This window comes from Nocardia carnea, assembly GCF_029868855.1.
Classification (GTDB): Bacteria; Actinomycetota; Actinomycetes; order Mycobacteriales; family Mycobacteriaceae; genus Nocardia; species Nocardia carnea_A.
The window spans coordinates 1-56785 of the sequence record NZ_JARWOV010000158.1 but is presented as its reverse complement, the minus strand read 5'-3'; the positions used below and the strand labels follow the sequence as shown (position 1 = coordinate 56785).

The window sequence follows — 56785 nt, the reverse complement described above, 5'->3', positions numbered from 1 at the left end:
GGTTCGGGCACACCGGGTTCGGGCACACCGGGTTCGGGCACACCGGGTTCAGGAACGCACGGTTCAAGGACGCCGGGTTCGGGCACGCCGGGTTCGGGCACGCCGGGTTCGGGCACGCCGGGTTCGGGCACGCCCGGTTCGGGCACACCGGGTTCGGGCACGCCCGGTTCGGGCACACCGGGTTCGGGCACGCCGGGTTCGGGCACGCCCGGTTCGGGCACACCGGGTTCGGGCACGCCCGGTTCGGGCACGCCGGGTTCGGGCACGCCCGGTTCAGGCACACCCGGTTCGGGTGGTGACTCGGGTGGCGGCGATGACAGTGGTCGGCGTGATGACGACGATGACAGTGGTCGGCGTGATGACGACGATGACAGTGGTCGGCGTGATGACGACGATGATTCGGACAAGAAGATCAGTAAGAAGGCCATGGCCGTCGGTGCTGTCACCGCTGTTGGTCTCGCTGCTGGCGGTGGTTTTCTGCTGGGCCAGGACAGCGGGGACGAGAATCCCGAGACTCCGAAAGAGCCGGAAGTACCGCCACCACCTCCTGAGGAGCCTCCTGCCGAGGAGGAGGAAAAACCGTATGAGGAGGACGACGACGACTCCGACGAGGAGAACAACGGCGGCGGTGACGACGATCCTTACTTCGGTGGACCGGACGATTCCGGCACAGGCACGGATGAATCCGGTTCCGACGACACCGGTTCCGGCGACCTCGATTTGGGCGACCTCGGTTTGGGTGATCTCGATCTGGGTGGCTCCGGTTCGGATGGTTCCGATTCGGGCCTGTTCGGGCCCGACGGCCTCGGTTCCGGCGAGCTCTCGGCGGAGGAACTCGGGTCCGGCACCGGTGGTTCGGATGATTCAGACAGCTCGCGTGATCCCAGCCCGGAACCGAGCCCGAGTCCCGGCCCCAGTCCGACGCCCACCCCGACCCCGACGCCCGGTGGCGGCGGTATCGGGGACATGATGACGCCGCTGTTGATGGCGAGCATGCTGTCGGGTATGGGCGGCAAGGACGAGGAGGACAGCGAAGAGGACAGCGAGTCCGATAAGGACGAGCAGAAACCGCCGCCTTCCGCGCCGGCTCCCGATCCGGGTCCGCCGCCGACCGGTCAACCTCCCGCTGAGGGTGAGCCTCCCGCTGATGGTGAACCACCTGCAGAAGGTGAGCCTCCTGCTGAGGGTGCGCCTCCGGGGGAAGGTGAGCCTCCCGCCGAGGGTGCGCCTCCCGGCGAAGGTGAGCCTCCCGCCGAGGGCGAGCCTCCCGCCGAGGGCGAGCCTCCTGCCGAGGGTGAACCACCTGCAGAAGGTGAGCCTCCCGCTGAGGGTGAACCACCTGCTGAGGGTGAGCCTCCCGCTGAGGGTGAACCACCTGCAGAAGGTGAGCCTCCCGCTGAGGGTGAACCACCTGCTGAGGGTGAGCCTCCCGCCGAGGGCGAACCACCGGCAAACGGTGAACCGCCGGGCGAGGGCGCGCCGGCTACGGAAGGTGATGCTCCCGCCGAGGGCGAACCCGGCGAGAGCGGAACTGCGGGCGAACCGCCTGCCGAGGGTGGCGCTCCGGTAGCGGACTACCGGCCGGTGCCGCCGCCGGAAGTTCGCACCCAACCGCGGGACGGGTCGACCTGACGACCGTGGCAGCCTGTTCGGGGCCTGTCGGCGCTTATGGTCGGCGCGGCGACGGGAATCCGCGGGGCAGAGGACGTTCGCTGTGGGCGGCCTTTGTCTCGACCGGGTGGAGGTTTCGGCTACCGTCCGCCCGGTCTGCGGGTCCGCGCCGAGGTGCCGACATCTCCGGCTCGGCGGGTGGTAGCGGGCCATCGAGGTGATCGGTGCTCTTCTTCAGGCCGCCTCGGAGCCGGCAGCCTGGCCGGTGCAACCTGACAGAGGTTTCCGCTGGTGATCACCGTTGCCGTGGTAGCCCTGGCGGTCGTCGCCGTGTCCGCCCGGCAGCCGATGATGCGGTAGCGACTGGGTCGGTCCGTCGTGCCTGCGACGGGTCAGGGCCCGGACCGGGACTGGTCCGGGCCGACCTGTGCCGCCGCGCATTTCGGCACGGGTGCAGTGCTGTGCAGCCTCCTACACGCCATCGCCGGCGGCTGAAGAATTAGCGGCGAAGGACCTACAGCGGACCCCACCTGGTATCGGTGCCCTCCCGGAAAGCCGAGAAGGAGGCATCGAGTTCGCCGGTGGCGCTGCACATCACCTGGGTGCGGTTCTCGATATCGAGGGCGTGCCGGAGACTGGGTGAATCCACGGTTTGCCACATGGTTTCCTTCGTCATCCAGACCGCGAGCGGGGAATGCCGGGCGATCTCCTCGGCCTTGGCGACGGCGCGATCGAGGAGGTCGTCGCGGCTGGTCACCTCCAGTACCAGGCCCATGCGTTCGGCCTCGTGGGCGTCGAAGATACGGCCGGTGAGCAGGAGTTCGGCCGAGCGGGAAGCGCCGACCAGGCGCGGCAGGTGGTAGCTGGTGCCCATATCGCAGGCCGAGATACCGTGCCGGATGAAGACGGCGCCGAAACTCGCGTCGTCGCTTGCGAAGCGGATATCGCAGGCCAGGGCAAGGGCGAAACCGCCGCCTACCGCGGCCCCGTTCACCGCGGCGATCACGGGCTGGCGGAGGCGGTGGATCTTCTCGAACGCCGAGGCCATCAGTTCTTGGGAGGCATAGATCCGGGCCACCGGAGAGTGCACCGAGCCCAGCAGGGCGGCCGTCGGGTTGGCGTCCCTGGCGGTGAAATCTTCCGGCTGCGCTTTGAGGTCGGCGCCGGCGGAGAAGCCGGCGCCGGAGCCGGTGATGACGAGAGCGCGAACCTCCGGCTTGCCGTTCACATCGTCGAGCACGGTGTGCAATTCCGCGACTGTTTGATTGTCGAGCGCGTTACGCCGGTGCGGGCGCTCGATCGTCAGCACGACAACGCCGGAGGGCAGGTATTCGGTGGAGAGCTGGGACACGGATCGGACCTTTCCGGAAGCGGACTCAGCGGGCGACGGTGCCGCCGTCGACCAGGAATGTCTGGCCGGTGATGAAACTGCCGGCGTCGGAACACAGCAGTAACGCCGTCCCGACCATTTCGTCGGGTTCGGCGAGGCGGCCCAGGAGCGACGCCCCGGCCATCGCCTCGATGAACTCGGGCGGATTCTTGCGGACCATATCGGTGTCCACCGCGCCGGGCGCCATGGCGTTCACGCGGATACCGTCGGCGGCGAATTCGGCGGCCATGGAGCGGGTGAACGACAGCAGGGCGGCCTTGCCCGCCGCGTACATCGACAGCGCGGGGGCGAACTGCATCGCCGCGACCGAGCCGAAGTTGAGCACGGCCGCGTGTTCGCTGGCCCGCAGATACGGCAGCGCCGCCTGGACCAGGAACAACGGCCCCTGCACGTTGACGCCGAATGATTTGCCGACTGCCTCCGGCTGCATACTCCCCAAGGGTTGCGCGAGCGCGTTGGCGGCGTTGTTGACGACGATATCGAGCCCACCGAACCGCTGCACCGTGGTCGCCACCAGATCGTGCAGGGCGCTCACCTCGCCGAGATGGGCCGGGACGCCGATGGCTTCCGCGCCGAGTTCGCGCAGCCGGGTCGCGGCCTCGTCGCAGGCTTCCGGTTTACGGCTCGCCACCACGATATTCGCGCCCGCGCAGGCGAAGCCCTCGGCCAGCGCCAGCCCGATACCGCGGGTGCCGCCGGTGATGATCGCGGTCCGGCCGCTCAGGTCGAACAATTTCCGGTAGGAGTCCTGATCCACCCGGGCCACCCTCTCGATCTCCGGGCGGTACCGCCCGCCACCTGACTACAGCCGCAGTCAGTTGTATCAGTCCGAGAGGTGCTCCCGCGCGACTTCGGCAGCGACGGGGAGCTCGGCCCGAGAGCGGCGGGCCCACGACCGGAGTAGCCAGACTTCGCGCGCCGCACCGCGCCGACCGTGACTTCGATCGTGAAACCCGTTGGTGGCCAGCGGACTGCGTGCCCACACACGTTTCGCCGGTGCCCCCCGGGCGGTACAGCCATCGAGCCGCTACCGGGCGAGTTCGGACCGTTCACTCATGAGCACTTGCCGACCGCGGACAACGGGCCGGTATCGGTTTCAGTGGTCGGGGGCGACGGTATCGATACAGGTGGCGGCGGCGGGTAGCTCGTCGGCGAGGAAGACCGTCTGGGCCATCATCTTGTAACCCGACATCTGCTCGCGGAAAACCTCGATGGACTCCTCCGGATGCACCGAATCGATCACCGCGTGCGGGCCGATCGCGTTGAACTGGTGGCTCACGCCGCGCGGAATCTGCATATCGACGAACGAGCAGGGCGGCACGATCAAGTTGTATCGGATGCGATGCACACCGGCGGGGGTATCGGGTAGGTCGTCTTCGAAGGTGGCCGGGCGAAACGGTGTGACGCCCGCGATATCGGTGACCTCGAAGGGGGAGAGGCTGCCGACCCTGATGCGGGTATCGGGTCCGGTCATCATTCGTACGAAACGCAGTCCGGTGTGCAGATGCATCCGGGAGCAGATATCGCGTTCGGCGACATCGTAGAAGTCCATGAGGTAGCGGTCGGCGAAGAAACCGTCGAACGGCTTCTCGATCATGTACACATCGCCCTCCTCGAAAGTTTGCGAGCGGACGATGCCGTCGGAGTCCGGGCCTGTCGCCGCGGCGCTCTGTTTGGCGCGGGTGACGATATCGGCGAAAGCGTTCACCACCGCCAGCGCGACCGGCTCCGGGAACTGCGCGACCGGGGTGACCGCATTGCGTCCCGCGTCCCGGAACGTGGCGACATCGTGGATCTCGTTGTCGTCGTCGGCCTGCTGTTTGAGCGGGGGCGGGGTGTGCGGTGCGGACATCGGTGCGGGACTCCTGGTTTCGAACGGTGACGGCAAGCGGCGCGGAGAGGTTCAGGGGCCCACCTCGAACGACCGCAACCACAGTTCCAGCGTGAGGACCAGCCACAATTTGCCGCCGTGGCGCGGCAGCAGGGAGCCGTCACCGCGCAGCCAGGCACGCAGCGTATCGGCGCGGAACAGGTCGCGGGCCCGCGCGCTGGGGCCGAAGAGCACGTCGTTGCCCAGATCGGCGAGCGGTCCGGTGAGCCACTGCTGCACCGGAACCCGCATTCCGCTCTTCGGCCGGTCGACAATGGTCGCGGGCAGCAGATCGCGGACCGCTTCCTTCAGAATCCACTTCTCCGTCGTGCCGGCGAGTTTGAGGTTCGCCGGTATCCGGAACGAGTAGTCGATGACATCGCGGTCGAACAGCGGGGCGCGGCCCTCCACTCCGCTTGCGGCGGTGAGTCGTTCCACTTTGGTGAGGATGTGGTGCGCGCCTTTGGTGCGCAGGTTGGTGTGCAGGAGTTGATTGAGCAGGCCGGTCATCCTGCCCTGTTGCAGGTACGGGGTGAGCAGATCGGTCAGCGGCGGGGCGTCCGACAACTCCGCCAGCACCCCGGAGGTGAGCAGGACGGGCAGGTCGCCGTGGCATTTGCGGTAGCTGTCGAGATAGGCGCGGGCGCGGGACTGCGGACCGGGATCGTCGCGGAACAGTTCGAAGATCAGCATCGGCAGGTTCTTCGGGCCACCGAATACCGGGTCCCCGCCTTCACCGTTGAGGATGGTGCCGGCGCCGTCGGCCGCGGCGGCCTCGGCCAGCAACAGGTTCGGCACCGTGAGGGGATCACCTACCGGGCAGTCCAGCAGGGAGACGGTATGGGCGAGCCGGTCGGCGACGGCGGTTCCGGGCACCGTGAGCACCCGGTGGGTGGTGCGGCAGTGGGTGGCGACGAGGCCGGAGTAGGCGAGCTCGTTCGGGGTGGTGCCGTCGAAACCGATCGAATACGACCGCACCGGATGCTCGTGCAGTTTCGTGGCGAGGGCGGTGACCAGGCTGCTGTCGATACCGCCGGACAGCAGGACGGCGACCGGTTCGCCCGCCGGTAAACGCCGGGCGGTCGCGCTCTCGAGGAGTTCCCGCAACCGCTGCGCGTGTTCGCGGGCGGGCCGGTCCTCGGTATGTTCCGCAGGCTCCCAGAAGATCTGCTCGTCGACCGAACCGTCGGGTCGCAGCCGCAGGCATCGGCCCGGCAGCACCTCGTGGACGCCGCGCAACAGGGTTTCCGAACCCGGCAGGTACGCGAAGGTCAGGAACGAGCGCACGGCGGGCAGATGCAGCCCGGTCTCCAGTTCGGGCCAGCGCCGCAGCGCGCGTAACGAAGTCGCTGCCGCCCACTGGCCGCGGGCACGGGCATGGAACAGGGTGCGGGCACCGACATGGTCGCGGACCAGCACCAGCTCGGTGCCCTCGGAGATCGCCAGTGCGAACATCCCGTCGGCCGCCGCCAGACCGGTAGCGCCGAAACGTGCGTAGCAGGCCAGCAGCAGGAGCCCGTCGGCGCAATCCGGTGGCGGGGCATCCGGCCCCAGGCCCCGGCGTAGCTCCGCGACATTGAACAGGGTGACCTCCCCGATTGCCGTCAGATCACCCCAGGTGAACGGCCCCGCAGCCCGGCCCGGTTCGTCGAGCAGCCCGAATGCGGTGCGCCCCGATACCGGAACCGGGTCGCCACCGACCGCGCGGACCTGCGCGGCCGGGTCGTGCGCTGTCAGGAATGCACACCATCGGCTCACTGCTGCTCCTCAGCCGAAATCGCCGTCGGTATCGGCGTCGCCGCCCCATTCGCCGTATTCGCCGGAGCCGCCCGTGGCCGCGGCCGGGTCTTCTTCGGCGGCGAGGCGTAGCTCTTCTTCCTGCTCGGGGGTCAGCGACTCCGGTGGCGCGATCAGACTGCCCACCAGTACGACCCCCGCCGCGGCGGCGAGGATACCGCCGAGCCGGCCGCCGAACGACGAACGATTGGCGGTGAGGACGCCGTCACCCCACAGAGTTCGCCCGTAACCGGCCTCGCGCCCGTAGACGATGCGGCCGTCGCCGTAGGTGCGTTTGATCAGGTGCCGGCCCAGCGGTTCGTCGGTGCCGGTGGAGCCGCGGTCGTCGCGCCACGACACCACCCCGTCCGGCCCGCGGGAGCGCCATTCCTGCCGGCCGTCGGAATACCGGCGATGCACGGTCCGGTCGGCCAGCAGCTCGTCGGTGTAGGTGATCTCGTCGCGTGCGCGCATACTCGGCTCCTTCATGAGGCGGGCCAGGTGAGAAAGCCCGTCCGCCGGGCGCGGCGGATATCGATCGAGGTGCTACCGGGCCGCTGGACACTGCGAACCAGCCGGTGCACACTGCGCAGCAGCACCGCGGGATTCACCGATTCCACTTCGACGGCCCGGGTCCGGACGGGGTCCGTTGTGCGGATATATGTGAGGTGCAGCGGTGCGGTCTGGGCGGGGCGCAGGCCGATCGGCACGATATCGACGCCGCCGGGGATATCGGTCAGACCGGGCAGCTGTTCCGGGAAGGTGCGGTCTGCCGGGCTCGCGTCGTGCAGGACGTAGACGGTGCCGTGCACGCGGGCGAGCATCGTCGTGATTCCCGGGTCGAGCGGTAGTTCCGCGGCGCTCACCACCGGGCACGCCGATTCCATCGGTATCCCGTTGGCACGCAACATGGCCGCGACCGCCGTGGAACGGCAGATCAGCAGCCGCGGCAGGCCGTAATCGAAGAGATCCGGTTCCGGGGTGTGCGCACCCGCCTCCGCCGGGCGGGGCCGCGGCGGGGCGAGTAGTCCGGGCACTGCACCGATACGGTCGAGCGCCGCCCGGAAAGCGCGGTACGGCACCACCGGCGGCACTGTGAACGCGGGCCGGCGTGGTAGCCGCTGCACCGGCAGCACCGTGCGGCACACCTCGTAGTACAGCTGCCGTTCGGTGAACAGCAGTCCGTTCGGCGCCGCGGCCCGTTCGGCGGCAAGACCTACGATGCGGTCGAAGGTTCCGGTGATCATGCCGCCGGCCACGTCAGGAAACCCGTCCGGCGGGCCGCGCGCCGTTCGGCGTCGGTTTCGTCTTCGAGTTTCTCGGCCGCCCGGGAGACCACCGCGATCAGCCGCGCCGGTGGGATAGCGGCGATCGGCGACCACCATCCGGCCGCGAGCCAATCGATTTCCCGCTGGGTGAGTCCCACGGTGTACAGAAACGAGATACGGTCGGCCGTCGGTGGTCGTTCGTGCAGGCGGATGGCGGATTCGTTGTCCATCACCGCCCGCGGGGCGAGACCGAGAATCCGCACCCGGTCACCGAGAGTCAGCCGGGCGGCTTTCGCGTTGGCGAAACCTTGCAGGCTCGCATCGTGCAGCAACAGCACCGGGACCCCCGCCGGGGCGTTCTCGATACGGTCGGCGAGTGCCATATCGTAGGCCTGCGGTATCCGGTTGGCTGCCAGACATGCCCGCACGCTGGGGTCGTCGCAGACCAGAGCGACCCGCGGGTGCTCGATCACCGGGACCGGCACCTGCTGTTCGTCGACCACCCCCGGCGGGAATTCACCGTAGACGCTGATCCAGCGGCCGAGCACGTCGGTCCGGAATCCATACGCCGTCACCGGCATCGCGATCCGCGTCCGCCGCTGGAACCACGGGCGGCAGCTGTAGATCACCACCATCCCGGCCACCAGGGCGAGCGCACCGTACAGGATCACTTTCCAGAACACGAAAGCACCGCTCCATCCCTGGATGCCACTGATCAGGCACAGGATGTAGGTCACCAGGACAACGAGGCCCACCCAGGTCCCCGCCGTACCGCCGACATGGCGGTCCAGCCCGGGCAGCTGCCGCCGCGCCGCCGCGTACCAGAGCTGCGTCACGGTCGCGGACAGGCCGCGACCGGCGGTCAGGCGTTCCGTGAGCGACCGTAACCGCAGGTCGTGCAGGCCCAGCGGCTCTGCCTTGGGGTCGAGGGCGAACTCCCGCCCGCATTTCGAGCACCGGTGATCGGTGCGTTCCCGGCGCAGCAGATTCTCACTGCAGTGTGGACAGATCATGATCCGTCCTCCCTCCGGCGCACCACCAGCAGGTCGTGCCTCGTTCTCGCGGCAGGTCTGAATGACCGCTCTTCAACATTTAGCACGGAATTGCGAACACTCAGTGACCGATTCGGCTGTGGCCGTCACGTCGAGACTGGAACGTGTTCTTGCGAAGGCCGGGGGAGTGCCCGATGCTGGGGCGATGGATATCGGGATCGCATTGCCCACCATGTGCCGAGGCTATGACCGGGCGGCCACCGTCGAATGGTCGCGGCTCGCGGATCAAGGGCCGGTATCCAGCGTTTCGTGCGGTGAACGGATGACCTTCCACAACCCGGAGATGTGGACCACCCTGGCGGCCGCCGCCGCGGTGACCGAGCGGGTGCGGATCCTCGCGAATGTGTCGGTGGCACCGGCCCATCCGGTGGCGCTGGTGGCCAAACAGGCCGCGACGCTGGACGTCCTGTCGGAGGGCCGTTTCACCCTCGGCGTCGGCGTCGGCGGGCGCGGTGATGATTACCGCAGTCTCGGGGCCGGTTCCGAGCGCCGCCACGAACGGCTCGACCGGGCGGTCGCCGAACTGCGGTCGCTGTGGGCGGGTGAGCCGCCGTTCGAAGGGGCCGATCCCGTCGGCCCGCCGTGTGTCCAGCCCGGTGGCCCACCCGTGCTCGCCGGGGCGCTCGGCCCCAAATCGCTGGCCCGTGCCGCGCGCTGGGCCGACGGAGTGGTGTCGTTCAGCGTGGGCGGGGTGCCGGAGGAGATCGCGTGGTCCGCCGACGCCGCCCGCCGCGCCTGGGCCGCCGCGGACCGCGGAACGCCCCGGCTGGTGAGCGGTTGCTTCTACGTCCTGGGCGTGCCGGATGCCCAGACCGTCCTGCACGGTTTCACCGCGGAATACCTGGACTTCTTCGGTGCCGATCATGCCGCATCGGCCGCGGCTGCCATGAAGACCCACGACGCCGACGCATTGCACCGGACGCTGGACGCGGCGGAAGCAGCCGGACTCGACGAATTCATCCTGGTCCCCGGCTCGGCCGACCGCGCCGTCCTGGACGCGACCCTGGAACTCATCGCCGCCCGCTGAGCCCCGCGCCCGGCCGGTCGGCGTTGTGGCGTAGAAACAGCCACGGCCTGCGCCGATATCCATTACGACTCGTGCGCGGCGGGTCGAGCTATTTGCGGTAACCGACCGGGCGGTGATGTCCTGCCGCGGTGACCTACCCAATTCTTTCCCAGCTGAACCCACGAAACCGGAGACGGTTTCTGGCCGCCGCGCTGGCGGTCTCCGCGCTGTCGTTCAGCGCGGCCTGCGATTCGGCGCCGAATACCACCGCGACATCGGAACCCACGAGCAGCATCGCGGCACCGGCGGCCACCCAGGCTTTCGCGGACCTGGAGAAAACTCATGGTGCGCGGTTGGGGGTTTTCGCGCTCGATACAGCCACCGGTAGCAGTGTCTCGTATCGCCCGGACGAGCGGTTTGCGATGGGCTCCACGTTCAAGGGGCTCGCCTGCGGCGCCCTGCTGGACGCGCACCCGCTGTCGTCGGGGTTCTTCGACCAGGTGATCCACTATCCGCGCCACGAACTCGTCGAGTACTCGCCGGTGACGGAGCAGCACGTCGACACCGGAATGACGGTCGCCGATCTGTGCCACGCGGCGATCACCGTCTCCGACAACACCGCCGGTAATCAGATTCTGAAACTACTCGGCGGACCCGCCGGTTTCACCGCGTTCCTGCGCTCGATCGGAGACGACATCTCGCGATTGGATCGCTGGGAGACCGAACTCAACACTGCCATCCCCGGCGATGAGCGCGATACCACCACACCGGCCGCGCTGGCCGGCGACTATCGCACCCTCGTCGTCGGCGATACTCTGCCGGCACCCGAACGCGAACAGCTGAAAACCTGGCTGATCGCCACCACTTCGGGGGCGGACCGCATCCGCGCCGGCCTGCCCGCCGACTGGCTCGTCGGCCACAAAACCGGAACCCCCGCCTACGGTTCCGCCCACGATGTCGCCATCGTCTGGCCTCCGGGCCGCGCGCCGCTCGTGATCTCCGTGCTGAGCACGAAACCGGAACAGGACGCCGAACCCGACGGCGCGCTGCTGGCAGCGGCGACCCGGGCCGCCCTCGCGGAACTCGGTGTCGGCGAACCCGGCTGAACACAGCGCCAGGCCGAGACCTCTAGATCACCTTGGCTTCGATCAGCAGATTCCAGATCTCGCCCTGATCGACGATGTCGACGCCGAGTTTCTCCGCCTTGGCCAGCTTGCTGTCGCCGACTCCGGCGCCGGTGACGAGCAGGTCGGTGTTGGCCGATACCGATGATGCGGCTGTCGCACCGGCCTTCTCACACAGGCGCTGGAACGTCGGGCGGGCCACCTTTTCCCCGGAGCGCGGATCGCTGAGGGCGCCGGTGATCACCACCGTTTTGCCTGCCAAGGGAGCGCCGGCCTCGACGACCGGTGGAAGATCCTCTTCGCGTACATCGAGGGAGACCCCGGCCTGCCGCAGCCGTTCGAGTTCCGGCCGCAGGCGAGTGAGGTGTTCGACCAGTGAGGCGGCAACCTTCGGCCCGATATCGTCCACCGCCACGAGGCGTTCCTCGCCCGCGTCGGCGACCTCCTCGAGCGAGCGGAAGCCCGCCCGGGCCAGACGAGCGGCGGTGCCGTCGGAGGCCATCGGGATCGCCAAGCCGATCAGGGCACGGCGCAGCCCGACCGCTCGGCTCGCGTCGATAGAGTCGATCATGCGTGCGGCCGAAACCTCACCGATACGGTCGAATTCGAGCAGGCGCTCCGCGGTGAGCCCGTAGAAGTCCGACGGGCGTTCCAGGATCCCGGCCTCGGCGAGGCGCTCGATCCACACCTGTCCGAACGCATCGATATCGGCCGCCGCGCGTGATGCCCAGTGGATCAGCCTGCGCACCGTCTGCGCGGGACACGAGACGTTGGTGCAGAACAGTTCCCGGCTGTTTCCCTGTTCGGTCACCGGCTGCCCACACGACGGGCAGACGGTGGGGGGAACGATCTCGCGTTCCTCGCCCGTGCGTTTCGAGGCATCGAGTACCCCTGCCACGAACGGGATCACGTCACCCGCCCGGCGGACCAGCACGGTGTCACCGACCTTGATATCGCGGGCGCGGATCACCTCCTGGTTGGCCAGCGTCGCCTTCGTCACGGTGGTACCGCCCACGAAAACCGGTTCCAGCCAGGCGACCGGGACGATCTTGCCCGTTTTGCCGACATCCCAGACCACCTCGTTGAGCAGGGTGGTCTTCTCCTCGGCGGCGAACTTGAACGCCAGCGCACCACGCGGGCTGGCGGATCGGGTTCCGGCGGCGGCATAGGCGCCGCGATCGGCCAAGCGCAACACCGCGCCGTCGATGTCGTAGTCCAGGTCGTTGCGACCCTGCTCGATCGCAGTGATCGCCGCCCGGGCCTGTTCCGCGTCGGGACAGACCCGCATCTGCGCGCCCGCGATCCCCAGCGCCCGCAGGCCCTCTTCGAGATCGGCCGCGGCGCCGCCTGCGGAGGTGTCGAGGTCGAAGCCGAAGAACTGCAGGCGCCGCTCGGCGACGGTGGCCGGGTCCTTCGCCCGCAATGTTCCCGCCGCGGCGTTGCGGGGATTGATCAGGGGTTTGTCCGCGTGTCCGGTGTTGTAGGCGAGGAACGTCGAGCGCAGCATCACCGCTTCCCCGCGCACCTCCACTCGCCCCGGGACGTCGATCCGTTCCGGAACGCCGTCGACGAGCGCGCGGACCAGCACGGTCACGTCGTCACCCGTGGTGCCGTCGCCCCTGGTGACCGCACGCACGAGTGGCCCGTCCTCGTAGACCAGGGCCAGGGACAAGCCGTCGAGCTTCGGCATCACCACCACGGGCTGGCCGGGGAAGCGATCGAAGAATGCCGCAACCTGCTCGGGTGTGGTCGCCTTCTCGAGCGACAGCATCGGACGCGAATGCCGGACCGGGGCATGCAGCACCGCGGGCGCACCGACCTGCTCCAGCGGGTTCGGGTCGGGCGCGAGCTCGGGATATGCCTCGATCAGGCCGCGCAGCTCGTCCTCGATCGTGTCGTACTCGGCGTCCGCGACCAGCGGTGAGCCCTGATAGTAGGCATCCCGCAAGACCACGATGCGGTCGGCGAGCTCTCGGATACGTTCCCCTGTTTCCACAGCTGCCGACGCTACCGAGAACCACCGACATCCGGCGCGACGACATCACCGGCGGCGGGGACCGCACCGCGGCCGCGAACGATCCGGCCGGCGGACGCCTGTTCCGATGCGTCGCGGACCCGGACATCCCGCGCCGGTTCGAAGATCCACCGGGCATCGCCGGGGGTGGGTACCATCGAGGCGTTCGCGCATCGCGTATGACCCCTGCGCACCATTTCGATTCAGTTCGAGGATCGGTCCACCGGAGAATCGAGTCGAAGGCATCGACCATGGCACATTCGAACGACTCCCCAGGTACCCCGGCGCGAGCCGGTGTCCGGGTGAACGCGGGCGCCCGCGCGGCCGATCTCGGGTACGCGGCGGCCTGGCGGCTGGTGCGGCTGCTGCCGCAGCGGTGGGCCGCGTGGCTGTTCCGGATCGCGGCCGATCGGGCGGCCCGCGGGGGCGGCCCGGAACAATTGCGCCGCAACCTCGCCCGCGTGCTCGGCACCACCCCGGCGGAAGTGCCCGACGACCTCGTCCGGGAGAGCCTGCGTTCCTACGCCAGATACTGGTGCGAGGCGTTCCGGCTGCCCTCGATGGATCCGGTGCGGCTGGCCGAGACCATCGAATCCTCGGCCACCGGGGTCGAGTACATACGTGACGCGGTCGCGCGTGGCGGTGGCGCGGTGCTCGCGCTGCCGCACAGCGGGAACTGGGACCTGGCCGGGGTGTGGGTGGTGCGGCGGCTGGGCACGCCGACCGTTGTGGCCGAGCGGCTGGCACCGGAGTCACTGTTCCAGCGTTTCGTCCGGTTCCGGGAGAGCCTCGGTTTCGAGATCATTCCACTCACCGGTGTGGAGACACCGCCGTTCGAACAGTTGGCCGCCCGGCTCCGGGCCGGCCGCATAGTGGGGCTGCTGGGCGAACGCGATCTGTCCGGTGCGGGCGTACCGGTCGACTTCTTCGGCGAACCCGCCACCATGCCCGCGGGCCCGGCCAAACTGGCCATCGAGACCGGCGCCCCTCTGCTGCCGGTGCACTGCTGGTTCACCCCGGACGGCTGGGGCTTCGACATCGGCGCACCCGTCGACACCACCGGTGGTGTCGCCGCGACGACGCAGCGGCTGGCCGACAGGTTCGCCGCCGGTATCGCGGCGCACCCCGCCGATTGGCATATGCTGCAACGGGTCTGGACGGCCGACTTCACCGCCGAGCAGCTCGCCCGGATCGAGGCCCGCCGCACGCGATCACGCTGAGCGTCGTCCCGGGCCGACCGGAAGGCTGCGCAGCGGCGGTCATCTCGGCGGGACCGCGAACCGGGCGATCGCTTCGAGATCCGGGCAGTAGCCGTCGGTGGTGTCGACAGTGAGGGCGGGCACGTCGAGATCGACCGATTCGAAATGCTCAACCGAATGGCTACCGGAAGTGATCGCCGCGAGGAGGTCCGCGTCGTTGTGTGCCCGCCGATGAGGGTCCATCTCGGCGCGGCGGATGATCCGGTCCCGGATTTCCGATATCGATGCCGTGCAGTGAACGACCCGGATATCGGCTACCCGAGACAGCGCCAGCAGATTCGGCACCCACAATCGCCGCTGGTATGCGGCTTCGGCAACCACTGTGACACCGGCCCGCACCATGACGCCGAGAACGTCGAAAAAAGCGGTCAGCACCGGCATGTTCAGCTCATCGCAGTCCCGCCCCGCTGTCCGATCGGCGGCCAGGGCCATGCCCTGCTTGATTTCGTCGCGTATCACCGCAGGAACACCGAGTCGCTGGGCCATCGCGTGCGCGAGTGTGGTCTTGCCGCTGCCCGGTGGTCCACTCACCACGATCAGCACCGGCGCCGGCGCCGGAATGGTTCCGCTGTCCTGCCCTGAGCCGCTGTCCGACACGATCTCGCCCCTCCTCGTCGGCGCCGGTGTCCGAGTCCGGACACGTAACCATCATGTTTCTTCATTCTCCGGAACTCTTCCCCGGACCCGCCCCTTGTGTTAGAACTCATGTCAGTTGTCATACAAATTGGAGGAACTGTGGAAGCGGCCCTGCTCATCACCGATGCCGAGGTTGTCGACGAAACAGGTGTCCGGACCGCCGATGTAGCGGTCGAAGGTGGACGTATCGTCGCGGTGGGGCCGCGGCTGCCGGTGGAATCCGCCGGCGAGCGCGTCGACGGCACCGGCCGTCTGCTGCTTCCGGGTTTCGTCGACCTGCACGCCCACTCCGCCCTGCGCCCGTTCGACGATCCGCTGCTCACGCCGAAGATCGCGCAAGGTTTCACCACGGATCTGATCTGCCCCGACGGCCTCGGCCCCGCGCCGATCACCGACGCGACCCTGCCGAGCCGGCGCAGCTACCTGCAAGGTCTGGAGCCGAGTACCTCCGCTCCGTGGACGTGGCGGAGCATGGGCGAGTACCTGGACGCGCTACAGCAGGCCGGGCCCGCCGCCAATATGGTGGCCTGCGTTCCGCACAGCGCGGTCCGCGAAGCGGTGATGGGCAATGCCGACCGCCGGCCCGACGCCCGCGAAATGGCGGCGATGAAAGACCTCGTCGAGGAATCGCTGGCGGCGGGCTGCCGGGCGGTTTCGTTCGGCATGATCTACGCACCGGGCCTGTACGCCGATACCGCCGAGCTCATCGGTATCGCCGAAGCCGCCGCCTGTTTCGACGTCCCGCTGGTACCGCATGTCCGCAACGAGGCCGCGGGCGTACTGGATTCGATCGCCGAGTTCGTCCGGGTCTGCGAACACACGGGCGCGCCGCTGCACGTCTCGCACGTGAAGCTCGTCGGCGTCCCCGAACTGCTGTCCGACCTCATCGATCTGCTGAGTTCGGCGCAGGACCGGATCCGGCTCACCTTCGACCAGTACCCCTACGGGGCCGGTAGCACCCTGCTGAGCGCGTTACTGCCGCCGTACGCCTTCGACGGTGGGCCGGCCGCGACGCTCGAACGGGTCCGCGACACCGGGGAACGGGAGCGGATGTGCCGGGATATGCATCGCGGGCTGCCCGGATGGGAGAACCTGTTCGGGGCGTGCGGGCCGGAGAACATCGTGATCACGCAGGCCGGTGCGCCCCGCGAGGCGGCGGTGAGCGCAACGGTTGCGCGGATCGCCGGGGAAACCGGCACCGACCCGGCCGTCGCGGTGCTGGACCTGCTCGCCGATACCGCACTGGACGCGGCCATGATCGACCACTACTCCGCCGAGGAAGTCGTGCGCGAGATCTTCGTCCGCTCGGGCGCGCTGGTCGGTTCCGACGGGGTCTTCAACCCGCATCCGCACCCGCGGCTCTACGGCACCGCACCGAAAGTGCTGGGCCGTTTCGCCCTGCGGGACAAACTGATCACGCTTCCGGAGGCGGTCACCCGACTGGCCGCCGGCCCCGCCCGTCTCCTCGGGCTCGACGATCGGGGCGCGGTAGCCGAAGGCCGGCGCGCGGATCTGATGCTGATCGACCCGCGGCGGTATGTGGACACCGCGACGTATGCCGAGCCACACAGCACTCCGCCGGGCGTCGAGCTGGTCACCGTCGGCGGGGAAGCGGTCTGGCGGTCCGGCGGACACACCGGCCGGCGACCCGGAACCGTCACCGGCGGTACCGGCCAGGGCGGAAACTGAGATGGGCGGCGGGGAAACAAACGTGCGAATCGATCGAGACGGCCTGCGGGACTTCCTGTTACGTCTCGTCGCCGCCCGCAGCCCGGCCACCGCGGAACAACCCACTGTCCGGGTGCTCGCCGACGAACTCACCGCATTCGGCTTCGATGTCACCATCGACGACTGGGGCAATGTGATCGGCATCCTGCGGTTCGGACCGGGGCCGGTGGTGCTGGTGGACTGTCACCTGGACACGGTGGCGGTGACCGACCCGGACCGATGGTCGCACAGTCCGTGGGGCGAGGTGGCCGACGGCGTCGTGTACGGCCGCGGCACCGTCGATATGAAAAGTGCGCTGGCAGCGGTCGTCTACGGCGCGGCGGCGTTGCCGGACGGGTTGCGCGGCACGATCGTCGTCGCGGGAACGGTCTGCGAGGAACTGGTCGAAGGGCCCGCGCTGAGCCGGGTGCTCGAGCAGGTCCGGCCGGACGTGGTCGTGATCGGCGAACCGTCCGCGAACCGGCTGATGCTCGGCCAGCGCGGCCGGGCGGAGGTGAATATCGAGGTGCGCGGGCGGTCGAGTCATTCGGCGTATCCGGAGGCCGGAGTGAATGCCGCCGAGGTGATGGCCGATGTGCTCACCGCCGTCCGCGACCTGGAGTTCCCGCATCATCCGGAACTCGGGCCGGCGATGATCGCCCTGACCATTCTCAAATCCGAACCGTACCCGAATGTCTCGGTGGTTCCCGACCGTTGCGTGGCGACCTACGACCGTCGCACAGTGCTGGGCGAATCGGCGGCCGATGTGCTCGAACCGCTGCGCGAGCTCGCGGGACGGATTGCCGGACGGGCCGGTGCCCGCGTCGATATCGACCTCGCCCGTAGCGAGTTCACCACCTGGACCGGCGTCGAGGCAAGCGCAGAATCCTTTGCGCCCGCCTGGTGGGTACCGGCTACGGAATGGCCTGCTGCGCAGGCTATCCGGGCGCTTGTGGCGGCCGGCCTCGACCCGCGTCCCGGTTACTACCAGTTCTGCACCAACGGGTCGGCCAGTGCGGGCCGGCACGCGATACCCACGCTCGGTTTCGGCCCCGGTGACCCCGGCCGGGCCCACACCACCGACGAATCCATCGACCTCGACGACCTGTACCTGGGCGCGTACGGCTATGCCGTGCTGCTGCAGGCGCTGCTCGCCGCGGAAACCGATAAGCCTGCGCTCGAGCAGCTCTGAACACCGAAGGATCGGCAAATGAACGCGACCGTCATCACCATCATGGTGATCTATCTGGCCGTCATGGTCGGTATCGGCCTGTACGCCCGGACCCGTATCAAAGACGGCACCGATTATCATCTGGCCGGTCGCCGGCTGGGGGTGTTCATGATGGCCGGCACGCTGGCTGCCACGGAGATCGGCGGTGGTAGTTCGGTCGGTGTGGCGAGCAAGGCGTACGGCGATTGGGGTCTGTCGGCCGGATGGTACGTGGTAGCCGCCGGGATCGGCATCCTGCTGGTGTCGTTCGTGGCCCCGGCCATGCGGCGCACCATGGCCGTCACCGTGCCCGAGGTCATCGGCCGGCGCTACGGTGCGGCCGCCCAGACGATGTCGGCGGTACTCGGCAGTGTCGCGCTGGTCGCGCTGACCGCGGTGCAGATCACCGCGACGGCGACCATCGTTTCCACCCTGGGTGGGATCAGCCTGGCCTGGTCGATCGTGTTCACCGGAATCGCCGTCATCTTCTACACCTGGATCGGCGGGATGTGGAGTGTCACGCTCACCGATTTCGTGCAGTTCTTCCTGATCGTCGGCGGATTCGCGGTCGCCGTTCCGTTCGCGCTGCACAATGCGGGTGGCTGGGACAACGTGGTCGCCAACCTGCCCGAGGGCCAGCTCGGCTTCACAAAGATCGGCTGGCCGACCATCATCGGGCTCGTCGTGCTCTACTTCATGACCTTCTCCACCGGTCAGGAGGCGGTGCAGCGGTACTACTCCGCCCGTACCCCCCGCACCGCCGTGCTCGGATCGGTGCTGTGCGGGTTGCTGATGTCGGTCTACGCGTTCATCCCCGCGGTGCTCGGTCTGATCGCGCTGGCCGTCTACCCCGATATTGATCCGAACAACGCACTGGCCACGGTGTCGGTGGGGCTGCTGCCGGGACTCATCGCCGGTCTGCTGCTCAGCGCCGTGGTTTCGGCGACGTTGTCCAGTGCCAGCGGCAATATGCTCGGTTCGTCGACTATCTTCATCAAGGATCTGCTGCCCAAGCTCGGCGGGACGGTCACCGCGGACAACGAGATCAAGTACAGCCGGATCGGCGTACTGGTGGTGGGCGTGCTCGCGACCTTGATCTCGCTGTGGAGCCAGGCCATCATCCCGCTGCTGGTGTTCGCGTTCACCATGCGTTCGGCCGGGCCGTTCTCCGCCTTCCTCTTCGCCCTGATACTGAAGAAGACGAGCCGGCTGGCGGGTGTCGTCTCCATCATCGTCGGTACTGTCTGCGGATTCGGCTGGGAACTGGCCGATGAACCGTTCGCTGTCGCGGCCATCATCTTCGGCAGTGTCTGCGGGCTGGCGTCGTTCCTGGTCATCCATATGATCGACGCGCGCCGCGGCAAGCTGGTCCCCGACGCCTACGGGCCGGAAGCCGACAAGCGGCAGGAGCCGGCCGCGGCACGGTAGGGAATTCGCCCCGCCGCCTGTCCGAACAGGTGACGGGGCGGCCGCGCTGTCAGCTCTCGCGGCGGCGGCGCAGTTGGAAGCGGAACGTCTCGGGCGACAGCCACGCCTCACTGCGGTCGACCACCGCACCCACCGAGTTGCGGGTGAGTTCGCTGAGTTGCAGTAGCGGGCTGCCGTTCTCATATTCCAGCCGATCGCGCAGATCGCCTGTCGCCACCACCGGGGTCAGCGTGCAGTCGGAATACTCGGCGAGTCCATCTGCCAGGAGCAGGTCCAGAACGGAACCGTCGAAGCGGCGCCGGAGCGCCTCCGGCGGAAGTACCGATTCCGGCACATAGTCCACGATCAGCGCGACCTTGCGGCCGTCGACGGTCTTGGTGCGGCTCACCACGGTGATCGGGCCCGGCTCGAAAACGGCGGCGAGTGGATCGTCGTCCCGGTCGATCCTGGTGAATTCCAGGTCGGCCGTGCGAATTTCCTTACCGGACTGTTCGGCGAACGTATCGAAGGACGAGAGACGGTCGATACCCGAGCTGATCGATTCGGGTAGCGGTAGCACGATCGAGCCCGACCCGCGCACGATCCGGATATAGCCCTGGTCTTTGAGGCTTTGCAGCGCGGCGCGGATCGTCACCCGGGAGGCGCCGAACAGCCGGGACAGTTCGCTTTCCGAGGGCAGCCGGTCGCCGGCGGCCAGTTTCCGGGACAGGATGAACTCGTTGAGGATGGCTTCCCGGATCTCCGCGTGCAGCTGGCGCCGGGAACGGATCCGGGAGATGTCGTCGCCGAGGCCCGCCGAATCGGCGGGGGCGCTGGTGGCCATCGCGGGTGCCCTTTCACTGTGCTGCGGTCGGACGTACGTGTGGACGCCTGCGCAGCTTATCAGGGCGATTTGGCTTAAGTCACTTGACAGTTGTCATACAAATTTCTATTCTGAATCGGTCATTCGCAGCCCGGGAGGAACGTGATGCCAGAACCGCGACTCGTGCGGAATCCATTGGTAGCCAAGGACACCGTGCGTCCACTGGTCGACGGGAGCCGGGCTTTCCACCGGTCGATGCCGGACTACCGCCCCACTCCGCTCGCTGCCCTTCCCGCGGCCGCCGCCCGCCTCGGCGTCGGCTCGGTACACGCCAAGGACGAATCCGCCCGGATGGGTATGCCGTCGTTCAAGATCCTCGGCGCTTCCTGGGCTACCTATCGGACGCTGCTCGCATATCTCGGCCATTCCGTCGACAGCGGACTCGGGCTCACCGAGCTGAGAACCGAGCTCGGCGTGCGGGCGCCGGGCCTGCGGCTGGTCTCGGCCACCGACGGTAACCACGGACGTGCCGTCGCCAGGATGGCGGCACTACTCGGGCTCTCGGCCCACATTCTGGTGCCGGAGGATATGGTGCCGGCGCGCATCGACGCCATCGCGGCCGAAGGCGCGCAGGTAGAGGTGGTGCCCGGTGGCTACGACGACGCCATCCGCCGCAGCGCCGAACTCGCCGATACGGATTCGCTCGTCGTCTCCGACACCTCATGGGAGGGATACGTCGACCCGCCGTCCTGGGTGATCGACGGATACTCCACGATGATCGGCGAAATCCTGGACGAGATCGCCGCCGGTGGTGCCCCCCGGCCGACCGTGGTGGTCGCGCAGATCGGGGTGGGTGCCTTCGCCGCCGCGGTCGCACGCGGATTCCGCACCAGCGCGGGCACCCGGCTGCTCGGTGTGGAACCCATCGACGCCGACTGCGTCACCGCCAGTATCGAAGCCGGCGGTATCACCACCATCCCCGGCCCGCAGCGGTCGATCATGGCCGGACTCAACTGCGGTACACCGTCGGTGATCGCCTGGCCGGATGTATCCGGCGGCTACGACGTTTTCGCGACGGTCACCGACTCCGCCGCCGAAGACGCGATGCGGCTGATGTTCGCCGACGGGGTCGTTTCCGGAGAGAGCGGGGCGGCCGGGCTGGCCGGATTGCTCACCCACGCCCGCGAACTGGAATTGGGTCCCGACGATCACGTCCTGATCTTCTCCACCGAAGGCGCCACCGATCTCGCCAACTTCAACCGTGTCACCGGCGCCGTGCCGGCCGGCGCGTGAGTGGAGGAATACATGTCAACCTCCGATATCCGGATCGACGCCGAACGGCTGTGGCGATCACTCGGCGAATTGGGTGAGGTAGGAGCCTATTCCGACGAGGACACCGGTCTGCGCGGAGTGTGCCGCTTGGCCCTCACCGACGCCGAACTGGCCGGGCGGGAACTGGTCACCGGGTGGATGCGTGCGGCGGGGCTCACGGTGACAACCGACCGGATCGGCAATATCTACGCCCGCCGCGACGGTAGCGACAACACCCTTCCGCCGGTGATGGTCGGATCGCATATCGACACCGTCGCCACAGCGGGCCGGTTCGACGGATGTCTCGGTGTCCTCGGCGGACTCGAAGTGGTCCGCACACTGAACGATCACGCCATCGCCACTGAACGCCCGCTCGAGGTGGCCGTGTTCACCGAGGAAGAAGGGGTGCGGTTCGGAACCGATATGCTCGGCAGCGCCGTCGCGGCCGGACGGATCGGCCTGGACGCTGCTCGGCAGCGGTCCGATCCCGATGGGGTGACCGTCGGCGCCGAACTCGACCGCCACCGGCTGGCCGGCGAGGTCGCCACACCGATCCGGGCGCCGTTCGCGTACTTGGAATGTCATATCGAGCAGGGCCCGATCCTGGCCGCGGGAGACACCCGGATCGGAGTCGTGCAGGGCGTTCAGGCGATCACCTGGCTCGAACTCCAGATCACCGGCCGGGCCGCGCACGCGGGCGCCACACCGCATCATCTACGCCGCAATGCCGGACTCGCCGCCGCGCTGATCACGGTGCGGCTCAACGAGATGGTCGAATCCGGCGAGTACGGCGCGATGCTCGCGACGGTCGGGCGGCAGGTCAACTATCCGAACCTGATCAATATCGTGCCCGAGAAATCGCTGATCACGGTCGATCTGCGCAATCCCGACGGCGCGGCCATGGAACGTGCGGAAGCCGACCTCGCGGCCTACCTCGCCGAAGTGGAGAAACTCGCGGGGGTCACGATCACCTCCCGCACCACCGCCAAGACCCCGCCGGTGGTGTTCGCGGAACAGATGCGGGATCTGGTCGAAAAGCATGCCGCGAATCTCGGGATGAGCAGCGCCCCCATCACCTCCGGCGCCGGTCACGATGCGGGCGAGATCGCCGCATTGTGTCCGGCCGGCATGATCTTCGTTCCGGGCCTGTACGACGGGATCAGCCACAACCCGCGGGAATACTCCACTCCGGAAGCCTGCGCGGACGGTATCGATGTGCTGCTGCATGCCGTGCTGGAACTGGCCGGAGCCGTCTCGGACCGAGCGGCACCAACACATCCGTAATTCGGTTGACCGCGACCTTCCGGGCGACCGAAGATGCGGCCATGCGTGTGGGTGTCGTGGGTTTGGGGATGGGTTTGTATCTGGCCACCTGGTGTCGCCGGCTCGGTATGGAAGTGGTGGCCGTCTGTGATCGCGATCCCGGCCGGCGCGCCGAAGCGCGGGAGCTGCTGCCGGGCGCGGCGTCGGTCGACGAGTGGCCGGCTCTGCTGGACCAACGGCTCGATGCGGTGGTGCTGGCCAACGATTTCGACGAGCACACGCCCCTGTCCGTCGCATTTCTCGACGCGGGCGTGCACGTGCTCTCCGAATCCGCGGCCTGTGTGGACGAACAGCAGGCGCGGGCACTGCTCGCGGCCGAGCGGCGCTCGGCCGCCACCTACTCGTTCGCCGAGAACTATGTGTTCCACCCGCATGTCCAGCTCGTGCGCACCATCGTGGAAGCGGGAGAAATCGGGCGGGTCACCCTGATCGAAGCGGACTACCTGCACGGGATGGCGCCGGACGCGGTCGCGGGGTTGATCGGCGATCCGGCGCATTGGCGTGGCCGGATCGAACCGACAGCGTATTGCACCCACACCCTCTCGCCGGTGCTCGCGCTCACCGGCGCGATGCCCACCGAGGTGGCGGCCTTCCCGGTCGACGCCGCCGATCCGCGCACCGCAGTGGTCATGGTGGTGCGTCTCGACGACGGTGGGCTGGCGATCACCCGGCACGGTTTCCTGCAGGGCGAACCGGACAGCCATTGGAGCTGGTTCTCGGCACGTGGCACCGAGGGACTCGCCGAGTCGGTGCGGGCGACCGGCGAGCGCGCGTGGTCGGTTCGGGTGCGCAAGGAATCGTGGACCGATCCCGGCGGGAACGTACGCGACGAAGAACGCGAACCCGCACCGCTCTTCCTTCCCGACGGGACGCGTGTGGAGCCGAAGGCGGAAGGCACGGTCCGGATCCTCGAAGGGTTGCGCGCATGCGTCGAGGACGGCCGCCCGCCTCTGGTCCCGGCGTTGCCCGCGGTCGCCGCGTCGCTGGTCGGGGTGGCCGGTGCCCGCTCGCTGCGCGAGAACTCGCGGCCGATACCGCTACCGGATTTCGTTGTCCGGGGCGCGTACCCGGTCTCGTGACCACGCCTGCCGGGATCAGCCGTCGGTCTTGATCTTCTTCATGATCAGGTGGGAGTCGACTCGGGCCACGGCCCGCAGCCCCATCAGTTTGCCGGTCAGGAAATTCTCGAAGACTTCCCGATCGGTGACGGCGACCCGGACGAAGTAGTCGGGCCGGCCGAACAGGCGGTGGAACTCCACCACCTCCTCGTAGGAGGCGATGGCGGTCTCGAATTCCTCCACTGTCTGCAGATCGTTGATGCTGATCTCCACCGCGACGACCACCTCGAACCCGCGACCCTGCGCCGCCGGGTCGATCTGTGCCCGGTAGCCGCTGATCACTCCGGCCTGCTCGAGCCGTTTCACCCGGCGCAGGCACGGGGGTGGTGTCAGCCCCACTCTTCTGGCCAGCTCGACGTTCGTGAGACGGCCGTCCTGGCGGAGGTGAAACAAAATATCTCTATCCACCGAATCGAGATGCATATATGTCTCACAGTGCTCATATGTGGTCAGAACAGGAAACCATATTACGCCTCTCGGCACATAAAATGACCTGGTGAGCAGCACTTCGACACCGACGGCAGCATCCGGCTCCCCGGCTCCGGTCGCACAGCGATCGGATCTGCGGGCGGCGCTCGTGGACACCAGTTCGGTCGGTCTCGCGCTGTTTCCCCTCGGGCTCGCGCTCGGGGTACTGGTGGTGCACAGCCAGCTGGCCTGGTGGTGGGCACCGGTATTCGCCGGGGTCGTCTACGCCGGATCGCTCGAATTCCTGCTGATCGGCCTGGTCACCGCCGCCACGCCGCTGGCGCAGGTGGCGCTGGCCGCGTTCCTGGTCAATTTCCGCCACGTCTTCTACGCACTGTCGTTCCCGCTGCACCGGATCCGGGGCCGGTGGGGCAAAGGGTATGCGACCTTCGCACTGACCGACGAGGCCTACGCACTCACCACCGGCCCGGCCGCCCAGCGGTGGACCGGCCGCCGCATCCTGTGGCTGCAAGTTCTGTGCCAGGCCTATTGGGTGGCCGGGGCGACCGTCGGCGCCGCGGGTGCGGCGCTGGTGCCGGTGCAGCTGGAGGGTCTCGATTTCGCCTTGACCGCCCTGTTCGTTGTGCTCGCCGTGGACGGCTTCCGCGCCGACCGGGATATTCCGGTCCCGGTGCTCGCCCTGCTCTGCGCGCTGATTGCCCGTGTTCTGCTGCCGGGGCAGATGTTGCCCGTCGCGTTGGGCCTGTTCCTGGCGGCCCTGCTCCTGCGCCGGGCATTCACCGAGAAGGAGACCGCCGATGCCTGATACGGGCTATCTGATCGCCGCCACGGCACTGTGCTCGTTGATCACCTGGTCGCTGCGGGCGCTGCCGTTCGCGGTACTGGCCCCGCTGCGCGCCAGCCGTATCGTCGACTATCTGGGCCGCCATATGCCCGTCGGCGTCATGGTCATCCTCGCTGCCTACACCCTGCGCGATATCGCCCCCGCGCAACTGTGGATCACCGGGCCCGCCCTCGTCGTCACCCTCGCCCTGCACCTGTGGCGCCACAATGCCGTCCTCAGCATCCTGACGGGCACCGCGGTCCACGTAGCACTGACCACGGTTCTGGCCCACGCCTGAGGAATCCTCGCGCGCGGATCTCGCCGAAGTCCCGCCGGACCGGTCGGCACCGTTACAGCGCGCGACGGGCCCCTGGACGGCTCAGCGTGCCCGGGCGCGGGACAGATTCCAGCTGTTCCAGGTGTCGTCGTCGAGCTGGTGGTCGAGCCGGTCGAGCAGGTCGTTGCGGATCGGGGCGGGCAGGCGGTCGAGGGCGGGGACGATATCGACCGACAGGCCGGCCAGGTAGTCGACGTCGAGTTTCTCGCCGCGTTCCCAGCGGTCGATGTTCTCGGCGGCGACCAGGCCCTCGGGATTCAGCGCGGCCAGAGCCAGCAGTGCGGCCGTCCCCGTCGCGATCGCACTGCGGGGCAGCCACGCCGTTTCCAGGCGCAGGACGGCGATGATCACCAGCACGTATCCGATGCCGAGCCAGATCTCGCAGGTGCCCACCAGCAACCGCAACACGGTGAATCCGTACGCCTGCTGGTAGGTCCACATACGTCCGAGCGCGGAGGCGATCATCACCAGCGTCAGCCCGCTGATCGCGCACAACAGTCCGCGCAACCACAGCCGGTCCACGGCGGTGTCCCGGGTGGCCCGGTGCAGGACGGGCAGGATGACGGCGAGCGTGAGCACGGTGACCGCGGAGAGCTGCCAGAAACCGCCCCGGGCGTACTCGGCGTAGGTCAGGCCGGCGGTGCGCTGCACGTAGTCGTCGCCACCGAACAGGGCCACCAGTTGTGCGCCGAGGAACAGCGCGAAAACGGCTGTCAGCGCGCCCACCGGCAGGCCCCACTCCAGCCGGGCCAGCGTCCGATTAGCGACCTGCTGCTGTCCGTCGGCCGGGAGCGGGGGACCGGCGAGCAGGTACAGGGCGCCCAGCGTTCCGATACCCGCCGCTACGAACACCACGATCCAGCGGGTCAGGGTGTCGCCGTCCATCCGCGGGATCAGGCCGTCGATCAACGCTGCGAACGTGGCGTCGGCGCCGGCCAGCAGCGGTACGAACACCGCCAGCAACGCCACCGTGACGGCGGCGGATACGCCGAGCCGGCGATTACGTGTCCCGGCACCGCCGCGCCGCTTACCCAGCGCGGTGTACACCCAGGCGACGGCCCCTGCCGATGCCAGCGGAACGGCCAGCGCATCCCGGAATATCCCGCGTTCCGAACGTCGGCCCACCACCGCCAGCGACCCCGCCACGGCGGCTGCCGCCACGCATAGCACGAACAACCAGCCCGCGGCCCGGAAAGTGCCGACCGCCGGCAATGCCAGTGCCGCGATCGCCCACCACAGGCGTTCCCGGCTCCGGGACTGTCCCTGCTCCGGTCCCGCGCCACGACGTGCCCGGTGATGGACGATACCGACCGCGGCCGCCGCCGCGGAACCCGCGAGCAACCAGCCGATTCCGGGCCGGTCGAGCGGAACGGTGGCCGCCGCGACCAGACCCGCCGCCCCTGCCGCGGGCAGGACACCCGCCGGGTAGGCGACCAGGTTCCGGCGAGGTACGGCGGCAGGCGGTCTCGGGTACTCCGGTGCACTCGGTGCGCTGGGCGGTTGCACTGGGGCCCGGCTCCCGGGGCCCCAGAGCACGGCGTCGGAGGTCGAATCCGCGTCGGGTTCCGTGCCGGAGGCAGACCCCGCGAATCGGGCGGCCGCGACCGGCGAACCATATGCGGACGCGTCCGGATCACCCGCTCCGGACGCAGGCGCGCGGGTCCCGGCCGAGTCCGTGGTATCGGCTGGTTCGGTCGCGGTGCCGGTCGGTTCGGTAGTCCCGGCCGATACGAGCGTGCCGGCAGGATGTGCCGAAGTCGTCGAATCCACCGCCGCCGCCGACCCGGGCGATTGCAACGGCCCGGTCCCGGACGCCACGGTCGGTGTCGCCGGGTCGGTTGGTCCTGCCGTGTCGGCCGACTGCGGCGAGTCGGTTCTTGCGGACGGCTTGGTGGGTGTCGCCTGATCGGCCGTTTCTATCCAGTCGGCTGGTCGCACCTGACCGGTACCTGCTGGGCGCGCGGTCGGTGTTGCCGGGTCGGTCGTACCCGGCGGCCCGGCCGATTTCGCCTGGTCGCCTGGTTCGGCAGAAGCTGCCGATTCGACGCTGACGGTCGATCCTTCGGTTTCCGTTGTCCCCGTCGGCTTCGCCGAGTTCTCGATCGCCGAAGAGCGTTCGGGCTCGGGCGATTCCGCCGATTCCACCGGCGCCGGTCGTTCCGGGTTGTCACCGTTCGGTGTGGATCGTCTGGGCATGGGGGTCCCTCCTGAAGATGTGCGTTATCGACCCGGAGCCGATCGGCGGCCGGGCTGTGTGGATGGAGAAGTCAGTGGTCGGGTGGCTCGGTGGCGGGGAGGATCACGCGGATCCGGGAGCCGGGGTCGGTGACGGCGATGGAGCCGCGGTGCAGATCGATCACCCAGCGCGCGATGGCGAGTCCGAGACCGGTGCCGCCGCCGTCGGTGCGGCCGCCGCGGGTGAAACGGTCGAATATGCGCTCGCGCTGGGCGGGGGGTATGCCGGGACCGTCGTCTTCCACATCGATGACGAGGTCGCCGCCCACGGTGTGGGCGCGGACCCGGACCTCACCGCCGGTCGGGCCGTGGCGGGCGGCGTTGTCCAGGAGGTTCAGCAATACCTGGTGGAGGCGGGCACGGTCGGCGTATACGGTCGCGGTGTCCGGTTCGACCCCGCTGCGGAAGCGGATACCGCGGCCCGATGCCGCCGTCATGACCTCGACCTCGGCCACCACCTCCGCGAAAAGCGGTGCGATGGCGAATACGCCGCGGTCGAGCGGGACGGCGCCCGCCTCGATACTCGAGATGTCGAGCAGTTCGGAGACGAGCCGGCCGAGCCGCTCGGTCTGCGCGAGCGCCGTTTCGAGGGTTTTCGGATCGGGCTGCGATACCCCGTCCACCAGGTTCTCCAGGACGGCGCCCAGTGCGGTGATCGGGGTGCGCAATTCGTGCGAGACATTGGCGATCAGATCGCGGCGCTGCTGGTCGGCTGCGGCCAGATCGTCCGCCATCCGGTTGAACGCCTCGGCCAGCTGACCCACTTCGTCCCGGGAGGAAGCACGGACCCGGCTCGAGTAGTCACCGCGCGCCATTCGCTGCGCGGCGGCGGTCATCTCGCGCAGCGGCGTGGTGATGCCGTGCGCCAGGAACTGGGAGGACACCAGCGCGATCACCATCGCGGCCAGGGTGGTCATCGGCGGCAGCCAGCCGATCTGCAGGCGGAAATAGCCGAAGGCGAGTCCGCCCGCGAAGGTCATCAGGACGGCCAGTTTGAGTTTGATGGAACGGATCCGGTCCAGTGGCCGGGGCAGCACCGCCGCCACCCGGTCGGATACCCGCCGCAACCCACCCGGGAACCGGCCCCGGTCGCCGGTGACCGTATGCCCGCTCATCTGGTCTCCAGGGCGTAGCCGACACCGTGGACCGTCCGGATCAGGTCGGCGCCGAGTTTGCGGCGCAATGCCTTGATATGGCTGTCGACCGCCCGGGTACCCGCGGCATCGGCCCAGTCCCACACCTCCTCCAGGAGCCGTTCGCGGGCCAGCACCGCGCGGGGACGCTGCGCCAGCCTCGCCAGCAGGTCGAATTCCAGCGGTGTCAGCTGTGCTTCGACCCCGCCGCGCCAGACCCGCCGCTGGTCGGCGTCGATCCGCAGATCACCGACCACGGTGATCGTGCCGGGCAGTGCGGCGCGATCCACCCGGCGCAACAACGCGTGCACCCGCGCGGTGAGCACCCGCAGGGAGAACGGTTTGGTGAGGTAGTCGTCGGCGCCGACGCCGAGACCGATGAGCTGATCGGTTTCCTCGGTTCGCGCGGTGAGCATCAGTACCGGGACAGAGCGTTCGGCCTGGATCCGCCGGCACACCTCCAGGCCGTCGAAACCGGGCAGCATGACGTCGAGAACGACGAGATCGGGCTCGAACGTGCGCGCGGCGGCCACCGCCGCGGGTCCGTCGTGGGCCAGCTCCACCGTGAACTCCTCGGCCCGCAACCGCGCCGCCACGGATTCCGCGATGGTGAGTTCGTCGTCCACCACCAGGATCCGCCGCGCCGTCGCTCCCCCTACCGGTGCCTTCTGTTCCATGATCGGGGAGCCTAGCCACCCGTTGTGGAGAGACCAGGCGTCAATTGTGGAGATTCTGTGTGCCCGGCAGAGGGGTCGCCGGTGCCGTCTTCGGTGCCGGTGCCGAAACTTGTGTCCACCAACCGCTCCGACCGAAACGGGTGCCGACACACCACACGGCGGGCACCGCCCCGGGTGGAGCGGTACCCGCCGTTCGGTACTGCCGGTGTCTCAGAGCGCGAGCACCGCGGGGATGGTCAAGACGGCCACGTAGTAGCCCATGAACAACACCCCGGCGTGGATCTTGAAGAACCGGCAGAGCAGCCCGCCGACCAGGCCGACCGTGAGTGTCACGGCGAGGCCGAGGACCCCGCCCTCCCAGACGCTGATCACCACGACCAGCCCGGCGAACGCGGCGATGATGGCTTCGTGGCTCACGTAGCGCACGACGATACTGGCGGCCCGGTGGGCGAAGTTCATCGCGAACGGGTAGGCGATGAGGACCGCCACCGCGACGGCGGCGAGTCCGTAGAAAAGGAATTCGGTATTGGTGAGCGCGGTGGACAGATTGTCGATATTGCCGTTGCCGTCGTCGGTGGTGAAAACCGGTGGGGCGTTGAACAACGGCGCGGCGGGCCCGGCGGCGACGGGGCTCAACGGTAACCCGAACGCGATGAGCGGGATGAGCGCTTCGGCGATATAGGTCGATTCGGTGGTGCCGTTGCGCGCGGCGATCACCGAGGTGAGCCGGCGGTAGCCGTGTTTGACCCGGCTCGCTACCACTTCGCCCATCAGTACCGTCATGGCGACGGGACTGAACACGAAGGTGGCACTGGAGACCGTGGCGGTGGCCGCGACATAGCCGGTCTGCCCGCGGTCGAGGATCCGGAACGGATTGGGGAAGTAGCCCTTCCAGGTCTTGACATCGGGGGCGAGCCATACCGTCGCCGGTTCCTTACGCGCCATTTCGGCACGTCCCTGCGGGCCCAGGGACAAGAACAGGTCGGCGATCAGTGGTCCGACGGCGATACCGAGGAAATAGCTGATGTTGAGTGCGACATCGTAGGACTCCGTGAGCTGTTTGAGCCCCAGGATCAGGACGACGAACGGTACGAGCGCGACCACACCCGCCCATTTTCCGGGCGAGGCATAGGCGATACCGATCGCGGCCAGCAGGAACAGCCACGGCGCGGCGGACTGGACGTGGTCGGCGATCGGGGCCAGCAGCGTGGCGAACAGGACGGCGGCCGGGACGGCGATCACAGCGGCGATCACGGCCGCGGAGATCGCTTTACGCAAGGCGATATGGGGTACGCCCAGCGCACGCAGCATCCGGGCTTCGCGCATGAGCGGGACGGCCATCGTGTCCCCGGGTATGCCGAGCAGGGTGGTCGGCGCCGCATGCGTCATATGTTTGGCCACGGCTCCGGAGAGGAAGAACGTGAACACGGCCGCCGGTGGCGCGCCCAGCAGGATGACCAGCAGGGTCAGCGGGGCGATGGTCGCGGTTTCGTCGGTACCCGACACCATGCCGATCAGCGAGAAGACGATCGCGCCGATCACGGCGAGCATGACGGCCAGCGCGATATCGCTGGTGAGGATCGCACTCATGACGCGGCCTGGGTGTTCTCGCGTTCGGCCGCGGCGAACCGCGGGCGCAGCCCGAGATCGTCGAGTTCACGCCGCGTGTGGTCGGGCAGATCGTCCAGCGACCCCAGGCCCTGCCGTTCTTCCCGCAACGTGGCGATGACCTCACCGACGGCCGCGTCCTCGGACGCGTCGGTGACCACGATCCGTTTCGGCCGGAACAACCGCCCGCAGATCACCCCGGCCACCACACATCCGGCGATACCCACCAGCAGGGCGTAGGCATCGGCCAGCGATTCGTTCGTGACGAACGAGGAGAACGCCCAGTCGGACAGCAGCAGCGCGGCCAGGCTCAGGCCGACGCCGATGACCACGGAGACGGCCAGATGGCGACCGACGACGGTGTCACCCCACACCTCCAGGTACTGCGGGTGTTCGCCGGCCGGTGCGGTGGCGGTTGGGTCGGCCGGTGCCGCCGGCACTGGCGGCGCGGGTTCGGTGGGCATGGGTACTCCGTCGGCGTCGAGGGGTCGGGCGGGTCAGGAAGTCGAGGCGGCGAGTGCGGTGACCACTCGCGAAGGGCTGGGGCGGCCGAGGACGGTGGACATCCACCGGGAGACCGCGGCCAGCGCGTCCAGGTCGATACCGGTGGCGATACCGAGTCCGTGCAGCATCCACACCAGGTCCTCGGTCGCGAGGTTCCCGGTGGCTCCGGCGGCATACGGGCAGCGGCCCAGGCCGCCGGCCGCACTGTCGAATTCGGTGACGCCGGCGGTCAGGGCGGCGTAGACGTTCGCGAGTGCCTGGCCGTAGGTGTCGTGGAAATGCATCGCCAGGGTCTCGGGCTGGATATCCCGCGCGAACAGGGCCTCCAGGAGGTCGTGGACGTGTCCGGGAGCGGCGACACCGATGGTGTCGCCCAGCGAGATCGAGGCCACTCCCATGTCGAAGAGGCGTTCGGCGATATCGGCGACGGCCCCGGTCCCGACGGCGCCCTCCCACGGATCTCCGAAGCACATCGAGATGTACGCGCGAGTGGCGAGCCCGCAGGCGGCGGCGCCGGCCACGACGGGACGTGCGGATTCGAGCGCGCCGCCGATCGTGGTGTTCAGGTTCTTCGCCGCGAATGTTTCGGTCGCGCTGACGAATACGGCGAGTTCCGTGGCACCGGCGGCCAGCGCCCGATCGAGCCCGCGGCGGTTGGGAGCCAGGACCACCTGGCGGATATCGCCGGGCAGATCGAGGCCGGCCAGCAGCTCTTCGGCATCCGACAACTGCGGAATCCAGCGCGGCGAAACGAAACTCGTGAGCTCGACGGCCGAAACGCCCGCGGCGACGAGCCGCCGGCAGAATTCGGCCTTGGCCGCCGTCGGTACCACGGTGGCCTCGGCTTGGAGACCGTCGCGGGGGCCGACTTCGTAGACCCGGACCGCGGCCGGTAGACCCGGCCTCGAGTGCACGTGTGGCGCCGGCCGCCGAACGGTTGTGGGATCCGTGCTCATCTCAGCTCCGGCTCCGCAGGTCCGCGAGGACCTTTTCGGCGTGCTCGACGCGGATGTTCTTGTCCTGGATCAGTTGCGCGACGACGACGTCGAGCTCCGCGGCGTCCGCGCCGGCGGTCACGGCGACGGTGCGGGCGTGCAGGCTCATATGCCCGCGCTGGATCCCTTCGGCGGCCAGGGCACGGCAGGCGGCGAGGTTCTGGGCCAGCCCCACCGCGACCACGACCTCGGCGAGCTCGGTAGCCGTCGTCACTCCGAGAATCTCGACCGCTGCCTGCGCCACCGGATGCGCCTTGGTGGCGCCGCCCACCAGACCGACCGCCATCGGCACTTCGAGGGCTCCCGACAGATGCCCGTCGGCGGTCTTCTCGAAATTCGACAGCGCCGTGTACCGGCCGTCGGGGCCGACGGCGTGCGAGTGACAGCCCGCCTCTACGGCGCGGGTGTCGTTGCCGCAGGCGAGCACCGCGGCGGTGATGCCGTTCATGATGCCCTTGTTGTGGGTGGCGGCCCGGTACGGGTCGGCTTCGGCGAGTGCCGAGGCGTGCACGATATCGTCGACGACCTGCTCTCCGCCCAGCAGTTCGCGGTCGAACACGGCGCGTGCCCGCACAATCCGCCGGTCGGCCATATTGGTGAGAATGCGGAGCAGGGGGCGGCCCCCGGCGATCTCCGCGAGCCGGGGTGCGATGGCTTCGGCCATGGTGTTGACCGCGTTGGCGCCCATCGCATCGCGCACATCCACCACCAGATGCGCCACGACATGGGTCCCGGTCCGGGTCGGGACCAGGCGCACGTCGAGATCCCGGGCGCCGCCGCCGAACCGGACCAGGGTCGGATCCTGCTCGTTGGCGAGGTCCACGACGGCCGAACGGTGTTCCAGGATGCGGAGCCGCGCGGCTTCGGGGTCGGGTAGGTCCAGCAATTGGATCTGCGCCTGCATCACCGGCCCGGTGCCCGAGGTGAAGAATCCGCCCCGGTCGCGGGCCATCCGCGCGGCATTGCTCGCCGCCGCGACGACCGACGGCTCCTCCGTCGCCATGGGGACCAGGTAGTCCCGGCCGTTGATCCGGAAGTTGGTGGCGATACCGACCGGGATACCCAGCACCCCGATCACGTTCTCGATCATGTGATCGGCATGTTCGGTATCCAGGCCGTGCGCGGGGTCGAGGACGTTCAGGTCCGCGACAGCAACCCCGGTCCGTTCGGAAACCACCGAGCGGCGCTGCTCGACGGACAAGTCCTTGAAGCCGGGAATTCTGCTGTTGACGGTCACTGCGCCCTCCATATCGCGGGAACGCGGTATCCGCGTCCCCGGGGAAAATCTGCCGGGTCCGACGCTACGACCGCGATGTAACCGGCGACATGTGGCGAGAGCACATGAAATCGCTGAATCGGTGGGTTCATCCCACACTCCGCGGTCATTGCCTGGATACCGACCGCAACTCGTCCAAGCGGGTGGCGAGCGAGATGCGGAACAGGTTCTCGTCCTGCCGCCAATCCGCGCCGAGCAGGGCTTTGAGGCGGTCGAGACGCTGCAGGATGGTGTTGGTGTGATAGTTCAGCGCCCGAGCCGTCTTCGTCGGGCTCGCCTCGTGCCGCACGAACGTGCGCAATGTGGTGAGCAGATCGGTGCCGTGCCGGGCGTCGTAGTCGACGACCGGGCCGATGGTGAGGTCGAGGAAGGATTGCAGGGCCTCCGGGTTGGCGCCGAACAGGACCGTATACGGGGTGTAGGCCTCGGTGGCGACGGCGCGGTCGCCGATACCCAGACCCGCCAGCAGGCGCACGGTCTGTCGCGCGGTACGGAAAAGGCGCGGGAGATCGTCCGGAGCGGCGGCCCGCGGTGCGGTCACGACGAGAACCGGGGCGCCGAGCGCGCCGACGAGATGGGTGCGGAGATCGGCGGCGAAGGACATCGGATCGACGGCCGATCCGATCACCACGACGGTGGCCGCGTGCTCGCCCACCAGCCCGCCCTCGCCCAGAAATCCCGCCGTGGCGCGTTCGGCGCGGGCCCGCCGGTCCGGCGGTACCTCGACGATGTGCAGCGTTTTCAGGTCCGACAACGTCAGGCGGTGCCTGCGCATCCGCTGATCCAGATCGCCTCGCCTTTCCGGCGACGAATCCAGTAGGTCGGCGATGAGTTCGCCGCGTTCACGGCGGTATGCGTCGGTGACCGCCCGCTGTTGCAGGGCGAGCAGCGCCGCGACCTGGGCCGCCCGCTCGATCGTGCGCCGCTCCACCGGACCGAGTTCCACACTGCCGGGGGTGAGCAGTAGCGCGCCGAAATACAGTTCACCGGCGGTGACGGCGGCAACTGCCTCGACTGCTCTGTTGTTCTCGACCGACCGGCAGTGCCCGCTCGACCGGCTCAGGGAGATGGCGGCTCGCACGCCCGGCGACAGACTGACCGCGACGTGCTCCTTGTCCGCGGCCGCCGAGGTGGCGATCGGGAAGGATTCGGCGTCGATGATCGTCACCCGACGGTCCAGCGCCGCCGCCAAGGTGCGTGCGACCTGTGTGAAGCCGCCACCGGACAGTACGGCGTGGACAAGCTCCTGGTGGACCGCGCTCGACCGGTCCCGGGCTGCCAGGTGCGCGGTCAGCTTCTCCAGGGCACCGCGGGTGCGGTCCTGCGATTCCCGGAGCTGCGCGAGGATATTCGCGGTCTGCAGTACCACCGAGGCATGGTCGGCCAGCGCCGAGAGCAGCGCGATCTCTTCGGGAGTGAACCGGTGCTCCTGCCGGGTCGCGGCGAAGAGGACGCCGAGCACGGTGCCGTCGGAGAGCATCGGCACACCGAGGATCGAGATGATCCCTTCGGCGAAGACCGCATCGTCGATGGTGTGCTCATGGGTGCCCTCGACGTACTCGCTGTAGCGGGGGACCCACTGCGCCGACCGGGTATCGGCGATCCGGCTCGCCAGGCCCGTACCGGCCGGGACGTGCAGATCCTGGAACTGCGGGGTCACCGCCCCCATTGTCTTGCGGACGTGCAGGTCCCGGGTGGTGGGATCGAACTCCGACAGGTAGGTCACATCGGTGCCCATCATCTCGTGCGCGCGCGCCACCAGCCTGGCCAGCAGCGCATCGATATCGCGCACTTCGGCCAGATCGCGGGCACTGGAGAACAACGCGGTGAGCTCCTGTTCGCGCCGGCGCAGGCGCGCGACCTCGGCGCGGTCGCGGCGCGCCCGGTCCACGATCGCACCGACCGTCCCGGCATCCAGGCTCAGCTCGGTCAGCGAGCCCGCCAACGCGGTGACATCGGGTTCACCGTGGGTGACGGTGCGAAGCACCTCGTGAACGAGACGCGCGACGTCACTGCTGTCCATGGGTACATGATTGTGTGCCGCCGCCGCGGTGGATGACTCACCCGCCGTTCTGGCAGGATTACGGCACCGGTGGAACCTCTGCAGGAGAGCGATGCACAGTGCGTGACCTACTGCGCTCCGGTGTGGCCGGGCAGGCCGCGGCACTGCGCGACGGCCGAGTCGGTGCAGTGGAGCTCACCGAGGCGGTGCTCGCCGCCGTCGCCGAGCTGAACCCGCGAGTGAACTCATTCTCCGAGGTCCTCGCCGAATCCGCGCTGCGGGAGGCGGCGGGACTGGACAATTGCCCTGCCGGATCGCGCGGTGCGCTGCACGGAGTTCCGGTGGCGATCAAGCAGGAGAACGATATCGCCGGCTCGGTGACCACATTCGGTGGTCGCGCGAACCACACCCCCGCCGCGGCGGACAGCGAAATTGTGCGGCGGCTGCGCCGGGCCGGTGCGGTGATCATCGGCAAGACGACAATGCCCGAATTCGGTCTGTGGCCGTTCACCGAATCCGAGGCCACCGGGCGGACCGACAATCCATGGAATCCCCGGCATACTGCCGGTGGTTCCAGCGGTGGCTCGGCGGCCGCTGTCGCCACCGGTATGGTGGCGGCCGCCATCGGCGGAGACGGCGGTGGGTCGATCCGGATTCCCGCTTCGTGTTGCGGCCTGTTCGGTCTGAAGCCGTCGCGGGGGCGGGTCAGCACGGCGCCGCATCCGGATCTCTGGCATTCGCTCGGGGTGCTGGGCCCGCTCACCCGGTCGGTGCTCGACAGCGCCATGGTCCACGATGTGATAGCCGGGTCGGCGCCCGGCGATCGCTACGGTGCACCCGCATCGCCGGTCTCCCTGGTCGAGGCGGTACGAACGTTCCCGGGCCGATTGCGGATCGGATGGTGCACCACGCCTCCGGCACGCGGGACGCAATGTGATCCCGAGGTGGTGGCGGCGACTGCCGCCATGGCCGCGACACTGACCGATCTCGGCCATGAGGTGCGTCCGGTGCAACCGGATTACCCCGATATCCGGTTCAGTTTTCTCACCCAGGTACTCGGCGGGGTCCGCGACGAGGCAGCGCGCGTAGAAGAACGCAGCAGGCTCGAGGCACGCACCCGCACCGTCCTGCGTTTGGGCGCATGGGCCCGCCCCGCAGTGATCCGGCAGGCCATTGCCGCGGGCGCCCGGGCCGCGGCGCGCGTGAACACCGTCTTCGACGAAGTGGATGTGCTGCTCACCCCGACGCTTCCGGTGGTGCCGCCGCCGGTCCCCGCCCTGCCGCGCGGCGCGATCAACGGGTTGATCGCCGCGTTGCCGATGACCTCCTATACGGCGATGTGGAATGTATGCGGCAATCCCGCGGCGTCGCTTCCGGTCGGTTTCGCGCGATCCGGCTTGCCGATCGGTGTTCAGTTGGTCGGCCGGCTCCACGACGACCCGACGCTCATGGCGTTGGCCGCGCAGGTCGAACAGGCGCGGGGCTGGACCGACCACTGGCCCCCATGATCGGGCGATGATCGCCCGGCTATCCGGTCAGCCCGGAGACGCGTTCAACCACTACGAGCGGGATTTCTCGTTCGGTCTGCTGCTGGTGGGCGGCCATATGCGGAAACCGGTCCGCCAGCGCTGCGAACAGCCGGTCGCGTTCGGCCCCGGCGGCGGTATGCGCGGTGCCGGTGAACAGGTCGATCCCCGCGGAGGTCGGGCGTTCCACGATGACCTGCGGATTGGCGGCCAGATTCCGGTACCATGCCGGATGCTCGGCCGCGGCCATATTGGACGCCCACAATACGATTCGGTCGTCACTGTCGGTCAGATAGGCCAGCGGCACGATATGCTGCCGCCCGCTGCGCCTGCCGACTGTGGTCAGTAGGACGAGGTCGGCCCCCTTCAGCATTCCGTCCATTGTGATTTCACCGTCGTGGGCGCGGAAATCCTCCACCACGGACCGATTGAACGCTGGCATATCACTCGGCAACGACATCTGCCGGATACTAGTCCGCGCCGGTGGCGGACCGGTGGCTGCCCGATTGCGCGGCGGGGCCGAGATGGCCCGGCCGAATCGGTGGCGGGGTACTCAGCGGTCCCGGATCTCCAAATCGATGATCTCCAGGTCCTTTTCGATCTGGTCGCGGGTATCGAGCAGCAGCGGTACGAAAGTCCGGTCGGCCAGTCCGGTGAAGCGCGCGGCGTGGCTGGATACCGAGACCGCGCCGACGGGGTGGCCCGCCCGGTCGTTGATCGCGACCCCGACAGCGGCGACGCCGCGTTCGGTCTCCTCGAAGTTGACGGCGAACCCGCGCGCCGATATCTGCGCGAGAGATTCTGTCAGCGAACGGAATTCGTCCTCGGTGAGGACCGGGGTGCCGCCGGGACCCGATCGGCGATACAGCTGGCGGAGTTCTTCTTCGGGCAGCGTCGCCAACAGCGCTTTTCCGCCGGACGCCCGGTGCGCCGGCATCACCACGCCGTCGCGATCGTTGGTGGCGAACACCGACTGGGCGCGGACGGTGCCCAGGAACCGGACGGTATCGCGGACCCGGATCATCAGGTTGGCCGATTCGCCGCTGCGCCGGGACAGCACTTCGAGGTGTGGCTGGCAGAGGGCCCGAAAGGTTTTGGTCCAGGCGAGCCGCGCGGGTGCCGCGTCCAGGGAGGGGCCGGGGAAGTAGATATGCGATTCGTCCTGCACCGCGAAGCCCCGGTAGGCGAGGGTTTGCAGCAGCCGGTGTGCGCTGGAACGGGAGATGTCCAGATCGGCCGCCGCGTCCATCACCCGCAGGCTGCCGTAGTCGCGCAGTAGTTGCAGTAACCGGAGGCCGCGGTCGAGGGAGCCCACCGCGCTGGGCGGACGTTCGGGCAGTGGCGGGTTGCGCATAGCGGAATCTTATTCCGTCCACCGGACGGCGCGCTCTAGCTTTCTCGCATGATTGAGTGTGACCTGGATAACGGTGTCCTGGTGGTCGGTGGAGGCATCGGCGGTCTTGCTACCGCACTCGGCCTCGTCCGCGCCGGTCGGAAAGCCGTGGTAGTGGAGCAGGCCGGCGAGTTCGGTGAGATCGGCGCGGGGCTGCAGCTGGGTCCGAACGCCACCCGGATCCTCGATTCGTGGGGACTGCTGGATGAGGTGCGGGCGGTCGGCGTGGCACCGGAGAATATCGCTATGCGGGACGCGATCTCCGGTGCGGAGATCGCCCGGCTCCCGTTGGGGGCCGATTTCCGCACCCGCTACGGCACCCCGTACGTGGTGATCCACCGGACCGATCTGCACGCGATCCTGCTGGAAGCCTGCCGCCGGGCCGGCGTCGAATTGCTGACCGATGTGCGGATCGAACGGGTCGACACCACGGATACCGGGACCGTCGCCCACGCAGCCGACGGCCGGACCTTCGCGGCCGCGGCCACGATCGGGGCCGACGGTCTGCATTCGGTGCTGCGGCAGGCCATCGTCGGGGACGAACTCCAGCCGTCCGGGTACGTCGCCTACCGCGGCACCGTCCCCGCCGACGAGGTGCCCGCGGGTGATCGCGACCTCGACGATGTGCTGGTCTGGGCCGGGCCCGGCTGCCATCTGGTGCAGTACCGGCTGCGGTCCGGGGAGGTGCTCAACCAGGTCGCGGTGTTCGAATCGCCGGGCTTCCTGCGCGGTGAGGCGGACTTCGGCGGGGTCGACGAACTCGAGGCCGCCTTCGCGGAATGCCATCCGCAGGTGCGGACGGCGATCGGGCATATCGGCAAACAGCGCCGGTGGCCGCTCTACGACCGGTTACCCGCCGACGACTGGGGTCACCACCGCCTGGTTCTGACCGGTGACGCGGCCCATCCCATGCTGCAGTACCTGGCCCAGGGCTGCTGCCAGGCGCTCGAGGATGCGAACACCCTCGAAACGCTGGTCCGCGACGGCGCCGGCGATATCGAATGGCCGGAGGTGATCCGCCGCTTCACCGAAGCCCGGATTCCGCGTACGGCCGAGGTGCAGACCAAGGCGCGCATGTTCGGCGAGATCTGCCACGCCCGCGGCGTGCACCGCCACCTGCGCAACGAGCTACTCGACCGGCTCGGCACCGCCGACCTCTACGAGCACGCGGATTGGGTCTACCGCGGCCCGCTGTTCGAACCGGTCCACTCCTGAGTCCGAACCCTCTCCCAGACAAGGTTTTCCGTCAATGCGTCTAGCAGTTCTCGACGGCGATCACGCCGCCGTCGTCTCCGGTACCGACGTCTACGACGTCACCGCGCACCTGCCCACCTCGCCCGGTCGATACGGCGGCCCCTGGCTGCCGTGGCTCGAACAGGGCGGTCGCGTGGCCGATCTCGCCGCCATCGACCTGTCCGAATGCCCCGTCCAACCACTGGACCACGCCGCGTTGCGGGCACCGATCTCGCGTCCCGGCAAAATCGTCGCGGCGCCGGTCAACTATCTCGACCACAAAGTCGAGATGCACGAGCAGAAGACCATCGCCGAATACGGTGTCTTCCTCAAGGCGAACTCCTCGGTGATCGGCCCGGGGGACCAGGTCGTGCTCCCGTACAGCGATATGCGGACCGATCAGGAAGGCGAGCTCGCGATCGTCATCGGCCGCACGGCCCGCAACGTCAGTGCCGAAGACGCGCTCGACCACGTCTTCGGTTACACCGGTGTCCTCGATATCACCGTGCGTTCCACCGAGGACCGGTCGACCCGCAAATCGTTCGACACCTTCACCCCGCTCGGGCCGTGGATCGTGACCGCGGACGAGATCGGCGACCCCGACAACCTCCCGCTGCGCTGCTGGGTCGGCGACGAGCTGCGCCAGCAGACCGATACCGCCGAGCTCATCTTCTCGGTTGCCGAACTCGTCGCCTACAGCAGTTCGGTGATGACGCTGCACCCCGGCGACATCATCGCGACCGGCACACCCGCCGGTGTGGGCCCGCTGTCGGACGGCGCGCGGATCCGCCTGGAGATCGGCAGTATCGGAACCCTGGAGGTCGGGGTCACGGCGCGGGACGCCATCGCCTACGCCGAGCGCCCCGGCGCCCGGCACGACGTGCGCGCGGCAAGGGGATAGGGCCGTGGATATCAAGACCCGGATCGAAACGTCGCCGATGCGGCCGGTGCAGTACGCCGTGGTCGCGGTATGTGTGCTGCTGAATATGCTCGACGGTTTCGATGTGCTTGCGCTGGCGTTCAGCGCCTCGCATATCTCCGGCGAATGGGAGCTGTCCGGTTCGGAGCTGGGCGCCCTGCTCAGTGCCGCGCTGATCGGTATGGCGGTGGGATCGATAGTGATCTCGCAGGTCGCCGATATCGTCGGCCGCCGCCGGACCATCGTGGTGTGCGCGTTCGTGGTCGCGGCCGGGATGGCGCTGTCCGCGGTGGCGACCGGTTTCGCGATGCTGCTCGTGGTCCGGGTGCTCACCGGCCTGGCGATCGGCACCCTGCAGGCCTGCCTGAACGTCATGGTGGCGGAATACTCGTCGGCCCGTTCCCGGTCGACCGCGATCAGCGTCTACACGGCCGGTCAGCCGATCGGCGGTACGGTCGGCGGGATCATCGCGGGTGTGTTGCTCGCACAGTTCGATTGGCGGGCCGTGTTCCTGTTCGGCGCCGGGGCCACCCTGGTGACGGCGCTGGTCGCGCTGGCGGTGCTGCCGGAATCGCTCGACTATCTGCTCACTCGCCGGCCTGCGAAGGCGCTCGAGCGGGCCAACGCCGTCCTGGTCCGGCTGGGTCAACCGGAACTCGACACCCTGCCGCCGGCACCGGAACGTGCCCGGGGTTCCGCCGGACGCTGGAAAGAACTTGCCACCGGCGCCAATCCGATCACGACCCTACTGCTGGGGTTCAGCTTCTTCGTCCTCATGGCGGGTTTCTACTTCGCCAATTCGTGGACACCCAAACTCGTCACCAGCAGCGGGTTCACCGACGCCGACGGGGTGCGGGCGGGTGTGCTGTTCAGTGCCGGGGGTATCGCCGGTGCGCTGATCTTCGGCCCGCTGGCCGCCCGGTTCGGGGTCCGGCGGACCCTCACCGCGCTGTTCGCGGTGGCGGGTGCCGCCTTCGGGCTCTACGCGGTCTCGGTGGAATCGCTGAACGCGGCCTTCGCGACCGCCGCTCTGCTCGGTCTGGCGACCAGCGCGGTGATGGCCGGGATGTTCTCGATCGGGCCCATGTACTACGGGTCGTCGGTCCGCGCGACGGCGGTCGGTCTGATCATCGGCCTCGGCCGGGTGGGCGCGATCCTGTCGCCGATACTCGCCGGCGCGCTCCTCGATCTCGACTGGGCGCCGCGCAGTATCTACTTCCTGTTCGTACTGCCCATGCTCGCCGGTGCCGTCGCGATCTACGCCATGCGCACCCGCCGCCCGGTGCTCGCGGAAACCCGTGCCGAGACCGCCGAACCCGGCCCCGGTCCGGGCGCCACGGTCGTCGCGCACCGATCGGCCGGCTGAATCCTTCCCACTCCCGTCTGCTGAGGAATATTTCGTGACAAGCGAGAACACCACCACCGCCGAACCGACCGCCGAACTCGACCGCCTCTACGCCGATTTCGCGCGCAACTCGACGGCACCGCTGTGGACCCAGACCACCGATCTGATGCCTGCCGCCCCCGCCCCCGCCGCCGTACCGCATGTGTGGAAATGGTCTGAGCTGCTCGATATCGCCCGGCGCTCGGGCGAATTGGTGCCCGTGGGCCGCGGCGGCGAACGCCGGGCGATCGGCTTGGCCAACCCCGGCCTTGCCCCGACCGCGTACGCCACCCCGACGCTGTGGTGCGCGATCCAATGGCTCGGGCCGCGCGAGACCGCGCCGGAACATCGGCACGCCCAGAACGCTTTCCGTTTCGTGATCGAAGGTGCGGGGGTGTGGACGGTCGTCGACGGTGACCCGGTCGCCATGCGGCGCGGTGATCTGCTGATGACCCCGGGCTGGTGCTTCCACGGCCATCACAACGAAACCGACGAGCCGATGGCCTGGATCGACGGCCTCGATGTCCCGCTCGCGCATGATCTCGATTTCGGGTTCTTCGAATTCGGCCCGGAAGCGGTGACCGATACCAGTACACCGCCGATCTCCCGGTCCGAGCGTTTGTGGGCGCATCCCGGCCTCACCCCACTCTCGGCGCCGGACTCGGCCGGTTCGACCCCGATCGCGGCCTATCGCTGGGAGCACACCGACCGAGCTCTCGCCGAACAGTTGCTGCTGGAGAAAGAAGGCCACGCGGCCACCGTCGAAACCGGTCACGCCGCGATCAAATACACCAACCCGACCACCGGCGGTGACGTGCTGCCGACCATCCGCTGCGAGTTCCACCGGCTCCGCGCCGGGACCGTCACGGCGCCGCGCCGCGAAGTCGGTTCCTCGGTCTGGCAGGTGTTCCAGGGTGACGGGCGCGTGACGCTGGGTACCGAGGAACGGACGCTGACCACGGGCGATCTCTTCGTCGTCCCGTCGTGGGTGCCGTGGTCGCTGGCCGCGGAGACGGAACTGGACCTGTTCCGCTTCTCGGACGCACCGGTGGTGGAAAAACTGCAGTACCACCGGCCCCGGTGAGCTCCGCGAGCAGCTCGGTTCGATAGGGCGGGCCGATCAGTCCCGCCCCCCCCCCCCCCCCCCGGCGGGGGGGGCGCCCCCGGGGGCGGGGAGGGCGCCCCCCCCCCCCCCCCCCCCCGCCCCCCCCCCCCCCCCCCCCCCCCCGCCGCTGTTCCGGTCAGCGCGACACCTCCGCGCTCACCTCGGCCAGCACCGAACGCAACCACTGGTGGGCCGGGTCGGCGCGATGGGTGGGATGCCACCAGAACGCCTCCACCAGCGGCACGACCTCCCAGGGGCAGGGGAGGACCCGGACGTTCGCGGCGTCCGCCAGCCGATCGGCGAGCCGGCGTTGCAGTAGCGCGACGCAGCGGGTGCCGGTGACCATGAACGGCACCGCGAGGAAACTCTGCACCACCACCCGGATATCGGGTTGGATCCCGATCATCCGCAGCTGCCGGGCCGCGGGGGTGAAGGCCGTCGGTGCGTGATAGGTGACCACCCAGGGCAATTCGGCGAGCTGTTCGAGGGTCACCGTGTCCCCGACCTCGCTGTTGTCTGCCGATACGATCAGCACCCAGCTGTCGGTGAACACATCGATGGACGGCATATCGGTCAGGAAGCCGTGCGGCAGGAAGGTGCCGTCGGCGGTGCGCAGCGATTCGGGGGCCTGGTCGATATGCGCACCGGTCTGCTGGTCCAGGCGCAGCCGCACGCCCGGGGCTTGTTCGGCGAGGACGGTCGCGAGCTGGTCGCAGAACACCGTGGCCGCGTAGTCGGAGACCAGGACGGTGAACTCCCGGCCGGAGGTGGCGGGGTCGAAAACGGGGACGGCGTCGAAAACCCGCTGTATCCCGACGAGCGCCGCGGCGGCCGGTTCGCGCAGTTGCTCGGCCAAGGGGGTGAGTTCGTAGCGGTTACCGCTGCGATGCAGGAGTTCGTCGTGGAAATGGCGGCGCAACCGGCGCAGCGCGGCCGAGACTGCGGGCTGGCTCAGGCCCAGGTTCTCGGCGGCCCGGGTGACATTGCGTTCGGTGAGCAGCGCGTCGAGCGTCGTCAAGAGGTTCAGATCCAGATTTCGCAGCGAGCCGGCGGTCATACCTCGAACCATAAACGCCGTGGATGGTGAGCATAAGTGATCCGCTCTTCCGTGATGGTGATCTGGGTCGCAGAGTGGTGCCTACCACCTCGTCGCGGAGGACCGGGCGAGGTCACGAGAGCCACTGGAGTCTGTTGTGTCTGCTGTCCGGAATGTGTTGGTGATCGGCGCCGGTTCCGCCGGTACCGCCGCCGCGATCCTGCTCGCCGAGGCCGGGATATCGGTCGATCTCGTCGAGGCCAAACCCGATATCGCCGCACTGGGATCGGGTATCACCCTCCAGGGCAATGCTTTACGTGTGCTACGGCAGCTGGGGGTCTGGGACGAGGTGCGGGCGAAGGGCTACCCCTACGACACCCTGGGCCTGCGGGCCCCGGATGCCACGGGCACCCTGCTGGTCGAACTCGACGAGTTGCGCTCCGGCGGCCCGGACCTGCCGGCCAATATGGGCATGTTCCGGCCCGACCTGGCCCGCATCCTCGTGAACCGGGCCGCCGCGGCGGGCGCGAAGATCCGCTTCGGTCTCGCACCCACCGGCCTGACGGCCGACGAGCAGGGCGTGGACATCGACTTCTCCGACGGATCCACCGGCCGCTACGACCTCGTCGTCGGCGCGGACGGTATCCATTCGTGGACGCGGCGCATCCTCGGGATCGATATCGAGCCGCGGCCCACCGGGATGGGTATCTGGCGGCTGTTCGCCCCACGCCCGGCGTCGATCACCCGCACCGATCTGTACTACGGCGGCCCGGCCTATATCGCCGGCTACTGCCCGACCGGCCCGGACACCCTCTACGCCTACCTGGTGGAAGACGCCCGCGACGATGCCCGCCCGACCCCGGAACAGGGCCTGGCCGCGATGCTCGAGCTGGCGGCGGCCTACCACGGTCCGTGGGACGAGGTGCGGGCGTCGATGACCGATCCGGAACGCATCAACTACGCGAAATTCGAAAGCCATGTGATCGACGGGCCGTGGCACCGCGGCCGGGTGGTACTGATCGGCGATGCCGCCCACAGCTGCCCGCCGACCCTCGCGCAGGGGTGCGCCCAAGCGCTGGAGGACGCCGCGGTGCTGGCCGAACTGCTGATCGCGCACGACGCGGTCTCCGAGGACCTGTGGCGCGAATTCACCGATCGCCGGCTGCCCCGGGCGAAGGATGTCGTCGAATCCTCGGTCCAGCTCGGGCGGTGGCTGCTCGACGGTGAACAGGGCGATGTCGCCGGCCTGATGACCCGTATCTCGCACATGGTCGCCGAACCCGCGTGAGCAGCGGCTTTCTCCGTCGATCCGGCATTCGAAACGAAGGACAAGAACATGAACGAACGATTGATCACCCATCTACGGCATGTCGATCTGGCCGTCCCCGACTACGACAAGCAGTTCGAGTTCTACACGAATATGTGGGGGCTGGAACCGCAGACGTCCGAGAACGGCCTCGCCTTCCTCGCCGCGGCCGGCTCACCGGAACAGTATTCGGTGCGCTTGCGCAAGGCCGAGGAGAAGCGCCTGGACCTCATCGCGTTCGGCGCCGCGACCCCGGCCGATGTGGACACCATGGCGGAACGGCTGGCCGCCGACGGGGTGAAGCTGGTCGGCCAACCCGGTGAACTGCAAACCCCCGGTGGCGGTTACGGTTTCCGGTTCTTCGACAACGACGGCCGCACGCTCGAGGTGTCCTCGGACGTCGCCGTGCGCCAGCACCGCAAGGTCGAGGTGGGGGAGTCGGTGCCGGTCAAGCTGTCACATGTCGTGATCAATTCGCCGAATCCCGAAGCGACCGTTGCCTTCTACCAAAAGCGTCTGTCCTTCGCGCTGTCCGATACCCTCTTCCACCCGCACATGGGCGAGATGATGTGGTTCCTGCGAACGAACCGGTTCCATCACAGCATCGCCATCGCACGGTGCCCGCATGTTTCGCTGCATCACGCCTCGTTCGAGATGCGCGGGATCGACGAATACATGCGCGGCACCGGCCGGCTGCTGCGCGGTGGAGTCGAGAAGGTGTGGGGTCCGGGCCGGCATATGGCCGGTAACAACACCTTCAGCTATTTCCTCGACCCGCACGGCAACACCGTCGAATACACCACCGAACTGGAGGAACTCGACGAGGACACCTGGCATCCGCATCTGTACGACTTCTCCGACCCCACGGTGAGCGACCAATGGGGCACCGCGAACCCCATGGAGGAATTCGTGGCGAAGAAATCGTTCAACGACCCCGATCGCGGCTGCTTCGTCGCGCCTCCCGTCTGATGCGGCTCGCGACCTTCACCGCGCCCGGCCTCCCCGAACCACGCGTCGGGGTGGTCGACGGTGACACGGTGTATCCGTTCCCCGCCGGGCTGAGCATGCGCGATGTGATCGACGCCGGCCTGCCCGAAGCGCACCGGCTGGCCCGGGAAGCCCGCACCCGGGAGACCGGGCGCGGGCTGGACGAGGTGCGGCTGCTGGCCCCGCTTCGCCCCGCGTCCATCCGCGACAGTGTGGCGTTCGAGGAACACGTCGAAGGCGTGCGGCGCAGCGTGGACGGCAAGTCCGGGGTACCCGACGCCTGGTACGACGCGCCGACGTTCTACTTCACCAACCCGCACGCCGTCCTCGGACCGGATGAGGAGGCGCTGTTCCCCGCGACCTGCGTGGTGCGTGATTTCGAGCTCGAGGTCGCCGCGGTCGTGGGCCGGTCCGGCCGGTCGCTCACCGAGGAACAGGCGCGGCAGGCGATCTTCGGGTACACGATCATGAACGACTGGTCGGCGCGGGATCTGCAGAGCCGGGAGATGCAGGTATCGCTGGGGCCTGCCAAAGGCAAGGATTTCGCGACGAGCCTGGGGCCCTGGATCGTCACCGCCGACGAACTCGACCCGTACCGCGACGCCGACGGGTTCCTCGACCTCGATTGCGCAGTGACCGTCAACGGTGCCGAAATCGGCCGTGATGTGCTGAGCAACGCGGGCTGGACCTTCGAATCGATGATCGCCTACGCGTCGCGTGACAGCGGGGTCGTACCCGGTGACGTGATCGGTTCGGGCACCGTCGGCAACGGTGGCTGCCTCGGCGAGCTCTGGGGCCGGCGCGGCGAACAGGATCCGCCGCCGCTGCAACCCGGTGATGTCGTGACGCTGACCGTCGAGGGCATCGGCGCGCTGAGCGGCCGGGTCGGAGTCGCCGATCCGGCGCCACCGCTGAGCCCGGTTCGGCGCCGTGACTACCCGGCCTTCCGGCGAGGTGCGATATCCCCGCTCTACCAGCCCCCACACCCCACCCACTGAGCAGAGGAAATCATGTTCGAATACTTTCCGGGCAACTACATCTGGAATCTCGGCGTCGTCGCGACACTCAACAGCGGCGGCCTGATCGACGAGGTCGACCGCGCCTGCCGTCCCATCCGAGAGCTCGCTGCCCAGGGCGCCGATGTGGGCACCGCCGAATTCATGGCCGCCTGGCGCGCCGTCGCCGACCGGCTCGAACAGCAGGCCGTGGAGGCGGAGAAAGCCGGGCATACGCGCACCGCCGGGCAAGCGTATTTCCGTGCGTCGGTGTATGTCGCGCAGGCGGAGCGGATGCAGAGTGCGAAGGATTCGAGTCGTAACGCCGAATACCGGCGCAGTGTGGATCTGCTGCTGAAATCGTGCGCGCTGATCGACCCGGCGACCACCAAGGTCGCGATCCCCTACGAGGGCACCACCCTGCCCGCGTACTTCCACAACGCCTCGGCCGACGGCGCCCCCACGCCGGTGATCATCATGTGGAACGGCCTGGACTCCACCAAAGAGATGATGGTCGGCGCCGGAATCCATACCGAGCTGGCTGCCCGTGGAATCTCGACCCTCATGGTCGACTGCCCCGGCAGTGGTGAGGCGCTGCGATTGCAGGGGCTCACCGCGCGGATCGACACCGAGGTATGGGCCGCCGCCTGCGTCGACTGGCTCGAAGCCCGCCCCGATATCCGCAACGACCGGATCGGGCTGGCCGGCTGGTCGCTCGGCGGCTACTACGTCCCGCGGGCCGCAGCGTTCGAGAAGCGTCTCGCCCTGTGCGTGGCCTGGGGTGCCAACCACAACTGGGGCGCGGTGCAGAAACGGCGGCTCGACCGCGAAGGCGAGAATCCGGTGCCGCACTACTGGGACCATGTGCTGTGGGTGTGGGGACAGCCCGATATCCCGACGTTCATCGAGTTCGCCGAGGATATCCACCTCGACGGCGTGGTCGAGAAGATCACCGTGCCGTTCCTCGTCGCACACGGTGAGAAGGACCGGCAGATCCCGCTCGAATACGCCCACCGGTCCTACGACCAGGCGGTCAACAGCCCCAAGCGGGAACTGCGTCTGTTCACCCCGGAAGAAGGCGCGACCGAACATATCGGCCTCGACCACCTACCGCACGTCACCACCTTCATCGCCGACTGGGTGCGCGACACGTTCACCGAACTCGACGCGGGCGGGCTGTCATGACCGCCGAAGAACTGGACCGCACCGATCCCGAGGGTGCCATCGCCGCCGCGGCCGCCCGGGTCTCCAACTGGGGCCGCTGGGGACCCGACGACGTCCTGGGCACCATGAATTACCTCGACGCCACCACCCGCCGCGCCGCTGCCGCCGCGATACGTACCGGCCGTTCCTTCTCGCTGTCCCAGTCCTTCGATATGGACGGCCCGCAGAAGGGCTGGCGCCGGCGCACCAACCCCGTGCACACCATGCTCGACACCGGCACCGACGCCGTCGCCGGAATCCAGGGCTTCCCGCACGGTCTCGGCGGCGCCGACGATGTGATCGCCATGCCCCTGCAATGCTCCACACAATGGGACGGCCTCGGTCATATCTTCGACCACGGCCGCGCCTGGAACGGCCGCCCCGCGGACCAGGTCGTCACGAGTCTCGGCGACCAGGTCACCGGTATCGAAACCGTCGCCGACGTCATCTGCGGCCGCGGCGTCCTGCTGGACGTGGGCCGGGCGATCGGCGAAAACGGTGAGCTCCCCGATGGTTTCGCGATCACCCGGGCCCACCTCGAACAGACCGTCGCCGCGCAGGGCCCGACCTCGGAGATCCGTCGCGGCGATATCGTCGCCGTGCGCACCGGGCAGCTGACCCGGGCCCGCCGCGAATGCTGGGGCGAGTACGCGGGCGGCCCCGCGCCCGGCCTGTCCTTCACCACCGCGGACTGGCTGCACGGCACCGAGATCGCGGCAATCGCCACGGACACCTGGGGTTTCGAAGTGCGGCCGAACGAATTCGAGGTGGCCTTCCAGCCGCTGCACCAGATCGCGATCCCGCAGATAGGCCTGTTCCTCGGCGAAATGTGGGACCTCGACGCGCTGGCCGAAGCCTGCGCCGGCGACGGCTATTACGATTTCTTCCTCACCGCCGCCCCGATCAAGATCACCGGCGCGGTCGGCTCGCCGGTCAACCCCATAGCGGTCCGATGAGCGGCACGTTCCTGCCCTTGTGCAGGGATTATTTGTAGAAGCCCGCGCGCAGGTTGATGCCGTGCTCGACCCAGACCTTGAGCGCGGCCAGCATGCCGGTCCATCCCTCGCAATTGCCGAATGCGTTCTTCGCGCCCGCTTCGGTCGGGCGCCAGGACGATTCGGTAATGGTCACCAGGGTCCGGGTGTCGTTGTCGATCGGCTCGAACTCGAAGGTCGTAGTGGTGGTGCCGGCCTCGTCCGTGGTGGCCTCGCTGTCCCACTGGACGACGATGGTCCGCGGCGGATCGGCCTTCAGTACCTGTACCGGAAACGCACCCGGGAAGTCGTGGAAGTCCCAGGTCACCTCCGCTCCCGGGACGAGCCGGCCGCGGGCTCCTCCGGTGGTGAAGTACTTCGACAGCTGTTCGGGGTCGGCGACCGCTTCGTAGACCTCGGCGCAGGGTTTGGCCACCCGGCCGGAAACGGTGAAGGAGAGTTCTTGGAGTTCAGACATGTGATAAATTTACAACATGTCTGCGGTTGATGACAAGGATCCCGACGATCTCGTGTTCAAAGCGCTGGGATCGGCGACCAGGCGGGCCATGCTCGACGCGCTCAAGGAAGCGCCGCGCACCACAGGTGGGTTGTGCGATTTCTTTCCCGAGCTGGATCGGACGACGGTCCTGCAGCATCTGCGGGTGCTGGAGCGGGCCGGCTTGGTCACCGGCCGCAAAATCGGCCGGGAGCGGCATCTCGCGCTCGCGCCCATGCCGATCAAACGCATCTACGACCGCTGGATCGGCGAATATGCCCGCGCTGCAGTCGAATTGCTCGATGATCTCGACGCGGAGTAGTCGCCGGTGCTTCCCGGCCGAATCGAGTGTTGTTGTGCTCGTGCCGCGACCGGCCCGCCGACTGCTGCGGGCCGACGGCTGCGGGCGGGTGGCAGCGCTGTGGTCCCGGTAGTGGGAAGTGCCCCACGGGTTCGATGAATAGGCTGATCCACGTCGATCTTTCCGGGGCGCGTCGGTGGACGTGCACAATCCGCGGCCGCCGGTAATTGCCGTCTGTGCTGAGCGCTGATTCGAAGGGACTTCCGTGGCATTCACGGGTTACAGGGCAGTAGTGCGGTTTGTCCTGGCCGAAGCGAAGGACGTCCTCAAGGTGATCGGTTATCTGCTTCTGTATCAACAGATCGTCAAAACTTTTCAGGCAATTCGCGCTGCGCGTCGGATTTCCCTCGCGCGGGAACAGTGACGGTCCTCGCGCGGCCCGGCGCTGTGCAGAATCGACTGTCCCAGCTCACCGGGAGTTGGCCGGACGTCATCGAGGCCGTCCGCACGAAGTGAAGGTCCGGCGAGAATACCCTCGCCCGAAAAGTGCACGGGAATTCGGTGGCAATAACTGATATCAAGGCGTTCTCGCACCTCACCGAGAACGAGATCGAGACGTTCGGGCGTGAACTGGACCGCATTCGCGGCAGTATCGAGCGGTCGGTCGGTGAGAAAGACGCGGCATATATTCATCGGGCCATCCGGATCCACCGTGGACTCGAAGCGACGGCGCGCCTCTTGATTCTCTTCTCCGGGCGACGGCACCTGCCCCGAGCCGCCGGAGCGGTCGTGCTGGCGGTCGCCAAGACGATCGAGATGATGGAGCTGGGCCACAACATCAGCCATGGGCAATGGGACTGGATGAATGATCCCGAAATTCATTCCACCAGCTGGGAATGGGATTTTGCCGGACCGTCGAGTCAATGGAAGCAATCGCATAATCACGTGCACCACACCTACACGAATGTGTACGGAATGGACGATGATCTCAGCTTCGTTGTCCTGCGCATGACCCGGGACGAGCCGTGGCGCCCGGTACATCTTCTCCAGCCGGTGTCGAGCATCGGCATCGCACTCCTCTTCGAGTGGGCGATAGCGATACACGATTGGGCGCTCGTGCGGCGTCGGCAGGGAATTTCGCGCGGTCGGCTGCGCTCGGAGCCGGACGCCGAATTGGCTCGGAAGTTGATTCGGCAGGTGGGAAAGGATTTCCTCCTGTTCCCGGCTCTCGCTCCGCGTACGTTCAAATACTCGGTGGCGGCGAACGCCGCAGCGCTACTGCTCCGGAATCTGTGGTCCTATATCGTGATCATGTGCGGGCACTTTCCGGACGGTGCGGAAAAGTTCACCACGGCACATTTCGAGAACGAGACCCGCGCCGAATGGTATCTGCGACAGCTGCTGGGGAGTGCGAATTTCACCGCCGGTCCACGTCTGGCCTTTCTGACCGGGAACCTCTGCTACCAGATCGAGCACCACCTCTTCCCGGATCTGCCCAGCAACCGGTACCCCGAGATCGCGGTACGTGTCCGGGCGCTGTGTGATGAGTACGATCTTCCCTATACATCGGGTTCGCTGGCCGCGCAGTTCTTTCAGACCGCTCGCACGGTGTGCAAGCTGTCGCTACCGGATCGGCTTCTGCGTGCTACCTCCGATGATGCCGCGGAAACAAGATCCGAACGAAAGTTCCGCACCGTGCCGTCCGCGGGCGCGACTCCGTCCGGTGGGCAATCGACCGGTACGCGCCGTGGCCTGCGCACCGCATTCGCCGAGGCCGAATCGGCGGTGCGCAGCCCCGGGAGCGCCGGGGTGCGGGTCGCGACTCTTCGGAACGTGCTCACCCGTCTTCGCCCACTCCCGAGGTGGTCGCCGCGCTAGCGCGGCGGCAGGGCGCTTATTCGGCCGTCGCCGTACACCTGCTGCTCGATCAGCGGCGGCGGCCGGCGCAGGGGGCGGCGCGGGCGGTTTTGGCCCGGTCCACCTCGTCGTCGGTGAGTGCGCGCACCGGTAGTTCCTGGCGTGCGACGCTGTCGGCGCGAATACCGTTGAGCGTGATGGCCATATAGCGCCGCCAGATCTCCGGATTGATCGGTTTGGCGAATTCGGCGAGTCCGTCGACCATATGGATCATCGCGAAGAGATCCGACGGTTCGATATCCGGTTGTAGTACGCCCGCGGCCCGTGCGCGTTCGACGATCGCGGCGACCGCCGGTTTGATCCGGTCGCGGATGCGGTGGAAGCGCTCGGTGTCGAGGTCGAGTTCGAGGATCACCTCACTGAACCCGCGGTTGATCGCCAGGTGGCGGCAGGCGTATTCGACGAACTGGACGAGGCCGAGCCATGGGTCGGGGTGCCGCACGCTCTCTTCGGCGGCGTCGGCGAATTCGCCGAGATGGTGCTCGAAGACCTCGGAGATGAGTTCGGTCTTGTTGGCGAACCGGCGGTAGACCGTGCCGACTCCCACACCCGCGCGTTCGGCCACATCGTCGAGGGTGATCTCGAGTCCGCGGTCGGCGAACAGTTCACGAGCGGCCTCGACGATGCGTTGCTGATTACGGACGGCATCGGCGCGCAGGCGCCGGGTGCGCAAGGTCGTGGCGGGTTTCACAGCAGAAGTCTATCAACGACGGGATTAAGTGGAGGCGTGATCTCCGTTATTGTGTTAGCGTTCAGGTAAGCGGAGATGCTTCCTCCATTTAATCAGACCATTCAAGGGGCGAGATGACTACCACGTTCGAACGCGGGCCATCCGCGCAGGAAAAACCGTCCGGCAGGCGCGGGTCGCATGCGCTGCGATGGTGGGTTCTCGCCGTTCTCGGCGTCGCCCAGCTCATGGTCGTGCTCGACGCGACCGTGGTCAACATCGCGTTGCCCGAAGCCCAGCGTGACCTCGGCTTCGACGATGCGAGCCGCCAGTGGGTGATCACCGGTTACGCACTGGCCTTCGGCAGCCTGCTACTGCTCGGCGGCCGGCTCAGCGATCTGTTCGGCCGGCGCAACACCTTCATCGTCGGCCTGATCGGTTTCTCGGTGGCCTCCGCTGTCGGCGGTGCGGCCGCCAACTTCGAGATGCTGGTCGCGGCGCGCGTCGGCCAGGGCGTTTTCGGCGCACTGCTCGCACCGGCGGCACTGTCACTGCTCACCGTCACCTTCACCGAACCGTCCGAACGGGCGAAGGCCTTCGGTATCTTCGGCGCCGTCGCCGGGACCGGCGGAGCCATCGGCCTGCTGCTCGGCGGTGCGCTCACCGAATGGGCGTCGTGGCGGTGGGTGATGTTCGTGAACCTGATCTTCGCGGCGGTCGCGCTGGTCGGCGCGGTACTGCTGCTGGCCCGGCATGCCGGCGGCGCGCGGCCCAAACTCGATATCCCGGGCACAGCCGTTGTCACCGCCGCCCTCTTCGCGATCGTCTACGGCTTCTCCCACGCCGAGAGCGAAGGCTGGACCGATTCGGCCACCCTCGCGTTCCTCATCGGTGGCGCAGCCCTGCTCGCGCTGTTCGTATGGCTGGAGACACGGGTGGCCCATCCACTGCTGCCGCTGCGTATCGTGCTCGACCGCACCCGCGGCGGCGCATACCTCGCGGTATTCGTCATGGGCATCGGAATGTTCGCGATCTTCCTGTTCCTGACCTACTACATGCAGCTCACGCTGGGCTATTCACCGATCATGACCGGTGTCGCGTTCCTGCCGATGGTCGCCGGAATGGTCGTCTCCTCGACCACGACCCCGTCGCTGCTGCTGCCGAAGATCGGCCCGAAGGTGGCGGTCAGCGGCGGGTTCGCGATCGCCGCGCTCGGTATGGCCTGGCTGACGCAGATCGGGCTCGACACGGGTTACACCACCCATATCCTGCCCAGCCTGATCCTGCTCGGCCTCGGCCTCGGCGCCGCCATGTCGACGGCATTCCAGAGCGCCACCGCCGGGGTGCGGCACGATGATGCCGGTGTCGCCTCGGCGATGATCAACACCAGCCAGCAGGTCGGCGGGTCGATCGGTACGGCGTTGCTGAGCACCATCGCGGCGTCTGCGGCAGGTGACTATCTCGCCGGGCGGACGCCGAGCCAGATCACCGTCGCGCAGTCGGCCATCGAAAGCTACACCACCAGCTTCGCCTGGGCTGCAGGGGTTTTCGTGATCGGTGCGGTCGTGCTGGGGGCGCTGCTGCCGTCCACCCTGCCCGCTCCGGCCGAAGGTGAACCCGTGCTCGCGCACTGATTCCCGCGGTACCTCGCACCGTGCTCGCCTCCGTGATGTCCGGAAGCGGGCACGGTGCGTTTCCGGGACCGCCGGTTCGGTGAACGCATCACGCTGTGCGGGTCTACGGGTCGGTCGGATCGAGACGCCCGAACTCGCGAAGTCGGCGACGGAGGTGGGGAACCTGCTGCCGCGTCAGGACTCCGGTGGCAGGATCGGCGAGCTGAACACATCCTCGAGCGGAGTGGGTCCGGTGTAGCGGCGGCAGTTGCATTTCACCCATTCGCGCAGACCGTGCGTGCCCCGGCGGGAGGACTCTGCGTGACAGGTTCCGGTGGCGCGATCGTGCAGGGCCAGATCGTGGCCGCAACCGCAGCGGGCGGTGAGTTTCCGGGCCGATCCCGATCGGCGCCGTGTGCCGAACCGGCCGCAGGCCCAGCCGATCGCGAGAAGGCCTGCGCCGACAGCGAGGCTGAGAGGATCGAGCATGCCACCAGTTTATGGATACGCACAGCGAGCCGGGCCGGTTCGGCCGGTCAATGCCGGGACAGCGGCGGCGGCAGGGCGTATCCGTTCTCCTCGAGGATGTTTCGTAGTACATCGGGGCGGTTGGTGATGATCCCGTCGACGCCGAGACCCAGCAGATGGGCCATGGTGGCTGGGTCGTCGACCGTCCACGGCACCACCCGGAGTCCGCGCCGGTGCGCGGTATCGACCAATTCCGCCGTGGTGAACGGGGTGTAGCCGGGGTCGGTGATCGAACCGTCCTGTGGCGCTCCGTGTACCGGTGCGAGGGTTTCGACGCCGAGCGCGGCAGCCGCGGCCACGTACTTCTCCGGCAGCGAACCCGCGAAGTCGTCGATATCCAGCCCGCCCAGCCAGGGTGAGGGTCCGGGTACACCCTCCTGGAGGAACTGTGCGCCGTTCGTCAGCGCGACCAGCGGCAGTTCGGGATCCAGCTCCCGCACGATCCGCAGAGTGGACCAGTCGAAGCTCTGCACGGTGACTTGATCCCGAAGGCCGGCGTGGCGGATCTCGTGCACCACGATGCGGGCGAAATCGGCTCCCGGCACGGTCTCGTGCGGGGCCGCGGCCTCCACCTTGGTCTCGATGTTCAGCATCACCGATTCGGCGCGATACGCCCGCACCAGATCGAAAACCTCCGACAGCAGCGGCATCTTCGCGGCGGGCGCCGGCCGCTGTTCGGGATATCCGGAAAGCGGCCGGGAACCGCAGTCGAGGGTGCGTACCTGGTCGAGGGTGAGGTCGCGGATGAGGGCGCGGCCGGGGACATAGGGGAATTCGGGGTCGCCGGGAAATGCCGGCGCGGTATCGGCGCATTTGGCCGGATCCGGGTCCCGATCATGGGTGACGACCGGGTGACCGTCCGCGGTGATCTGGATATCCAGTTCGAGTGTGCTCACCCCGAGTTCGAGGGCGTGGGCGAAAGCGGGCAGGGTGTTCTCCGATATCAGGCCGAGTCCGCCTCGGTGGGCCTGGAGGTCGAAAACCGGCCGGTCGGGCTCCGGCGTCGCGCCGGTCGAGCAGCCGGCGATCAGGGCCAACAGTACCGGCGCATATGCCCACCGCATGCCGTCATCCTGTCCGGCCCGGGCCGGGGTGGGGGGCCCGTGTGGGGCCGGGAGGGGGGGGTGTGGGGCGGCGGGGGAAGGGCGGGGGACCGAGCGGGGGGGGGGGGGGGGGCGGGGCGGTGGGGTGGGGGGGGGGGCCCGGGCGGGGGGTGGGGGGGGGGGTGGCGCCCGGGGGGCCCGGGGGGGGGGGGGGGGGGGGGGGGGGGGGGGGGGG

At 68.3% G+C, this 56785-nt stretch carries 53 protein-coding genes; 27 read left to right on the top strand and 26 right to left on the bottom strand.

Features of this window, described 5'->3' with window-relative positions:
- Together QH195_RS14565 and QH195_RS14560 are read left to right on the top strand one after the other, a co-directional pair.
- On the top strand, positions 1–299 hold a 299-nt coding region (locus tag QH195_RS14565), incomplete at its 5' end, for a pentapeptide repeat-containing protein (protein WP_432278838.1).
- Positions 300–1147: 848 nt separating this feature from the next.
- On the top strand, positions 1148–1570 hold the full coding sequence (locus QH195_RS14560; protein ID WP_280435754.1) for a hypothetical protein: 423 nt from the start codon (positions 1148–1150) through the stop codon (positions 1568–1570).
- Positions 1571–2125: 555 nt separating this feature from the next.
- On the opposite strand, the gene QH195_RS14555 is transcribed toward QH195_RS14560, so the two are convergent.
- The 7 genes from QH195_RS14555 to QH195_RS14525 form a co-directional block, all read right to left on the bottom strand.
- The gene (locus tag QH195_RS14555; RefSeq protein WP_280435753.1) at positions 2126–2962 is read right to left on the bottom strand and encodes an enoyl-CoA hydratase/isomerase family protein; all 837 of its coding nucleotides are present in this window, start codon (positions 2960–2962) and stop codon (positions 2126–2128) included.
- Positions 2963–2987: 25 nt separating this feature from the next.
- Positions 2988–3758 (bottom strand): SDR family NAD(P)-dependent oxidoreductase, encoded by a 771-nt coding sequence (locus QH195_RS14550; protein ID WP_280435752.1) that lies wholly within the window; start codon positions 3756–3758, stop codon positions 2988–2990.
- Positions 3759–4097: 339 nt separating this feature from the next.
- Positions 4098–4853, bottom strand: a complete 756-nt coding sequence (locus QH195_RS14545) for a hypothetical protein (RefSeq protein WP_280435751.1) — start codon at positions 4851–4853, stop codon at positions 4098–4100.
- 51 nt (positions 4854–4904) lie between these two features.
- The gene (locus QH195_RS14540; protein ID WP_280435750.1) at positions 4905–6629 is read right to left on the bottom strand and encodes an asparagine synthetase B family protein; all 1725 of its coding nucleotides are present in this window, start codon (positions 6627–6629) and stop codon (positions 4905–4907) included.
- 9 nt (positions 6630–6638) lie between these two features.
- A complete protein-coding gene (locus tag QH195_RS14535; RefSeq protein WP_280435749.1) occupies positions 6639–7121 on the bottom strand; it encodes a hypothetical protein in 483 nt (160 codons plus the stop codon).
- Positions 7122–7132: 11 nt separating this feature from the next.
- Positions 7133–7894 (bottom strand): hypothetical protein, encoded by a 762-nt coding sequence (locus tag QH195_RS14530; RefSeq protein WP_280435748.1) that lies wholly within the window; start codon positions 7892–7894, stop codon positions 7133–7135.
- Entirely contained in the window at positions 7891–8928 is a 1038-nt protein-coding gene (locus QH195_RS14525; RefSeq protein ID WP_280435747.1) for a hypothetical protein, read from the bottom strand. The genes QH195_RS14530 and QH195_RS14525 overlap by 4 nt, the downstream gene beginning before the upstream one ends.
- Before the next feature lie 184 nt (positions 8929–9112).
- On the opposite strand from QH195_RS14525, the gene QH195_RS14520 reads away from it, so the two are divergent.
- Complete coding sequence (locus QH195_RS14520) at positions 9113–9994, top strand: LLM class flavin-dependent oxidoreductase (RefSeq protein ID WP_280435746.1); 882 nt, start codon at positions 9113–9115, stop codon at positions 9992–9994.
- Positions 9995–10146: 152 nt separating this feature from the next.
- Positions 10147–11079 carry a class A beta-lactamase gene (gene bla, locus QH195_RS14515; RefSeq protein ID WP_432278391.1) on the top strand — a complete coding sequence of 311 codons (933 nt, stop codon included), beginning with the start codon at positions 10147–10149 and terminating at the stop codon, positions 11077–11079.
- A gap of 22 nt (positions 11080–11101) precedes the next feature.
- Here the strand turns inward: bla and ligA are convergent, their stop codons facing one another.
- Positions 11102–13093 carry an NAD-dependent DNA ligase LigA gene (gene ligA, locus QH195_RS14510; protein WP_280435744.1) on the bottom strand — a complete coding sequence of 664 codons (1992 nt, stop codon included), beginning with the start codon at positions 13091–13093 and terminating at the stop codon, positions 11102–11104.
- A gap of 320 nt (positions 13094–13413) precedes the next feature.
- Here ligA and QH195_RS14505 point away from each other — a divergent pair, with 320 nt between their 5' ends.
- A complete protein-coding gene (locus QH195_RS14505) occupies positions 13414–14331 on the top strand; it encodes a phosphatidylinositol mannoside acyltransferase (RefSeq protein ID WP_280435755.1) in 918 nt (305 codons plus the stop codon).
- A 39-nt stretch (positions 14332–14370) separates the two neighbouring features.
- Here the strand turns inward: QH195_RS14505 and QH195_RS14500 are convergent, their stop codons facing one another.
- Positions 14371–14967: an AAA family ATPase gene (locus QH195_RS14500; protein WP_280435743.1), complete on the bottom strand. Its 597-nt coding sequence runs from the start codon at positions 14965–14967 to the stop codon at positions 14371–14373.
- Positions 14968–15105: 138 nt separating this feature from the next.
- On the opposite strand from QH195_RS14500, the gene QH195_RS14495 reads away from it, so the two are divergent.
- The 3 genes from QH195_RS14495 to QH195_RS14485 are packed head-to-tail and all read left to right on the top strand — an operon-like array spanning position 15106 to position 19351.
- Positions 15106–16695, top strand: coding sequence for an N-acyl-D-amino-acid deacylase family protein (locus tag QH195_RS14495; protein ID WP_280435742.1), 1590 nt, complete (start codon positions 15106–15108; stop codon positions 16693–16695).
- 22 nt (positions 16696–16717) lie between these two features.
- The gene (locus QH195_RS14490) at positions 16718–17905 is read left to right on the top strand and encodes a YgeY family selenium metabolism-linked hydrolase (RefSeq protein WP_280435741.1); all 1188 of its coding nucleotides are present in this window, start codon (positions 16718–16720) and stop codon (positions 17903–17905) included.
- A gap of 18 nt (positions 17906–17923) precedes the next feature.
- Positions 17924–19351, top strand: coding sequence for a sodium:solute symporter family transporter (locus QH195_RS14485; protein WP_280423931.1), 1428 nt, complete (start codon positions 17924–17926; stop codon positions 19349–19351).
- Between the two features lie 49 nt (positions 19352–19400).
- On the opposite strand, the gene QH195_RS14480 is transcribed toward QH195_RS14485, so the two are convergent.
- The gene (locus tag QH195_RS14480; protein ID WP_280435740.1) at positions 19401–20174 is read right to left on the bottom strand and encodes a GntR family transcriptional regulator; all 774 of its coding nucleotides are present in this window, start codon (positions 20172–20174) and stop codon (positions 19401–19403) included.
- 144 nt (positions 20175–20318) lie between these two features.
- On the opposite strand from QH195_RS14480, the gene QH195_RS14475 reads away from it, so the two are divergent.
- The 3 genes from QH195_RS14475 to QH195_RS14465 are packed head-to-tail and all read left to right on the top strand — an operon-like array spanning position 20319 to position 23866.
- Positions 20319–21446 carry a diaminopropionate ammonia-lyase gene (locus QH195_RS14475; RefSeq protein WP_280423929.1) on the top strand — a complete coding sequence of 376 codons (1128 nt, stop codon included), beginning with the start codon at positions 20319–20321 and terminating at the stop codon, positions 21444–21446.
- A 12-nt stretch (positions 21447–21458) separates the two neighbouring features.
- Positions 21459–22748 (top strand): hydantoinase/carbamoylase family amidase, encoded by a 1290-nt coding sequence (locus QH195_RS14470; protein ID WP_280435739.1) that lies wholly within the window; start codon positions 21459–21461, stop codon positions 22746–22748.
- A gap of 41 nt (positions 22749–22789) precedes the next feature.
- Positions 22790–23866 (top strand): Gfo/Idh/MocA family protein, encoded by a 1077-nt coding sequence (locus tag QH195_RS14465; RefSeq protein WP_280435738.1) that lies wholly within the window; start codon positions 22790–22792, stop codon positions 23864–23866.
- 15 nt (positions 23867–23881) lie between these two features.
- On the opposite strand, the gene QH195_RS14460 is transcribed toward QH195_RS14465, so the two are convergent.
- Positions 23882–24328, bottom strand: coding sequence for an Lrp/AsnC family transcriptional regulator (locus tag QH195_RS14460; RefSeq protein WP_280421417.1), 447 nt, complete (start codon positions 24326–24328; stop codon positions 23882–23884).
- A 73-nt stretch (positions 24329–24401) separates the two neighbouring features.
- Here QH195_RS14460 and QH195_RS14455 point away from each other — a divergent pair, with 73 nt between their 5' ends.
- Positions 24402–25139: an AzlC family ABC transporter permease gene (locus tag QH195_RS14455; protein WP_280435737.1), complete on the top strand. Its 738-nt coding sequence runs from the start codon at positions 24402–24404 to the stop codon at positions 25137–25139.
- On the top strand, positions 25132–25455 hold the full coding sequence (locus QH195_RS14450) for a branched-chain amino acid transporter permease (protein ID WP_280435736.1): 324 nt from the start codon (positions 25132–25134) through the stop codon (positions 25453–25455). The genes QH195_RS14455 and QH195_RS14450 overlap by 8 nt, the downstream gene beginning before the upstream one ends.
- Positions 25456–25536: 81 nt before the next feature.
- On the opposite strand, the gene QH195_RS14445 is transcribed toward QH195_RS14450, so the two are convergent.
- From QH195_RS14445 to QH195_RS14410, 8 genes are all read right to left on the bottom strand, one after another.
- Positions 25537–27000: a DUF4153 domain-containing protein gene (locus QH195_RS14445; protein ID WP_280435735.1), complete on the bottom strand. Its 1464-nt coding sequence runs from the start codon at positions 26998–27000 to the stop codon at positions 25537–25539.
- Between the two features lie 761 nt (positions 27001–27761).
- Entirely contained in the window at positions 27762–28709 is a 948-nt protein-coding gene (locus QH195_RS14440) for a HAMP domain-containing sensor histidine kinase (protein WP_432278400.1), read from the bottom strand.
- A gap of 131 nt (positions 28710–28840) precedes the next feature.
- Entirely contained in the window at positions 28841–29539 is a 699-nt protein-coding gene (locus QH195_RS14435) for a response regulator transcription factor (protein WP_280435733.1), read from the bottom strand.
- A 210-nt stretch (positions 29540–29749) separates the two neighbouring features.
- Entirely contained in the window at positions 29750–31129 is a 1380-nt protein-coding gene (locus QH195_RS14430; RefSeq protein WP_280421423.1) for a tripartite tricarboxylate transporter permease, read from the bottom strand.
- On the bottom strand, positions 31126–31611 hold the full coding sequence (locus tag QH195_RS14425) for a hypothetical protein (RefSeq protein WP_280435732.1): 486 nt from the start codon (positions 31609–31611) through the stop codon (positions 31126–31128). The genes QH195_RS14430 and QH195_RS14425 overlap by 4 nt, the downstream gene beginning before the upstream one ends.
- A 33-nt stretch (positions 31612–31644) precedes the next feature.
- The gene (locus tag QH195_RS14420) at positions 31645–32607 is read right to left on the bottom strand and encodes a hydroxymethylglutaryl-CoA lyase (RefSeq protein ID WP_280435731.1); all 963 of its coding nucleotides are present in this window, start codon (positions 32605–32607) and stop codon (positions 31645–31647) included.
- Between the two features lies 1 nt (position 32608).
- Positions 32609–33883 carry a hydroxymethylglutaryl-CoA reductase, degradative gene (locus QH195_RS14415; protein WP_280435730.1) on the bottom strand — a complete coding sequence of 425 codons (1275 nt, stop codon included), beginning with the start codon at positions 33881–33883 and terminating at the stop codon, positions 32609–32611.
- 145 nt (positions 33884–34028) lie between these two features.
- Positions 34029–35945: a helix-turn-helix domain-containing protein gene (locus QH195_RS14410; RefSeq protein WP_280435729.1), complete on the bottom strand. Its 1917-nt coding sequence runs from the start codon at positions 35943–35945 to the stop codon at positions 34029–34031.
- 98 nt (positions 35946–36043) lie between these two features.
- Between QH195_RS14410 and QH195_RS14405 the strand changes: the two genes are divergently transcribed.
- Positions 36044–37432, top strand: a complete 1389-nt coding sequence (locus tag QH195_RS14405) for an amidase (RefSeq protein ID WP_280435728.1) — start codon at positions 36044–36046, stop codon at positions 37430–37432.
- 19 nt (positions 37433–37451) lie between these two features.
- Here the strand turns inward: QH195_RS14405 and QH195_RS14400 are convergent, their stop codons facing one another.
- Both QH195_RS14400 and QH195_RS14395 read right to left on the bottom strand, forming a co-directional pair.
- Positions 37452–37910 (bottom strand): nitroreductase/quinone reductase family protein, encoded by a 459-nt coding sequence (locus QH195_RS14400; protein WP_280435727.1) that lies wholly within the window; start codon positions 37908–37910, stop codon positions 37452–37454.
- Between the two features lie 93 nt (positions 37911–38003).
- Entirely contained in the window at positions 38004–38804 is an 801-nt protein-coding gene (locus QH195_RS14395) for an IclR family transcriptional regulator (RefSeq protein WP_280435726.1), read from the bottom strand.
- A 48-nt stretch (positions 38805–38852) separates the two neighbouring features.
- Between QH195_RS14395 and QH195_RS14390 the strand changes: the two genes are divergently transcribed.
- From QH195_RS14390 to QH195_RS14375, 4 genes are read left to right on the top strand one after another with little or no spacing between them, the layout of a single operon-like run.
- Positions 38853–40058 carry an FAD-dependent monooxygenase gene (locus QH195_RS14390; RefSeq protein WP_280435725.1) on the top strand — a complete coding sequence of 402 codons (1206 nt, stop codon included), beginning with the start codon at positions 38853–38855 and terminating at the stop codon, positions 40056–40058.
- A gap of 34 nt (positions 40059–40092) precedes the next feature.
- The gene (locus tag QH195_RS14385) at positions 40093–40977 is read left to right on the top strand and encodes a fumarylacetoacetate hydrolase family protein (RefSeq protein ID WP_280435724.1); all 885 of its coding nucleotides are present in this window, start codon (positions 40093–40095) and stop codon (positions 40975–40977) included.
- 4 nt (positions 40978–40981) lie between these two features.
- A complete protein-coding gene (locus QH195_RS14380) occupies positions 40982–42361 on the top strand; it encodes an MFS transporter (protein ID WP_280435723.1) in 1380 nt (459 codons plus the stop codon).
- Between the two features lie 34 nt (positions 42362–42395).
- Complete coding sequence (locus tag QH195_RS14375; protein WP_280435722.1) at positions 42396–43463, top strand: cupin domain-containing protein; 1068 nt, start codon at positions 42396–42398, stop codon at positions 43461–43463.
- Positions 43464–43620: 157 nt separating this feature from the next.
- Here QH195_RS14375 and QH195_RS14370 read toward each other — a convergent pair whose 3' ends face one another.
- Entirely contained in the window at positions 43621–44541 is a 921-nt protein-coding gene (locus tag QH195_RS14370) for a LysR family transcriptional regulator (RefSeq protein WP_280435721.1), read from the bottom strand.
- Positions 44542–44677: 136 nt separating this feature from the next.
- Between QH195_RS14370 and QH195_RS14365 the strand changes: the two genes are divergently transcribed.
- From QH195_RS14365 to QH195_RS14345, 5 genes are read left to right on the top strand one after another with little or no spacing between them, the layout of a single operon-like run.
- Positions 44678–45808: an FAD-dependent monooxygenase gene (locus QH195_RS14365; protein ID WP_280435720.1), complete on the top strand. Its 1131-nt coding sequence runs from the start codon at positions 44678–44680 to the stop codon at positions 45806–45808.
- 48 nt (positions 45809–45856) lie between these two features.
- On the top strand, positions 45857–46795 hold the full coding sequence (locus QH195_RS14360; protein ID WP_280435719.1) for a VOC family protein: 939 nt from the start codon (positions 45857–45859) through the stop codon (positions 46793–46795).
- Entirely contained in the window at positions 46795–47811 is a 1017-nt protein-coding gene (locus QH195_RS14355; RefSeq protein WP_280435718.1) for a fumarylacetoacetate hydrolase family protein, read from the top strand. Before QH195_RS14360 ends, QH195_RS14355 begins: the two co-directional genes overlap by 1 nt.
- Before the next feature lie 12 nt (positions 47812–47823).
- Positions 47824–48993, top strand: coding sequence for an alpha/beta hydrolase family protein (locus QH195_RS14350; protein WP_280435717.1), 1170 nt, complete (start codon positions 47824–47826; stop codon positions 48991–48993).
- Positions 48990–49967 (top strand): cyclase family protein, encoded by a 978-nt coding sequence (locus tag QH195_RS14345; protein WP_280435716.1) that lies wholly within the window; start codon positions 48990–48992, stop codon positions 49965–49967. Before QH195_RS14350 ends, QH195_RS14345 begins: the two co-directional genes overlap by 4 nt.
- Before the next feature lie 28 nt (positions 49968–49995).
- Here QH195_RS14345 and QH195_RS14340 read toward each other — a convergent pair whose 3' ends face one another.
- Entirely contained in the window at positions 49996–50463 is a 468-nt protein-coding gene (locus QH195_RS14340; protein WP_280435715.1) for an SRPBCC domain-containing protein, read from the bottom strand.
- A 16-nt stretch (positions 50464–50479) separates the two neighbouring features.
- On the opposite strand from QH195_RS14340, the gene QH195_RS14335 reads away from it, so the two are divergent.
- The 3 genes from QH195_RS14335 (at position 50480) to QH195_RS14325 (ending at position 52660) form a co-directional block, all read left to right on the top strand.
- Positions 50480–50803 carry an ArsR/SmtB family transcription factor gene (locus QH195_RS14335; protein WP_280421737.1) on the top strand — a complete coding sequence of 108 codons (324 nt, stop codon included), beginning with the start codon at positions 50480–50482 and terminating at the stop codon, positions 50801–50803.
- 244 nt (positions 50804–51047) lie between these two features.
- Positions 51048–51206, top strand: a complete 159-nt coding sequence (locus QH195_RS14330; protein WP_280421736.1) for a hypothetical protein — start codon at positions 51048–51050, stop codon at positions 51204–51206.
- Positions 51207–51343: 137 nt separating this feature from the next.
- Complete coding sequence (locus QH195_RS14325; protein ID WP_280435714.1) at positions 51344–52660, top strand: fatty acid desaturase family protein; 1317 nt, start codon at positions 51344–51346, stop codon at positions 52658–52660.
- A gap of 49 nt (positions 52661–52709) precedes the next feature.
- On the opposite strand, the gene QH195_RS14320 is transcribed toward QH195_RS14325, so the two are convergent.
- On the bottom strand, positions 52710–53390 hold the full coding sequence (locus QH195_RS14320; RefSeq protein WP_280426148.1) for a TetR/AcrR family transcriptional regulator: 681 nt from the start codon (positions 53388–53390) through the stop codon (positions 52710–52712).
- A gap of 113 nt (positions 53391–53503) precedes the next feature.
- Between QH195_RS14320 and QH195_RS14315 the strand changes: the two genes are divergently transcribed.
- Positions 53504–55000 (top strand): MFS transporter, encoded by a 1497-nt coding sequence (locus QH195_RS14315; protein ID WP_280426147.1) that lies wholly within the window; start codon positions 53504–53506, stop codon positions 54998–55000.
- Positions 55001–55174: 174 nt separating this feature from the next.
- Here the strand turns inward: QH195_RS14315 and QH195_RS14310 are convergent, their stop codons facing one another.
- Both QH195_RS14310 and QH195_RS14305 read right to left on the bottom strand, forming a co-directional pair.
- Complete coding sequence (locus QH195_RS14310; protein ID WP_280435713.1) at positions 55175–55468, bottom strand: hypothetical protein; 294 nt, start codon at positions 55466–55468, stop codon at positions 55175–55177.
- 47 nt (positions 55469–55515) lie between these two features.
- Positions 55516–56571, bottom strand: a complete 1056-nt coding sequence (locus tag QH195_RS14305) for a glycerophosphodiester phosphodiesterase family protein (RefSeq protein WP_280435712.1) — start codon at positions 56569–56571, stop codon at positions 55516–55518.
- Positions 56572–56785 lie beyond the last annotated feature (214 nt).

Excerpts from the sequence above, each read along its gene's own strand:
- QH195_RS14460 (WP_280421417.1), bottom strand. The coding sequence starts at position 24,328 with ATGCATCTCGATTCGGTGGATAGAGATATTTTGTTTCACCTCCGCCAG.
- QH195_RS14335 (WP_280421737.1), top strand. The coding sequence starts at position 50,480 with ATGTCTGCGGTTGATGACAAGGATCCCGACGATCTCGTGTTCAAAGCG.
- QH195_RS14440 (WP_432278400.1), bottom strand. The coding sequence starts at position 28,709 with ATGACCTTCGCGGGCGGACTCGCCTTCGGCTATTTCCGCCTGCAGATC.
- QH195_RS14560 (WP_280435754.1), top strand. The coding sequence starts at position 1,148 with ATGGTGAACCACCTGCAGAAGGTGAGCCTCCTGCTGAGGGTGCGCCTC.
- QH195_RS14345 (WP_280435716.1), top strand. The coding sequence starts at position 48,990 with ATGACCGCCGAAGAACTGGACCGCACCGATCCCGAGGGTGCCATCGCC.
- QH195_RS14370 (WP_280435721.1), bottom strand. The coding sequence starts at position 44,541 with ATGACCGCCGGCTCGCTGCGAAATCTGGATCTGAACCTCTTGACGACG.
- QH195_RS14400 (WP_280435727.1), bottom strand. The coding sequence starts at position 37,910 with ATGTCGTTGCCGAGTGATATGCCAGCGTTCAATCGGTCCGTGGTGGAG.
- QH195_RS14385 (WP_280435724.1), top strand. The coding sequence starts at position 40,093 with ATGCGTCTAGCAGTTCTCGACGGCGATCACGCCGCCGTCGTCTCCGGT.
- QH195_RS14410 (WP_280435729.1), bottom strand. The coding sequence starts at position 35,945 with ATGGACAGCAGTGACGTCGCGCGTCTCGTTCACGAGGTGCTTCGCACC.
- QH195_RS14310 (WP_280435713.1), bottom strand. The coding sequence starts at position 55,468 with ATGCTCGATCCTCTCAGCCTCGCTGTCGGCGCAGGCCTTCTCGCGATC.
- QH195_RS14545 (WP_280435751.1), bottom strand. The coding sequence starts at position 4,853 with ATGTCCGCACCGCACACCCCGCCCCCGCTCAAACAGCAGGCCGACGAC.
- QH195_RS14530 (WP_280435748.1), bottom strand. The coding sequence starts at position 7,894 with ATGATCACCGGAACCTTCGACCGCATCGTAGGTCTTGCCGCCGAACGG.
- QH195_RS14465 (WP_280435738.1), top strand. The coding sequence starts at position 22,790 with ATGCGTGTGGGTGTCGTGGGTTTGGGGATGGGTTTGTATCTGGCCACC.
- QH195_RS14525 (WP_280435747.1), bottom strand. The coding sequence starts at position 8,928 with ATGATCTGTCCACACTGCAGTGAGAATCTGCTGCGCCGGGAACGCACC.
- QH195_RS14485 (WP_280423931.1), top strand. The coding sequence starts at position 17,924 with ATGAACGCGACCGTCATCACCATCATGGTGATCTATCTGGCCGTCATG.
- QH195_RS14430 (WP_280421423.1), bottom strand. The coding sequence starts at position 31,129 with ATGAGTGCGATCCTCACCAGCGATATCGCGCTGGCCGTCATGCTCGCC.
- QH195_RS14395 (WP_280435726.1), bottom strand. The coding sequence starts at position 38,804 with ATGCGCAACCCGCCACTGCCCGAACGTCCGCCCAGCGCGGTGGGCTCC.
- QH195_RS14350 (WP_280435717.1), top strand. The coding sequence starts at position 47,824 with ATGTTCGAATACTTTCCGGGCAACTACATCTGGAATCTCGGCGTCGTC.
- QH195_RS14520 (WP_280435746.1), top strand. The coding sequence starts at position 9,113 with ATGGATATCGGGATCGCATTGCCCACCATGTGCCGAGGCTATGACCGG.
- QH195_RS14390 (WP_280435725.1), top strand. The coding sequence starts at position 38,853 with ATGATTGAGTGTGACCTGGATAACGGTGTCCTGGTGGTCGGTGGAGGC.
- QH195_RS14305 (WP_280435712.1), bottom strand. The coding sequence starts at position 56,571 with ATGCGGTGGGCATATGCGCCGGTACTGTTGGCCCTGATCGCCGGCTGC.
- QH195_RS14425 (WP_280435732.1), bottom strand. The coding sequence starts at position 31,611 with ATGCCCACCGAACCCGCGCCGCCAGTGCCGGCGGCACCGGCCGACCCA.
- QH195_RS14470 (WP_280435739.1), top strand. The coding sequence starts at position 21,459 with ATGTCAACCTCCGATATCCGGATCGACGCCGAACGGCTGTGGCGATCA.
- QH195_RS14420 (WP_280435731.1), bottom strand. The coding sequence starts at position 32,607 with ATGAGCACGGATCCCACAACCGTTCGGCGGCCGGCGCCACACGTGCAC.
- QH195_RS14360 (WP_280435719.1), top strand. The coding sequence starts at position 45,857 with ATGAACGAACGATTGATCACCCATCTACGGCATGTCGATCTGGCCGTC.
- QH195_RS14340 (WP_280435715.1), bottom strand. The coding sequence starts at position 50,463 with ATGTCTGAACTCCAAGAACTCTCCTTCACCGTTTCCGGCCGGGTGGCC.
- QH195_RS14475 (WP_280423929.1), top strand. The coding sequence starts at position 20,319 with ATGCCAGAACCGCGACTCGTGCGGAATCCATTGGTAGCCAAGGACACC.
- QH195_RS14435 (WP_280435733.1), bottom strand. The coding sequence starts at position 29,539 with ATGGAACAGAAGGCACCGGTAGGGGGAGCGACGGCGCGGCGGATCCTG.
- QH195_RS14450 (WP_280435736.1), top strand. The coding sequence starts at position 25,132 with ATGCCTGATACGGGCTATCTGATCGCCGCCACGGCACTGTGCTCGTTG.
- QH195_RS14480 (WP_280435740.1), bottom strand. The coding sequence starts at position 20,174 with ATGGCCACCAGCGCCCCCGCCGATTCGGCGGGCCTCGGCGACGACATC.
- QH195_RS14315 (WP_280426147.1), top strand. The coding sequence starts at position 53,504 with ATGACTACCACGTTCGAACGCGGGCCATCCGCGCAGGAAAAACCGTCC.
- QH195_RS14355 (WP_280435718.1), top strand. The coding sequence starts at position 46,795 with ATGCGGCTCGCGACCTTCACCGCGCCCGGCCTCCCCGAACCACGCGTC.
- QH195_RS14535 (WP_280435749.1), bottom strand. The coding sequence starts at position 7,121 with ATGCGCGCACGCGACGAGATCACCTACACCGACGAGCTGCTGGCCGAC.